Origin of the sequence: Peribacillus faecalis (assembly GCF_014712675.1) — a bacterium.
Classification (GTDB): Bacteria; Bacillota; Bacilli; order Bacillales; family DSM-1321; genus Bacillus_AD; species Bacillus_AD faecalis.
Genome location: NZ_JACXSI010000002.1, coordinates 1 through 56,895 on the forward strand (window position 1 = coordinate 1; position 56,895 = coordinate 56,895).

57 protein-coding genes, 13 tRNA genes and 1 pseudogene (1 of these 71 only partly in view) are annotated in these 56,895 nt (G+C 40.3%); 44 read left to right on the top strand and 27 right to left on the bottom strand.

The annotated features are described in order from the left end of the window. Positions 1-33 precede the first annotated feature (33 nt). The 14 genes from IEO70_RS01245 to IEO70_RS01310 all read left to right on the top strand — a co-directional run bounded on the left by IEO70_RS01245 (position 34) and on the right by IEO70_RS01310 (position 1,939). A tRNA-Ala gene (locus IEO70_RS01245) sits at positions 34-109 on the top strand. A gap of 26 nt (positions 110-135) precedes the next feature. Then, positions 136-228, top strand: a tRNA-Ser gene (locus tag IEO70_RS01250). A gap of 38 nt (positions 229-266) precedes the next feature. Continuing rightward, positions 267-344, top strand: a tRNA-Asp gene (locus IEO70_RS01255). Positions 345-429: 85 nt separating this feature from the next. Beyond that, positions 430-505: transfer RNA gene (locus IEO70_RS01260), tRNA-Phe, on the top strand. A 33-nt stretch (positions 506-538) separates the two neighbouring features. Next, a tRNA-Tyr gene (locus tag IEO70_RS01265) sits at positions 539-623 on the top strand. Between the two features lie 10 nt (positions 624-633). Next, a tRNA-Trp gene (locus tag IEO70_RS01270) sits at positions 634-707 on the top strand. 14 nt (positions 708-721) lie between these two features. Then, positions 722-797: transfer RNA gene (locus IEO70_RS01275), tRNA-His, on the top strand. A gap of 17 nt (positions 798-814) precedes the next feature. Continuing rightward, a tRNA-Gln gene (locus tag IEO70_RS01280) sits at positions 815-886 on the top strand. Positions 887-894: 8 nt separating this feature from the next. Beyond that, positions 895-968: transfer RNA gene (locus IEO70_RS01285), tRNA-Cys, on the top strand. Between the two features lie 17 nt (positions 969-985). Then, positions 986-1,059: transfer RNA gene (locus tag IEO70_RS01290), tRNA-Gly, on the top strand. Positions 1,060-1,063: 4 nt separating this feature from the next. Further along, positions 1,064-1,140, top strand: a tRNA-Ile gene (locus IEO70_RS01295). 9 nt (positions 1,141-1,149) lie between these two features. Next, positions 1,150-1,224: transfer RNA gene (locus IEO70_RS01300), tRNA-Asn, on the top strand. Between the two features lie 48 nt (positions 1,225-1,272). Beyond that, a tRNA-Arg gene (locus tag IEO70_RS01305) sits at positions 1,273-1,346 on the top strand. Between the two features lie 119 nt (positions 1,347-1,465). After that, complete coding sequence (locus tag IEO70_RS01310; RefSeq protein ID WP_190996553.1) at positions 1,466-1,939, top strand: YbaK/EbsC family protein; 474 nt, start codon at positions 1,466-1,468, stop codon at positions 1,937-1,939. Between the two features lie 36 nt (positions 1,940-1,975). Here the strand turns inward: IEO70_RS01310 and IEO70_RS01315 are convergent, their stop codons facing one another. Continuing rightward, on the bottom strand, positions 1,976-2,629 hold the full coding sequence (locus IEO70_RS01315) for a glycosyltransferase (RefSeq protein ID WP_190996554.1): 654 nt from the start codon (positions 2,627-2,629) through the stop codon (positions 1,976-1,978). A gap of 156 nt (positions 2,630-2,785) precedes the next feature. On the opposite strand from IEO70_RS01315, the gene IEO70_RS01320 reads away from it, so the two are divergent. Then, a complete protein-coding gene (locus tag IEO70_RS01320; protein ID WP_190996555.1) occupies positions 2,786-3,421 on the top strand; it encodes a DUF305 domain-containing protein in 636 nt (211 codons plus the stop codon). 463 nt (positions 3,422-3,884) lie between these two features. Here the strand turns inward: IEO70_RS01320 and IEO70_RS01325 are convergent, their stop codons facing one another. From IEO70_RS01325 to pepT, 6 genes are all read right to left on the bottom strand, one after another. Then, positions 3,885-4,232 (bottom strand): heme oxygenase, encoded by a 348-nt coding sequence (locus IEO70_RS01325; protein WP_190996556.1) that lies wholly within the window; start codon positions 4,230-4,232, stop codon positions 3,885-3,887. Between the two features lie 3 nt (positions 4,233-4,235). Next, the gene (locus IEO70_RS01330) at positions 4,236-5,021 is read right to left on the bottom strand and encodes an ABC transporter ATP-binding protein (protein WP_190996557.1); all 786 of its coding nucleotides are present in this window, start codon (positions 5,019-5,021) and stop codon (positions 4,236-4,238) included. Next, positions 5,022-6,014: a FecCD family ABC transporter permease gene (locus IEO70_RS01335; RefSeq protein ID WP_190996558.1), complete on the bottom strand. Its 993-nt coding sequence runs from the start codon at positions 6,012-6,014 to the stop codon at positions 5,022-5,024. 3 nt (positions 6,015-6,017) lie between these two features. Further along, a complete protein-coding gene (locus IEO70_RS01340; RefSeq protein ID WP_235973449.1) occupies positions 6,018-6,983 on the bottom strand; it encodes an ABC transporter substrate-binding protein in 966 nt (321 codons plus the stop codon). A 163-nt stretch (positions 6,984-7,146) separates the two neighbouring features. After that, on the bottom strand, positions 7,147-7,395 hold the full coding sequence (locus IEO70_RS01345; protein WP_190996559.1) for a BRCT domain-containing protein: 249 nt from the start codon (positions 7,393-7,395) through the stop codon (positions 7,147-7,149). Positions 7,396-7,690: 295 nt separating this feature from the next. Continuing rightward, positions 7,691-8,923, bottom strand: coding sequence for a peptidase T (pepT, locus tag IEO70_RS01350; protein WP_190996560.1), 1,233 nt, complete (start codon positions 8,921-8,923; stop codon positions 7,691-7,693). Between the two features lie 276 nt (positions 8,924-9,199). On the opposite strand from pepT, the gene IEO70_RS01355 reads away from it, so the two are divergent. The 4 genes from IEO70_RS01355 to IEO70_RS01370 are packed head-to-tail and all read left to right on the top strand — an operon-like array spanning position 9,200 to position 12,249. Next, positions 9,200-9,568, top strand: coding sequence for a GntR family transcriptional regulator (locus tag IEO70_RS01355; RefSeq protein WP_190996561.1), 369 nt, complete (start codon positions 9,200-9,202; stop codon positions 9,566-9,568). Positions 9,569-9,581: 13 nt separating this feature from the next. After that, positions 9,582-10,271: an ABC transporter ATP-binding protein gene (locus IEO70_RS01360; protein ID WP_190996562.1), complete on the top strand. Its 690-nt coding sequence runs from the start codon at positions 9,582-9,584 to the stop codon at positions 10,269-10,271. Continuing rightward, positions 10,268-11,056, top strand: a complete 789-nt coding sequence (locus tag IEO70_RS01365) for a hypothetical protein (protein WP_190996563.1) — start codon at positions 10,268-10,270, stop codon at positions 11,054-11,056. Before IEO70_RS01360 ends, IEO70_RS01365 begins: the two co-directional genes overlap by 4 nt. Before the next feature lie 11 nt (positions 11,057-11,067). Then, positions 11,068-12,249, top strand: a complete 1,182-nt coding sequence (locus IEO70_RS01370; RefSeq protein WP_190996564.1) for a hypothetical protein — start codon at positions 11,068-11,070, stop codon at positions 12,247-12,249. A gap of 74 nt (positions 12,250-12,323) precedes the next feature. Here IEO70_RS01370 and IEO70_RS01375 read toward each other — a convergent pair whose 3' ends face one another. Both IEO70_RS01375 and IEO70_RS01380 read right to left on the bottom strand, forming a co-directional pair. Continuing rightward, the gene (locus IEO70_RS01375; RefSeq protein ID WP_190996565.1) at positions 12,324-13,091 is read right to left on the bottom strand and encodes a TIGR01457 family HAD-type hydrolase; all 768 of its coding nucleotides are present in this window, start codon (positions 13,089-13,091) and stop codon (positions 12,324-12,326) included. A gap of 147 nt (positions 13,092-13,238) precedes the next feature. Next, on the bottom strand, positions 13,239-14,090 hold the full coding sequence (locus tag IEO70_RS01380; RefSeq protein WP_190996566.1) for a formate/nitrite transporter family protein: 852 nt from the start codon (positions 14,088-14,090) through the stop codon (positions 13,239-13,241). Positions 14,091-14,441: 351 nt separating this feature from the next. Between IEO70_RS01380 and IEO70_RS01385 the strand changes: the two genes are divergently transcribed. After that, on the top strand, positions 14,442-15,134 hold the full coding sequence (locus IEO70_RS01385) for a response regulator transcription factor (RefSeq protein ID WP_190996567.1): 693 nt from the start codon (positions 14,442-14,444) through the stop codon (positions 15,132-15,134). Next, complete coding sequence (locus IEO70_RS01390) at positions 15,112-17,334, top strand: sensor histidine kinase (RefSeq protein WP_190996568.1); 2,223 nt, start codon at positions 15,112-15,114, stop codon at positions 17,332-17,334. Before IEO70_RS01385 ends, IEO70_RS01390 begins: the two co-directional genes overlap by 23 nt. Positions 17,335-17,375: 41 nt before the next feature. Here the strand turns inward: IEO70_RS01390 and IEO70_RS01395 are convergent, their stop codons facing one another. From IEO70_RS01395 to IEO70_RS01410, 4 genes are all read right to left on the bottom strand, one after another. Beyond that, positions 17,376-17,990, bottom strand: a complete 615-nt coding sequence (locus tag IEO70_RS01395; protein WP_190996569.1) for a DedA family protein — start codon at positions 17,988-17,990, stop codon at positions 17,376-17,378. Between the two features lie 410 nt (positions 17,991-18,400). Continuing rightward, positions 18,401-19,138, bottom strand: coding sequence for a C39 family peptidase (locus tag IEO70_RS01400; RefSeq protein WP_190996570.1), 738 nt, complete (start codon positions 19,136-19,138; stop codon positions 18,401-18,403). Positions 19,139-19,341: 203 nt separating this feature from the next. Next, positions 19,342-20,997, bottom strand: a complete 1,656-nt coding sequence (locus IEO70_RS01405; RefSeq protein WP_190996571.1) for a glutamine--tRNA ligase/YqeY domain fusion protein — start codon at positions 20,995-20,997, stop codon at positions 19,342-19,344. Between the two features lie 230 nt (positions 20,998-21,227). Next, complete coding sequence (locus IEO70_RS01410) at positions 21,228-22,088, bottom strand: DegV family protein (RefSeq protein WP_190996572.1); 861 nt, start codon at positions 22,086-22,088, stop codon at positions 21,228-21,230. Between the two features lie 254 nt (positions 22,089-22,342). Here IEO70_RS01410 and purU point away from each other — a divergent pair, with 254 nt between their 5' ends. The 8 genes and pseudogenes from purU to IEO70_RS20295 all read left to right on the top strand — a co-directional run bounded on the left by purU (position 22,343) and on the right by IEO70_RS20295 (position 28,972). Continuing rightward, positions 22,343-23,242 carry a formyltetrahydrofolate deformylase gene (gene purU / locus IEO70_RS01415; protein WP_190996644.1) on the top strand — a complete coding sequence of 300 codons (900 nt, stop codon included), beginning with the start codon at positions 22,343-22,345 and terminating at the stop codon, positions 23,240-23,242. Positions 23,243-23,670: 428 nt separating this feature from the next. After that, the gene (locus tag IEO70_RS01420) at positions 23,671-24,015 is read left to right on the top strand and encodes a lmo0954 family membrane protein (protein WP_190996573.1); all 345 of its coding nucleotides are present in this window, start codon (positions 23,671-23,673) and stop codon (positions 24,013-24,015) included. Between the two features lie 21 nt (positions 24,016-24,036). Then, complete coding sequence (locus tag IEO70_RS01425) at positions 24,037-24,687, top strand: PspA/IM30 family protein (protein WP_190996574.1); 651 nt, start codon at positions 24,037-24,039, stop codon at positions 24,685-24,687. A 94-nt stretch (positions 24,688-24,781) separates the two neighbouring features. Beyond that, positions 24,782-25,519, top strand: a complete 738-nt coding sequence (gene liaF, locus IEO70_RS01430) for a cell wall-active antibiotics response protein LiaF (RefSeq protein WP_190996575.1) — start codon at positions 24,782-24,784, stop codon at positions 25,517-25,519. Continuing rightward, entirely contained in the window at positions 25,516-26,556 is a 1,041-nt protein-coding gene (locus tag IEO70_RS01435) for a sensor histidine kinase (protein WP_190996576.1), read from the top strand. The genes liaF and IEO70_RS01435 overlap by 4 nt, the downstream gene beginning before the upstream one ends. Then, the gene (locus IEO70_RS01440; RefSeq protein ID WP_190996577.1) at positions 26,546-27,181 is read left to right on the top strand and encodes a response regulator transcription factor; all 636 of its coding nucleotides are present in this window, start codon (positions 26,546-26,548) and stop codon (positions 27,179-27,181) included. Before IEO70_RS01435 ends, IEO70_RS01440 begins: the two co-directional genes overlap by 11 nt. 15 nt (positions 27,182-27,196) lie before the next feature. Next, positions 27,197-27,796, top strand: a pseudogene (locus tag IEO70_RS19895) (HAD hydrolase-like protein). 18 nt (positions 27,797-27,814) lie between these two features. After that, the gene (locus IEO70_RS20295) at positions 27,815-28,972 is read left to right on the top strand and encodes a class I SAM-dependent methyltransferase (protein WP_328820844.1); all 1,158 of its coding nucleotides are present in this window, start codon (positions 27,815-27,817) and stop codon (positions 28,970-28,972) included. 37 nt (positions 28,973-29,009) lie between these two features. Here the strand turns inward: IEO70_RS20295 and IEO70_RS01460 are convergent, their stop codons facing one another. From IEO70_RS01460 to IEO70_RS01475, 4 genes are all read right to left on the bottom strand, one after another. Beyond that, positions 29,010-29,714, bottom strand: coding sequence for a gamma-glutamyl-gamma-aminobutyrate hydrolase family protein (locus tag IEO70_RS01460; protein ID WP_190996580.1), 705 nt, complete (start codon positions 29,712-29,714; stop codon positions 29,010-29,012). Between the two features lie 124 nt (positions 29,715-29,838). Next, positions 29,839-30,888, bottom strand: a complete 1,050-nt coding sequence (locus IEO70_RS01465) for a lactonase family protein (RefSeq protein ID WP_190996581.1) — start codon at positions 30,886-30,888, stop codon at positions 29,839-29,841. Positions 30,889-31,327: 439 nt separating this feature from the next. Then, positions 31,328-32,875 carry an ABC-F family ATP-binding cassette domain-containing protein gene (locus tag IEO70_RS01470; protein ID WP_190996582.1) on the bottom strand — a complete coding sequence of 516 codons (1,548 nt, stop codon included), beginning with the start codon at positions 32,873-32,875 and terminating at the stop codon, positions 31,328-31,330. Positions 32,876-33,063: 188 nt separating this feature from the next. Next, on the bottom strand, positions 33,064-35,256 hold the full coding sequence (locus IEO70_RS01475; RefSeq protein ID WP_190996583.1) for a DNA topoisomerase III: 2,193 nt from the start codon (positions 35,254-35,256) through the stop codon (positions 33,064-33,066). A 167-nt stretch (positions 35,257-35,423) separates the two neighbouring features. Between IEO70_RS01475 and ybaK the strand changes: the two genes are divergently transcribed. Further along, positions 35,424-35,900, top strand: a complete 477-nt coding sequence (gene ybaK / locus IEO70_RS01480) for a Cys-tRNA(Pro) deacylase (RefSeq protein ID WP_190996584.1) — start codon at positions 35,424-35,426, stop codon at positions 35,898-35,900. Between the two features lie 260 nt (positions 35,901-36,160). Next, positions 36,161-37,255: a PRK06851 family protein gene (locus IEO70_RS01485; RefSeq protein WP_407948269.1), complete on the top strand. Its 1,095-nt coding sequence runs from the start codon at positions 36,161-36,163 to the stop codon at positions 37,253-37,255. 42 nt (positions 37,256-37,297) lie between these two features. Here IEO70_RS01485 and IEO70_RS01490 read toward each other — a convergent pair whose 3' ends face one another. Then, a complete protein-coding gene (locus tag IEO70_RS01490) occupies positions 37,298-38,653 on the bottom strand; it encodes a YjiH family protein (RefSeq protein ID WP_190996586.1) in 1,356 nt (451 codons plus the stop codon). 273 nt (positions 38,654-38,926) lie between these two features. Between IEO70_RS01490 and IEO70_RS01495 the strand changes: the two genes are divergently transcribed. After that, positions 38,927-39,787 (top strand): Cof-type HAD-IIB family hydrolase, encoded by an 861-nt coding sequence (locus tag IEO70_RS01495; protein WP_190996587.1) that lies wholly within the window; start codon positions 38,927-38,929, stop codon positions 39,785-39,787. Positions 39,788-39,895: 108 nt separating this feature from the next. Here IEO70_RS01495 and bshB2 read toward each other — a convergent pair whose 3' ends face one another. The 3 genes from bshB2 to pdxK all read right to left on the bottom strand — a co-directional run bounded on the left by bshB2 (position 39,896) and on the right by pdxK (position 41,997). Further along, entirely contained in the window at positions 39,896-40,567 is a 672-nt protein-coding gene (gene bshB2, locus IEO70_RS01500) for a bacillithiol biosynthesis deacetylase BshB2 (protein ID WP_190996588.1), read from the bottom strand. A 119-nt stretch (positions 40,568-40,686) separates the two neighbouring features. Next, complete coding sequence (locus IEO70_RS01505) at positions 40,687-41,034, bottom strand: YojF family protein (protein ID WP_190996589.1); 348 nt, start codon at positions 41,032-41,034, stop codon at positions 40,687-40,689. A 144-nt stretch (positions 41,035-41,178) separates the two neighbouring features. Beyond that, complete coding sequence (gene pdxK, locus IEO70_RS01510; RefSeq protein WP_190996590.1) at positions 41,179-41,997, bottom strand: pyridoxine/pyridoxal/pyridoxamine kinase; 819 nt, start codon at positions 41,995-41,997, stop codon at positions 41,179-41,181. 173 nt (positions 41,998-42,170) lie between these two features. On the opposite strand from pdxK, the gene IEO70_RS01515 reads away from it, so the two are divergent. The 3 genes from IEO70_RS01515 (at position 42,171) to IEO70_RS01525 (ending at position 43,909) form a co-directional block, all read left to right on the top strand. Continuing rightward, a complete protein-coding gene (locus IEO70_RS01515; protein ID WP_190996591.1) occupies positions 42,171-42,887 on the top strand; it encodes a uracil-DNA glycosylase in 717 nt (238 codons plus the stop codon). Positions 42,888-43,197: 310 nt separating this feature from the next. Next, positions 43,198-43,458: a DUF5327 family protein gene (locus IEO70_RS01520; protein ID WP_190996592.1), complete on the top strand. Its 261-nt coding sequence runs from the start codon at positions 43,198-43,200 to the stop codon at positions 43,456-43,458. Positions 43,459-43,537: 79 nt separating this feature from the next. Next, the gene (locus IEO70_RS01525; RefSeq protein ID WP_190996593.1) at positions 43,538-43,909 is read left to right on the top strand and encodes a DUF423 domain-containing protein; all 372 of its coding nucleotides are present in this window, start codon (positions 43,538-43,540) and stop codon (positions 43,907-43,909) included. Between the two features lie 67 nt (positions 43,910-43,976). Here the strand turns inward: IEO70_RS01525 and IEO70_RS01530 are convergent, their stop codons facing one another. The 3 genes from IEO70_RS01530 to hemQ form a co-directional block, all read right to left on the bottom strand. Continuing rightward, positions 43,977-44,579, bottom strand: a complete 603-nt coding sequence (locus IEO70_RS01530; RefSeq protein ID WP_235973451.1) for a spore coat protein GerQ — start codon at positions 44,577-44,579, stop codon at positions 43,977-43,979. A 72-nt stretch (positions 44,580-44,651) separates the two neighbouring features. Next, the gene (locus IEO70_RS01535; protein ID WP_190996594.1) at positions 44,652-45,086 is read right to left on the bottom strand and encodes a cell wall hydrolase; all 435 of its coding nucleotides are present in this window, start codon (positions 45,084-45,086) and stop codon (positions 44,652-44,654) included. A gap of 165 nt (positions 45,087-45,251) precedes the next feature. Beyond that, a complete protein-coding gene (gene hemQ, locus IEO70_RS01540) occupies positions 45,252-45,995 on the bottom strand; it encodes a hydrogen peroxide-dependent heme synthase (RefSeq protein WP_190996595.1) in 744 nt (247 codons plus the stop codon). 288 nt (positions 45,996-46,283) lie between these two features. Here hemQ and pta point away from each other — a divergent pair, with 288 nt between their 5' ends. Both pta and IEO70_RS01550 read left to right on the top strand, forming a co-directional pair. Next, complete coding sequence (pta, locus tag IEO70_RS01545) at positions 46,284-47,255, top strand: phosphate acetyltransferase (protein ID WP_190996596.1); 972 nt, start codon at positions 46,284-46,286, stop codon at positions 47,253-47,255. 35 nt (positions 47,256-47,290) lie between these two features. After that, the gene (locus IEO70_RS01550; RefSeq protein ID WP_190996597.1) at positions 47,291-48,136 is read left to right on the top strand and encodes a lipoate--protein ligase family protein; all 846 of its coding nucleotides are present in this window, start codon (positions 47,291-47,293) and stop codon (positions 48,134-48,136) included. A gap of 141 nt (positions 48,137-48,277) precedes the next feature. Here IEO70_RS01550 and IEO70_RS01555 read toward each other — a convergent pair whose 3' ends face one another. After that, positions 48,278-49,015 carry an RsfA family transcriptional regulator gene (locus tag IEO70_RS01555; protein ID WP_190996598.1) on the bottom strand — a complete coding sequence of 246 codons (738 nt, stop codon included), beginning with the start codon at positions 49,013-49,015 and terminating at the stop codon, positions 48,278-48,280. A 349-nt stretch (positions 49,016-49,364) separates the two neighbouring features. On the opposite strand from IEO70_RS01555, the gene IEO70_RS01560 reads away from it, so the two are divergent. From IEO70_RS01560 to IEO70_RS01570, 3 genes are all read left to right on the top strand, one after another. Continuing rightward, on the top strand, positions 49,365-49,589 hold the full coding sequence (locus tag IEO70_RS01560) for a DUF1450 domain-containing protein (protein ID WP_190996599.1): 225 nt from the start codon (positions 49,365-49,367) through the stop codon (positions 49,587-49,589). Positions 49,590-49,846: 257 nt separating this feature from the next. Further along, positions 49,847-51,163, top strand: a complete 1,317-nt coding sequence (locus IEO70_RS01565; RefSeq protein WP_190996600.1) for an HD domain-containing protein — start codon at positions 49,847-49,849, stop codon at positions 51,161-51,163. Between the two features lie 37 nt (positions 51,164-51,200). Next, on the top strand, positions 51,201-51,710 hold the full coding sequence (locus tag IEO70_RS01570; RefSeq protein WP_190996601.1) for a YwgA family protein: 510 nt from the start codon (positions 51,201-51,203) through the stop codon (positions 51,708-51,710). A 144-nt stretch (positions 51,711-51,854) separates the two neighbouring features. Here the strand turns inward: IEO70_RS01570 and IEO70_RS01575 are convergent, their stop codons facing one another. Next, complete coding sequence (locus IEO70_RS01575) at positions 51,855-52,040, bottom strand: 2-hydroxymuconate tautomerase (RefSeq protein ID WP_235973452.1); 186 nt, start codon at positions 52,038-52,040, stop codon at positions 51,855-51,857. 152 nt (positions 52,041-52,192) lie between these two features. Here IEO70_RS01575 and IEO70_RS01580 point away from each other — a divergent pair, with 152 nt between their 5' ends. Both IEO70_RS01580 and IEO70_RS01585 read left to right on the top strand, forming a co-directional pair. Beyond that, complete coding sequence (locus tag IEO70_RS01580; protein WP_190996603.1) at positions 52,193-52,858, top strand: site-2 protease family protein; 666 nt, start codon at positions 52,193-52,195, stop codon at positions 52,856-52,858. A 15-nt stretch (positions 52,859-52,873) separates the two neighbouring features. After that, the gene (locus IEO70_RS01585) at positions 52,874-53,377 is read left to right on the top strand and encodes a YwhD family protein (RefSeq protein ID WP_190996604.1); all 504 of its coding nucleotides are present in this window, start codon (positions 52,874-52,876) and stop codon (positions 53,375-53,377) included. Between the two features lie 208 nt (positions 53,378-53,585). On the opposite strand, the gene IEO70_RS01590 is transcribed toward IEO70_RS01585, so the two are convergent. Next, on the bottom strand, positions 53,586-55,634 hold the full coding sequence (locus IEO70_RS01590) for a transglycosylase domain-containing protein (RefSeq protein WP_190996647.1): 2,049 nt from the start codon (positions 55,632-55,634) through the stop codon (positions 53,586-53,588). Between the two features lie 221 nt (positions 55,635-55,855). On the opposite strand from IEO70_RS01590, the gene IEO70_RS01595 reads away from it, so the two are divergent. Both IEO70_RS01595 and argS read left to right on the top strand, forming a co-directional pair. Further along, on the top strand, positions 55,856-56,290 hold the full coding sequence (locus IEO70_RS01595) for a DUF1934 domain-containing protein (protein ID WP_190996605.1): 435 nt from the start codon (positions 55,856-55,858) through the stop codon (positions 56,288-56,290). Next, a protein-coding gene (argS, locus tag IEO70_RS01600) for an arginine--tRNA ligase (RefSeq protein ID WP_190996606.1) crosses the window boundary here: on the top strand, positions 56,290-56,895 show its 5' end (the start). 1,065 nt of this gene lie beyond the right edge of the window; 606 of the gene's 1,671 nt are visible here — the first part of the coding sequence; its start codon is at positions 56,290-56,292; the stop codon falls past the right edge of the window. The genes IEO70_RS01595 and argS overlap by 1 nt, the downstream gene beginning before the upstream one ends.

A 56,895-nucleotide genomic window follows, 5' to 3' on the forward strand; every position in this document is an offset into this window, starting at 1 on the left:
GGTTCGAATCCTGTCTTCCCGACCATTCTTTATGGGGCCTTAGCTCAGCTGGGAGAGCGCCTGCCTTGCACGCAGGAGGTCAGCGGTTCGATCCCGCTAGGCTCCACCATATACAATATTTATCCATGATGTCACGGAGGTATACCCAAGTCCGGCTGAAGGGATCGGTCTTGAAAACCGACAGGGGTGTAAAAGCCCGCGGGGGTTCGAATCCCTCTACCTCCTCCATCTAATTTATATTGTAAGCAATTAAAAAATGTCATAATGGTCCGGTAGTTCAGTCTGGTTAGAATGCCTGCCTGTCACGCAGGAGGTCGCGGGTTCGAGTCCCGTCCGGACCGCCATTTTTTATGTAGCGCGATAATCTTTCTTATGTTTAGATGAAGGATAAAGAAGAGCCGTATAAGCAGCGGTTGAAAATATGATTATGGCTCAGTAGCTCAGTCGGTAGAGCAAAGGACTGAAAATCCTTGTGTCGGCGGTTCGATTCCGTCCTGAGCCACCATTTTTACGTTAATCCTAGTTGTTGCAAATATATGGAGGGGTAGCGAAGTGGCTAAACGCGGCGGACTGTAAATCCGCTCCCTCAGGGTTCGGCGGTTCGAATCCGTCCCCCTCCACCATTTTTATACTAGGGGTATAGTTTAAAGGTAGAATAGAGGTCTCCAAAACCTTTGGTGTGGGTTCAATTCCTACTACCCCTGCCAAAAATACTGTGATGGCGATTGTGGCGAAGTGGTTAACGCATCGGATTGTGGTTCCGACATTCGAGGGTTCGATTCCCTTCAGTCGCCCCATCTAAAACTTATATCAATGGGCTATAGCCAAGCGGTAAGGCAACGGATTTTGATTCCGTCATGCGAAGGTTCGAATCCTTCTAGCCCAGTCATTTATGGCGGCATAGCCAAGTGGTAAGGCAGAGGTCTGCAAAACCTTTATCCCCGGTTCAAATCCGGGTGCTGCCTCCATCATATGTACCAACAATGCGGGTGTAGTTTAATGGTAAAACCTCAGCCTTCCAAGCTGATGTCGTGAGTTCGATTCTCATCACCCGCTCCATTATGGGCCTATAGCTCAGCTGGTTAGAGCGCACGCCTGATAAGCGTGAGGTCGATGGTTCGAGTCCATTTAGGCCCACCATAATGATGTTCCGCAGTAGCTCAGTGGTAGAGCACTCGGCTGTTAACCGAGCGGTCGTAGGTTCGAATCCTACCTGCGGAGCCATATTATTCATAATATAAGACTGAGAAGTCTTTTTTTTATGTACATATTGCGCCTTTAGCTCAGCTGGATAGAGCAACGGCCTTCTAAGCCGTGTGTCAGAGGTTCGAATCCTCTAAGGCGCGTCAGAAAGAATCCTGAAAAATGGGTTCTTTTTTTGTTGTCCAAATACTTTATTTCAGAACGAAAGAAAATTATGGTATAATCTCTGGAAGCTAAAACATAGGTATATGGAGGCAGAAAGATGGGAATCGAAGCAGTAAGAGAGCATTTTAAAACATATAACATGGTAGAGAAAATCATGGAGTTTGATCAATCAAGTGCAACGGTAGAGCAGGCTGCTGCTACTATTGGAGTCGTACCTGCGCGAATAGCTAAAACGATTTCTTTAAGAAGTGAAGAAGGGGCACTGTTGATTGTTGCAGCGGGAGACACAAAAATCGAGAATAAAAAGTTTCGTGAGGAGTTTGGTTTCAAAGCACGTATGCTTGCTCCGGATGATGTATTGAAAATGACGGGACATGCTATTGGAGGAGTTTGCCCTTTTGGTTTGAAATACGATTTAGATGTGTATTTAGATGAATCATTAAAGCGCTTTACTTCTGTTTTTCCTGCCTGTGGAAGTACGAATTCAGCAATTGAATTAACTTGTGAAGAGTTATTTATAATCTCGAATGCAGTAAAGTGGGTAGATGTATGCAAATCAAATGAATGTTAAATAGTAAAGGGACAGCTTTACGTTGTCCCTTTACTATTACTTAAATTTGTTCGGGAATTGCTTAATGATGCCATTAGATATTATATCTGCAAATTGAAGCATATGATTTACACCTTTATCGTTGGTAGCAATATTCGCTGGCCAGTCCTTTTTTATTCTTGCGACAGCCTCTTCGGTCACAAATCCTAAGTGCGTATCGAGCATTTGCTTTAGCTCCGAATGTGACCAATTAGGGTTAGCTTTGCTTAAGAAAATAGCAATATCATTTGCATTTTGATACCACTCTTTATTGCTTGCATCTAGTGCTTTCGTATCCCCGTTTTTAGCAGCATCTACTACTTTTACGGCAATCAAAATATGATCACGCAACAACTTTGCAAGTTGATTACCTGCCTCTTTTCCGTAATAAGGCTCAATGGACTTACCGAGGTCATCTTGATTTTTAAGCAGTCTTTGCAACACTGCTTGCTTGTCGGGAAGATTATCAACGTCGCTAATAATAAGATTTCTTGTCCAGAATACATGTTCACTCCAAAGTTTTCTTTTCTCCATTTTTAATGTAGTTGTTAACGGGGTGCAAATTACATTACTAGTATGCCTTTGTGGTGTTGCAGATGCATGAGATACTGAGAATAAGAAAGTGAGAGGCAAAAGAAGCAATAGCATAAGTGTATGGGACTTTTTGGTCATAAAATTTACTCCTTTGGTCTATATAGAAAGTTACTTTATATTATGGTCCGGTAAATATATTAATATGTACTGAATGATTAATAATGGTGATACGGAATAATCTTCTTTTTCCTTCCCATAATAAGACAGTAAATGTTTTATTAGGAGGAAGTGTTTATGAGGGTAAAAATAAGAAACGCAATTATTGTACTGGTGGCATATTTATTGCTTGCTTCCAGTTTAAGTGTGCACGCAGCACTTGATCCAGATGAAAGCAAATATATGGATAATTATAAAAGCATTATGCAGGTTATGCAGGAGGAAATGACAAATGCTCCGAAGACCGGAGATCCGTCTTTAGACTTTCTGTATGAGATGATTCCACATCATGAAGGAGCCATATCAATGTCAGAGAATCTGCTAGATTACGGAACAAATCTGGAAATGAAAAACTTGGCTGCAGCTATTGTTAAGGAGCAGTTATTAGCCGTTAAACAAATGAAGGCCTTGCTTGATAAACTAAAGGATGACCCGCAAGTTGATAAGAAAAAAGAATTAGAGTACTTAAAGGGGTATGAGAAGGCATATAAGGAAATGATGGATGAAATGGATGAAGTAAAGCCGACAGGGAATATCGATTTGGATTACCTTGAGGCAATGATTCCACACCACGAAGCAGGCATTGCTATGGCCTCCAATATATTAAAATATACAAATAATAAAGAGTTGCAAAAGATTGCAAACCAAATTATCGCAAACCAAAGTAAGCAAGTGAAGCAAATGGAGAAGCTTGAAGAAGGCTTGGAAGATTAAATAAAAGGAGTCAGTCCAAACATTAACGGGTTCTGTTATGGGGGACATTTTAAAAAATAACAGATGAAATCGCACACCTTTTAGCATCGCTATTGGTGTGTTTTTTTCGTTGGTCTGACAGTGTTTATGACGAAATAGCAATGAAAATCGCACCTAAAATCGCACCTTTTTCAGCGTGTACAATAGCTATTGTACATTTGTTTTTTGGTGCTGAAATGGTTGCGATTCTGCGTCATTTTTTCTTCATAAGGTTGATAGTTCAACAAAAAAGGCATTTCAACTTTACGCTGAAATGCCTGCGATTTATGGTGTTAAAACAGTGTTTTGTCCCCGAAAAGAGAACCCGTTATCCAAATATGGACTGACTCCTTTTCAGCGTATTTAAGAAGTTAACCAACAAGAGAAATCGGTAAATTCTTGAGAGTATGTGCCCTACCAAAAGGACCAGTGACGGTTTTTCTTCTTACTTAGCAGGAAGCGCTTCTGTAGTAGCGACGATATTTTGAATAATGATTTCACTGCCTAGGATTGGTGAATTTTCTTTTTCTTGTTTTTCTGCTTCAGATCCCGGTTCAGGACGTTTGTGAGCGTCTCTGAACGAATCGCTATTTCTCCAAGCGTTAAAGCTTTCTACGTTATCCCAGAACATATTTACGTTTAACTCATCATATTCAGTTAATCCTTGAGTAACTGCTACTTCTACTTTAATGAAGCCCTCAAATTCAAGAAGTGAGCTTGGACGCACAAATCCAGGAGCCATTTTTTCAGCAAATCCTACTTTAGTTTTAATGCGGTTTGTTACGATGATCATAATTTATTTCCCCTTTATTGGTTTATTTGGAATAATAATTGGATAACTATCTTCAAATCTAATGCTTGCATCTATATTGTACACGTTTTTTAAAAATTCGGATGTTAATATGCTCTGCGGTTCGCCGAATTTTGCCACGCATCCCCCCTTTAAAGCAATTAAAAAGTCACTATAAGCTGCAGCTTGCTGCAACTCATGTAGTACCATGACAATGGTGATTTTGTATTCTTCATTAATTTGTTGAAGAATTTCCATAACGTCTATTTGATGTGCTATATCAAGGTAGGTTGTTGGTTCGTCTAATAGCAAAATATCTGTTTTTTGTGCGAGAGCCATAGCAATTCGCGCCTTTTGCTGTTCGCCGCCTGACAAAGAATGAAACATCCTGTTTTGATTTTTTGTGATGCCTGTTACATCCATTGCCCATTCAATGATTTCGTCATCTGCAGAAGTATTTCCTTTCTGAAAAAGGCTTTTATAAGGCGAGCGTCCGTAAGAAACCAATTCTTTTACTGTTATATCAGGCAAAGACTGCTTTGATTGCGGAAGCATTGAGACAGTTTTGGCAAAATCTTTCTTCTTATAACATTCTACTGGTTTATCATACACGCAGATTTCTCCGCATTTGCATGTCAGAAGCTGAGAAATGATCTTTAGAAATGTTGATTTTCCTGAGCCATTCGGACCGATAATGGTTGTAATCTTACTTTTTGGTATTGAAAGGTTAATGTCATTGAGAGAAAAACCTTCAATCTGATGGCAAATATTTTTGGCTTCAATTGCAATCATTTAAATCAGTCTCCGTTTCTTCAATAAAGTTAAAAAGAACGGTGCGCCTAAGCAAGCGAGTAAAATACCAACCGGAAGTTCAATCGGGTCAAACCAAGATCTTGCAGCCGTATCTGCTAAAACAACGAGAAAAGCGCCACCTACAGCTGAAAAAGGAACTAAATAACGATAGTCATCTCCCATCAGCAATCGGATGACATGCGGAATGACAAGACCTACAAAGCTAATTAAACCAGAGACGCTGACTGCAGTCCCAGCCAGGAATGCAGCTAAAAGGATGATAAGCAGTCGTTTCAATTCTACACGTTGCCCAAGCAGTTTAGCTGAATCATCTCCTAGAAGCAGTATATTGGCGGAACGGATAGCGAATAAAGATAAAATCAAGCCAATAATTGCATATGGAGCCATGAACTCCAGATGATACCAACTGCGGCCGCTCAAGCCTCCGGAAAGCCAAGGAAGAACAGCTTGAACCCGATCGCTGTAAATAACCATAATCCCATTCTGGACAGCACCAAGCAGTGCGTTGATGGCGACACCGGCTAAAATAATCTTAATAGGAGAGGCTCCTTTGTCCCACGCCAGTAAATAAATGATAATAGCAGTTAAAAAGGCTCCGGCAAAAGCTGTAATCGGCAAAAGATAAGACAGCTGCGGAAGTGCGACCATCGTTAGACTGGCGGCTAAACCGCCTCCTGCTGTCACACCGATAATTCCCGGGTCAGCTAATGGATTTTTCATGACGCCCTGAAGAAGAGCGCCAGAAACAGCAAGACAAGCTCCCACTAATAATCCGATTAAAACACGGGGAAGACGCAGATCAAGAATGATGGTTTCCTGTACGGCATCTCCTCCTGAGAAGACAGCGATGATATCACGGATTGAAATTGGTACTGACCCGGATGTTAATCCATAAATAACAGCAATGACCAGAAGAAATGGGGAGATAATAAACCCCCATTTCCTTCGGGATGATCTTTGTTGAATATTCATTGTTTATTGTGCGCTTTTAAGCAATGTATGCATATAATCAAGTGCATCCACTACTTTTGTGCCAGGATTATCGCCGAATAAGTCTGCCGGTAATATTTCAATACGCTCATTCTTTACTGCATCGATGCTGTTCCACGCTGGGTTTTGTGCCATTTCGTTAATAAAGCCTTCTTTAACAGCACTAGGGTCAGCATGAGTCATCAAAAAAATGTATTCAGGATTTGCTTCAACAATTCTTTCTGTATTTAATTGCGCATATTGCGGATATTTCTCAATTGCCGGATAGTCGGAAGCAATATTCTCTCCCCCTGCTAATTCTAGCAAGTTACCGCTTAAAGAATTTGGCAGGGCCGCCATGTACGTACCCGGTGCGCCATAAATAAGTAATACGCGTGTTTTTGAGTCGACTGTTTCCGCTTTAATATCGGCAACCTTTTGTTCAATATCAGCGACCAGCTCTTTTGCTTTATCTTGCTTTTGAATCATTTTGCCGAATAACGTAATTTGGTTTTGTATATCAGAAACAGAATTAGCGTGTGTCAATATAATTTGAGAGCCAATTCCTTCAATGCTGGCAATATCTTTCATGTTCAATGGATTATTCGCCAAGACTACGTCCGGTTTCAGGCTTGCAATCTTCTCTAAATCAAACTCATGCGTGTTGCCAACTTGTTCAACATTGGCAAACTGTGTGTTTAGTTCCTCATTATGTGTCGTTGCTCTTCCGACAAGCTCACCGCCAAGCGCATATATGATATCCAATTCCCCGTTGCCTACTGAAACGATGTTTGAAGGAACTTTATCAAAAGTGATCGTTCGATCTGTAAAGTCAGTAATAGAAATAGCTGTATTTTGTTGCTCTTCCGTTTTGGATGATGATGATGCTTTCTCATTAGCAGCTTCATTTGCTCCGCAGCCTGCTAATGTCAGCATTGATGCCATCAGTAAATATGTAAATCCCTTTTTCATATTAATCCCCCATTCCATACTAGTAATGAAAATCATTTTCAATTAGAATGATAATGATTTTCATTATCATAGTCAATGAAATAATAGAAAATTTTTCTTGGTTATTTGATAAATATTCAAGAATGCTATCTTTATATAATAAAAAAGAGTATTGTCTTTGAGATCAATACTCTTTCTCTATCATTTTATATAATTCATCTTCTGTAATAGTATATGTGCCATGTCTAAAGGCAGCGGAAGTCTTTGTATTTCCAAAGCGCTGACCAATAATCAAGTAATCTGTTTTGGCTGTAACAGCACCCATCATGTTTCCACCATTTGCAATAATCTCTGATGCAACTTCTCGGCGTGTTTTTGATAGCCTGCCAGTAATGACAAAATTCTTCCCAGCTATTGAATGATTTTCTTTCATATTTTCATTGTCCCCTATGCTTGTGTGTCTCTTATAGTAAAGTAAAATAGTGAACTTGTTAAGTGGTTAAAAGTTATATTTGAATAGCAAAAAGATTTTCGGTTGTTGAATTACTAAAATTTCAGCTGCTTATGGCCGCTTATTCGTTAACAAAATGTTCAATTTATTAATAGATGTTATAGCAATAATGAAATTAAAACACTAAATTATTTTCATCAAAAGTCTTTATTATATCAAGAAAAGAAAAGCAACTGCTTGAGGGACATTTCATCCTCTAAACAGCTGCTTTTGTTATTTAAGCTCGTTGTTCGTAAAGTTTAACGATTTCGATGATGACATTTGTCGCTTTTACCATGTTATCTACTGAAATATATTCAAATTTTCCGTGGTAGTTCTCACCGCCAGTGAAGACATTAGGAGTCGGAAGTCCCATATAAGATAGTTGCGAGCCATCTGTGCCGCCGCGGATTGGTTGAATGATCGGTTCAATATCCAAGTTCTTCATCGCTTGGTAGGCGATATCGACGATTTCCTTAACAGGTTCGATTTTCTCCCCCATGTTGTAGTATTGGTCGTTAATTTCAATCATGATGCGATCTTTTCCATACTTCTCCTGCAATTCAGCAGCTATAGCCTGTATTTTATCCTTTCGGGCAGCAAATGTTTCTTTGTCAAAGTCACGGATAATGTAATACAGATTTGTTTCTTCTACATCACCATTGAAAGATATTAAATGATAAAAACCTTCATATCCGTCTGTATACTCCGGTGCTTCTTCAACTGGAAGCTTGCTTTGGAATTCCATTGCGATTTTTGTCGAGTTGATCATCTTATCTTTTGCTGTCCCGGGGTGCACGTTTTTTCCTTTAATTTTTACTTTTGCTTCAGCGGCATTAAAGCTTTCATATTGAAGCTCGCCTAGCGGACCACCGTCCATTGTATACGCATACGTAGCGCCGAAAGCTTTTACATCGAATTTGTGCGGGCCTCTGCCGATTTCTTCGTCGGGTGTGAAAGCTACGCGGATTTTGCCGTGTTTAATTTCAGGGTGCTGAATCAAATAATGCATTGCTGTCATAATTTCAGCAATCCCGGCTTTATTGTCGGCGCCAAGAAGTGTCGTGCCGTCTGTTGTAATCAGGGTGTGACCTTCATATTGCGGAAGTTCCGGGAATTCTTTCGGTGATAAGACAACATTTAAAGCTTCATTTAGGACGATATCATTACCGTCATAATTTTCAACAAATTGCGGGTTCACGTTTGCGCCTGTCATATCCGTTGCTGTATCAACATGTGCCAGGAAACCGATTGTCGGGATATCTTTATTTGTATTTGCCGGTAATGTTGCCATGACATATCCGTTTTCATCGATTGTCACGTCGCTCATGCCGATTTGCTTCAGTTCCTCTACCAGCATATGACCCAGCGTGAGCTGACCTGGCGTTGTCGGGCAAGTTGTACTACTCGCACTGGATTGTGTATCTACTTTCACATATGTAATAAAACGTTCGACCATTTCATTTCTCATTAGTATCAAGGCTCCTTACAAAATAATATATAACTATCTTATCATGAGCAGAATGCTAATTAAATATTCAGTAAAAAGTAAAATGCAGTATGCATTTATTGCTAGATTAATAAAATAATAGATTGCTATTCTTTAAAGGTTCCTAGAATCTAAGTGTTATAAAAAAATCCTAATTTAGAAAAATAAGGTAGACGAACAAAGTGTATTAATGTAATAATACATTCATGCGGTGTACTAGTCAGATAATACAGATAGTTTACGAAGGGAGGAGATTGTTTGAAGCTTGTGCTGAATAACCGTGATCCGGTTTACTTGCAGGTTGTGAACTATTTCAAGCAGCAACTGGCCACCGGGCAATTGACGGGCGGACAGGAAGTACCATCTAGAAGGGAACTAGCAATGATGCTCAATATCAATCCGAATACGGTACAGAAAGCGTATAAAGAAATGGAGGATCAAAAGCTGATTATGACGGAACGAAATTTTCCAAGCAAAGTGACGACTGATGAAGCAATTCTGCAAAATGTGCGAAAAGAATTAATATATGAAGCGACAGCTCAGTACATACGAGCGATGAAGCAAATTGCTGTGCCGGTAGAGGAAGTGCTGGATGTGGTGAAAGAAGAATTCAAGAAAGTTCAGTAAGGAGGGAAAAAAGATGATTGAAGTGAAAGGGATTTCCAAAAAGTACGGATTCAAAAAGGTATTGAAGGACATATCATTTACTGTCAACAAGGGAGAAATCACGTGTTTGATCGGCATCAACGGAACCGGTAAGTCTACTACGCTGAAATCGATTGTCGGCTTAACGCCTTTCGATCGCGGGGATATTTTGATTGACGGAATAAGTGTGAAGAAGAAACGCAGTGAAAATGTTGCTTTCATTCCTGACCATACGACCATGCCGTCCAGGATGAAGATTAAACAGGCCTTTCAATTTATGAAAGATTTCTATCCGCGCTGGAATGAAAGACGAGCACAAGAGCTTATGGGGTATCTCGGTTTGAGCAAGGAGCAAAAAATAGGCGAACTGTCGAAAGGAAATGCAGCAAAGGTCAATTTGATTCTGGGGTTATCTTTGAATACAGATTATGTGCTTTTAGATGAACCTTTTTCAGGCGTCGATGTATTTGCCAAAGAGAAAATCCGTGCTTTATTCTCTTCACATTTCATTGAAGACAGAGGAATATTGCTGACGACGCATGAAATTGATGAGGTGGAGCATTTGCTTGATCGCGTCGTAATTTTAAGTGAAGGAACGATTGTGAAGGACTTCTATACAGAGCAAGTGCGAATGGATGAGGGGAAATCTGTCATTGATATGCTGCGGGAGGTGCATGAAGGATGAAAAGCTATTTGAAGCTTGTTGATTTCGAAGTGAAACGGTTTTGGAAAATTTACGCGGCACTGATTGCTTTTCTTGTTATTCTGCAGCCGGTTTCAATGCTGATTAGCATGAATGGCATCATAGATGATATCGAAAGGGGATTGATTGCAGAAGTCTCCTTGACTGATTTTACGCAGTCCGTTTTGTTTGTGGTCCCTATCTTGCTGTGCATTGGAGCGCTTGTTGCTTATGTATTTGCAACATGGTATATGGAATGGTTCGGAAAAAACACATTTGCTTATCAACTGCTTCTTCTTCCGGTCAACCGCTTGTCGATTTATTTGGCCAAATTAACCTCATTGCTACTATTCATCATGGGCTGTTTAATTGTACAATTAGCCATTTATCCATTATTAAAATTAATATTTTTCATTCGGATTCCGGAGCAATACCAAGTGAAGCCTGATGTGATCAGCTGGATAGGCTCTGATGAGTATATGGAATTTCTCATCCCTATTCAAGGTCCTAATTTCATTGTCAATTACGGGTTAGGAATCACTATAGTCATCATTATATTTACAATGATTATATTGGAAAGAAGTTTTCGCTTGAAGGGTATTATGTTTGCTGTCTTATATGCTATTGGATGCTTACTTCTATTTCTGCTGGCTGATTTCATCAAAGTATGGTTCTTGCCTTTATATGCAGATGAGTACATGGTAATTAAAATAATTAGCATCATCATTATGCTCGTGTTGTCCGGCTGGATAAGCTTTATAGTGATGAATAAGAAAATATCGGTATAGGGAGTGAGAAGATGAATCGTTATGTTTTTACAATCATGCTTGCTTTAGCAGGAATATTAGGTATCAGCCTTTTTTATGGGTATGTGAATCAAACGGTAGCCTCACCTGAAGATTTCAGTATTGAAACCGTTGCAGGAGATGAAAAGGAACTGGAGAATGTTTCGTTAGCGGGAAGGCTATATTTCAAAAATGTACCGTATAGTCTTTTGCTCTCTCATGATCAGACGGAGTTGAATACTGATTCTGCTCTTGATTGGATGCATACTGCCTATGTCCATAGTGCCGGTGAAATTCGTATAAAAGAGTTGCAGAAGAAATACAGGAGCTTTATGCGAGGTAAGGATAATACGTATCATCTTTTTGAAGACGAGCACTTTCTCATATATAGCGAACTGGATGTGGAGAGGGCAGCTGCTGAAAAGTATGAAGGAGACATTCACCTCAGCTTTTTTGATAAAGGAAAAGAAGAAGGGAAGGATTTTATCCTACCTTTACCGCATGAAATTGAAAAATACGGTGAGTCTCTCAGCTTATATGATATTCAACTATTGGACCAAGAGGTTGTGTTGATGCTTTACGGTAATCAAGATGATGTGAGTGCTGTATGGCGGGTTGCTGTTAATATCAATCAGGAAAAAGTAGTTTCACATACTTTAATACATGAAATGGAGTCATCAGAATCTGCTTATATGAGCGCAGGAAATGATTCGTTGACGAAAGAGAAGTATATGCTGATAAGCGAAATGCACGATGAAGAGAAAGCCGATGGAACGATAGGGACTAAAGAAAAGCTATTTGCTGCAAACATCGAGAGCGGGGAGATGCAGGAAATTAGTATGCCGGATAAGTATCAGTATGATGAATATGGGTTATTGGTTGATGATGAATCAATCTATTATATAGCATACGCGGAAGGTACAATGTATAAATATGATTTTTTGAAAGATGCATTTGAACCAATGTGGACTCATGATGCTATAGCTGCAGGAAATGTATTGTTGGCTGTAAAGGATAATCGAACTTATTTGCTTGAGAATGGTACTGATCATAAGGAAGGGCGAACAGAAGGAGATATCAATTTTTATGTGCTGCACACTGACAATGGCGAAGAATTGTACCAAGGAAGAGTAAAGGGTGCTGCTGAAACTGCAGATTTTAATTTTACGATTATTTACCCGAAACAGTTTGAATAGAATTGAATGGACTAAAGGGACAAATATATCCCTTTAGTCCATTCATTTTTTAGTACCCAAGTTTGACTTTTATGTTATTCAAAAGTCAACTCCGCTAAAGAATGTACAGCGTGAGTCGGCTGTTTCTCATAATTTTTCAACAATGCCGGTGTTGTGACGCCTGTATGTACAATCAGTGTATCAAGGCCTGCATTCATGCCGGCCATAATATCCGTGTCATAATTGTCGCCAATCATCAATGTCTCTGATTTGCTGACTCCGAGCACTTCCTGAGCTTGGTTCATGATGACACTCTCCGGTTTTCCGATAAAAATTGGCTTGATGCCTGTCGATACGGAGACTACAGACGTTAAGGAGCCATTGCCCGGTACCAGTCCTCTCTCCGTTGGGATGGCAATATCGCCATTCGTAGAGATAAATGTTGCCCCATTACGTACGGCGAGGCAAGCGATTGATAGCTTTTCATATGTAATTTCGCGGTCAATGCCCATTACGACAAAATCCGGATTTTCCTCTACAAAATTGAATCCTTTTTCTTGCAAAGCAGATGTAACTCCCTCTTCTCCGATCACGTAAACAGAGGCATTTGGGTTTAAATTGAATATATAGTTAGCTGTTGCCTGACTTGTAGTAAAGACATGTTCTGTTGCAGCGGGAATGTTCATTTGCTGCAACTTTTCGGCTACTTGCTTAGGTGTTCTTGAAGAATTGTTCGTAACGAATAAATAAGGCAAACCCCTTCTGTTTAATTCGTGTACAAATTCTCCTGCTTCTTCAATTTTTTCGGCCCCTTTGTACATTGTTCCATCTAAATCAATGAGAAAACCTTTATACTTTTTCAATCAGTTCAACTCCTAAGCGGGTATTTCAGTAAGGAAGATAATTATTTTGGTATCGTACATTATTTTACCATAGTTTTTAGTTGTTATTCTGGATAGCCGGGAATGCAAAAAATCTTCCTTCAATTTGAAGGAAGATTTCTCATAGAATTATTTTTCAGCAGCCTTTAATACAGGTGCTTCTGTTGTAAGAGTGTTATCTCCATCTTTGTCTGGAGCATCTTCGTTTGTTGACTTAGGCGAGTTCAAGTACTTGTACAGCATGCCCATGAACAAAGCACCGCCGACGATATTACCTAAAGTAACCGGGATTAAGTTGCGAATTGCCAATGACCAAGAAATTGTATCCGGGTGATCGTGCAGCAAGGCAACTGAGAAAGTTCCCATGTTTGCAATGCTGTGCTCGTAGCTGGAAATGAAGAATCCGAATACGAAGAAAAGCATGATGAATATTTTCGGTCCGTCACCTTTAACTGTCATTGGCACGTAGAACGCTAAACATACAAGCCAGTTACAAAGAATTGCTCGGAAGAATAGTTCAGAAACTGGTGCGTTCATTTTTGCTTCGGCTGTGCTCATTAAGAATGAGTTGACAGATGGTGAAGCAAATAAACCAGTTAAATAAATGAAATATGCAAAGAATAATGCGCCAATCAAGTTGCCAAGATAAGTTGAACACCACATTTGGAATACTCTTGACCATTTCATTTTGCCATTTAAGGCTGCATACGTGAAGTAGAAGGTGTTTCCGGTAAATAAGTCCCCTCCTCCATATGCAATTAGAATAATGGCTGTACCGAATGTGATAGCCGCAATCGGGTACGCCATCGGATTATGATCTAAGTAAAATAAATTACCTGATTTAAATGCAATAATAACACCAAATCCGATGAAGGCACTTGCTAAGATTGCACGTAAAATGTATTTTACAATGCTTTCGTTAAATATTTTTTGTTTTTTAAGTGCCAGTTGTTCAACACTTTGTAAAGCTACCTTTTCCATGTTACCTCCTAAAGCATCTCCTGATGTATTTTTATTGTAGCCAGAATCAAACTCAATATGTGTGATGCGTAAATGGGAACTAATGTACAAACTGACAGTTCCTATTGAGAACATATGTATCTGACCTCAATGTAAAAAGACGAATAGACAAAAGCCTACTTATCATAACATCTTTAAGCAAAAAACGACAGTAAAAAAGAATATTTCCGTAAATTTTCTGTTATCTTGAAATCGCTTTCATTTTGTATTAAGAAATTCTTAAGTTTTTTCATGAAGGATTATTAAGAAAAGAGCGGTACATTAAAGGTAAGAAATGCAGGTGATATACTTGTGAAGGAGGAGGGGTTGATTGTGTCTCAATATAATGTGTTGGTTGTAGATGATGAACGGGAAATCCGTGACGGTATTGAAATTTACTTGAAAAATGAAGGGATTCATGTGGTCAAGGCTACAGATGGACTTGAAGCACTTGAAAAATTGAATGAGCATCCAATCCACTGTATTGTATTGGATGTCATGATGCCGAAACTTGATGGAATAGCTACGACTTTCAAAATTCGTGAACAAAGGAATATTCCGATTATCATTTTAAGTGCGAAAGCTGAGGATGCTGATAAAGTGTTAGGGCTGCAAATCGGAGCGGACGATTATGTGACAAAGCCGTTCAATCCACTTGAGCTGATTGCCAGGGTGAAGTCACAATTACGCAGATATGTCACGCTCGGTACTTACGAAGGCAGTAAAAAAACAATCAATTTGAACGGTTTGACGCTTGATGAAGAAGCAAAGCAGGTGGAAGTGAATGGGGAACCGGTAAAGCTGACGCCGATTGAATATAGAATAGTCGAATTGCTGATGAAAAACGCGGGTCGTGTTTTTTCCATTAACGAAATATATGAACTGGTTTGGAAAGAACCCGGCTACAATGCAGAAAATACCGTGGCGGTTCATATTCGGAAAATTAGGGAGAAAATTGAAATCGACCCGAAAAATCCAAGATATTTAAAGGTGGTTTGGGGAATTGGATACAAAATGGAGAAGTAAAAAGGTCATCATCATAACCATCCTGCTATTAAGTTTCGGGCTTAGTATGTTTGCCTCAAGTATGACATCAGGCCGTTACATTTTAACAGGAAGCTACTTTGAGTCAAATGACTTCCAGAACAACACGTTCTACAATTATCAGGAGCTGTTGCGTGTTTTTGGTTTAAACAATTGGTCCGAAGAAGTACTAAAGAGCCAAATTACCGTGACTGATGATGAGATTGAAGAACACAGATATCGCTACGGCAATTTATCTGAACAAATCAGTTCCATTAATGATCAATACGAATCGAGAATTGAAGAGCTGAAGGAAGCCGGCAACACTGAAGGTGCTGAAGCATTACAGAAAGAGCGCGACGAAAAGATTCAGGACATCACACTGAACTTCTCAAACGATGAGCATGTCAGTGCGAAAATCAGGCAGGAGAAGGAGCAGGCTATTGACTCGGTGGTCAAGCAGTTAAAGGCAACTGAAAACACTTGGAACCGGTTCAGCAAAGTATTTGACTATTATCTGGTGGATGAAGAAACAGGAGAAGTCTTCACTTCTTTAAGTAAAGAAGAAGCTTCCGATTATGGCCGTTATTTTGCTGAAAATAAAATGAGGTTCGTGGCAACATATACCGAAGACCATCCGCTTGGAATAGATGCCAATATAGCATTTTCACAATACGTGGATTTGAACACTGAGTACTTGCCGAATTTAGAAAGTGACTTTCATTATTATACAGGCTATATCGGAATACCGAAAAGTGTGCCGGCAGCTAACTCACTGGTAGCGCCGATAGAGCAGTTCGAGAAGTTCCGGATTTTTTACATTGGACTTGCTGTTGCAGGGGGAATGTCACTGCTGCTTGGCTTCATCTTTTTGTTTTTCATAAAACCCTTTACAAATGTGAACCGACTGCAAATCAAACTATTCAATAAGTTGCCATTTGATATCCGTACTGTTGCACTACTTTTATCAAGCGCTGTTGGTTTAATGTCGCTTATTCCATTAACGGATATATCTTACTACGTACGCTTAAGGGACTCTGTATTTTATACAACCTACACTGTCGGTGCCGGTCTGTTAGGATTTTCGATATTTCTGGTTGTCACATTCATATATTTAAATAGCATAAAAGGAAGTACGTTTGAAGAACTGTGGAAAGAGACAATTCTTCATAAACTGATGCGTGCGATCCGAGATGCCTTTATTGTAAGAAATGTCGGCATACAACTAGTTGTTTTGCTGGGATGCTTAGTAATTTTAGTACTGTTCATGCTATTTGCACTGACAGTAAACAGCGGAATTATCATGCTCTTTATATTTTTAATCGCTCTAACATTCAGTGTAGTAATCCTGTATATTATTTTCAAACATACCGGCTATTTTAATATTATCGTAAAGATGATACATGATATGGCAAATGGGAAAAATGTCGACGAAATCAAAGTTCCAGGTAAGACTGTATTTGCGCAAGTAGCTACTGATTTAAATTCAATTAAAGATGGAGTGAAAACGTCACAGCGTGAGCAAGTAAAGAGCGAGCGGCTGAAAACGGAACTGATCACTAATGTCAGCCATGATTTGCGCACGCCGTTAACGTCGATTATCACATACACCGATTTGCTGAAAAACGATAATCTTACGGTTGAGGAACGCAATGACTACGTTGCGATTATTGACAGAAAATCAAAACGATTGAAGGTACTGATTGATGACTTGTTCGAAGCTTCCAAAATGGCCACCGGCAATATTGAACTGAACAAGAGTAAAGTGGAAATTGTCCAGCTTCTGCAACAGGCACTAGCAGAACATAATGAACAAATCGAACAATCGCAACTGCAATTCAGAGTGACGTATGATGACCAGCCAATCGAGGTGCATGTGGATGGTCAGAAAATATGGCGTGTGTTTGATAATCTGATCAATAACATTCTGAAGTACTCCATGCCAAACAGCCGTGTTTATGTTGCAGTGAAGAATCGCCCCGATACAGTCGAAATCAGCTTCAAAAATGTATCTCTATATGAGCTTGGCGACAATGTTGACGAATTGTTCGAGCGTTTTAAGCGCGGAGATCAATCACGTCATACAGAAGGGTCCGGTCTTGGACTAGCGATTGCTAAATCAATTATCGACCTTCATGAAAGCGAGATGGATATCGCTGTGGATGGAGATTTGTTTAAGGTGACAATTAGATTGAATAAATAAAGAAAATCCCGCAATACCTGATTCGGTTTGCGGGATTTTTCTTAGTTTCTGCGTTCTTTTCTCTTTCTCATGTACCAAATGACGGCAAGCAGGAAAAGAAGCATTAAAATGACGTACACTACATTAGAGAACATGTCCATATATTGCACGATATCGTGCCAGTTCGAGCCGACCGCTGCACCGACATTGACCAGTATGGTGTTCCAAATGAGTGTGCCGAGTGTGGTGAAAAGCAAAAAAAGGCCAAAACTCATGTTGGACATACCGGCAGGAATTGAAATTAAGCTGCGGACGAGCGGTACGACTCGACAAAAGAAAACAGTCCAAATTCCATAGCGGTCAAACCAAGCATCTGCTTTATATATATCGTCTTTTGTGAGACGAAGGATTTTCCCATAGCGATCAATCAGTTTTTCTAAACGCTCCACATCAAGCAACAGACCTATGCCGTATAAAATGACTGCCCCGAAGACAGATCCGATTGTTGCCGTCATGATAACGCCAACTATACTTAAACCCGTACTGTTCGTCATAAAACCGCCGAAAGTCAATATTACTTCAGAGGGAATAGGAGGGAAGATATTTTCTAGCGCAATTAAGAAAAAAACGCCCCAATAACCGTATTGATCAATTAAATCAATTATCCATGATTCCATATTCGTTTCTCCCTTCATCGCATATCTCATTTAAATCTATTCCCGCATTATCATGCAGTCACTCTTCTTAGGAAATTATTGATTGTTCGGACCTTTTCGGGTTTCATGTTTGAGCCAATTTCCAATTATGAAAACCAACCGGCATCTATTTCTTATATCGATATAATATAAGAGGTTATCTTGATATACCATTCATAGAGCTTGGCCAGTATCCTAATAAATGTGTATGCTTTTGATTCAGCAAAAATGTTTTCTTTTGCTTGAGAGGAGAGATGTTCTGTTAGTCAATCAGATTTTCCGTTTTCATGATGTTAAGCAGTCCGTTGAAGTTGTCCGTATAACTGTAACTTTAATCAGCGGCCAAATGTTAATGCTTTTTCCGCTGATTAGAGAAATGGCAGGTTTGCGCTTTAATTGCTGATGTAAAATGCTTGTCTTCCCATTTGGATCCAAGCTTGTTCAAAATTAACGCGATTGAGCGCAATGTTTTGTTCAGGTTGCAGCGGGTCATTGACATAGACATATTTATCATCGTAGTGAGTTAGCACAACACAGTGCTGACGATAGGTTACTTTCATAGGACCCTCTGCGGTTTGCCATGTAAGAAACTGTTCTTCCGGCAAATAAGAGAAAGAGGCATTCGTTAACATCCAAACGGGAGAGCCTTCATCAATGGCTTCGTATAAAGTATTTGTTGATTGGCCGGTCAGGTTCACAATTAACCTGTGACTGACGTATTGCTGAGCTAAATCAATAATAGGGCCGATATAAACACCCAGACCACTTTTGCTGAAGGTTTCCATATTGCCGACAAATCCCTGATTCATATTTCCTCTTAATCCATTTTTCAGGAACGGTTCATAAGTAATATTTTCTGCCAGTTCCATTTTATCTGCATCAATACCGTGATATTGGAGGATCATTGCCAAACAGGTTACTTCACATCCACGTTCAAGTTCGGGTATTTGCTGTATAAGCGGAACGTCCAATTGCACAGTTGTTATAGGTTCCGAAGTGGCTTCTTCAGCGATGATGGAGCTTTTTTCTGTTGGCGCATGAAAGAATAGTAACTGCAGAAAGAAGACAATGCAAAGCCCCGCAATGGAGAAATACCACAGTTTTTTCTTGTTAGCCGATAAGTGTTTCATCTTGTATAAAATATATAGTGCCTTTGTAAGAAGGCATGCTACATTCTCCTTATTTTGATGTAAAAATAATATAGAGCATAAAACTTAATTGAAACTTATAGTATGAAAATATTAAAGAATTATGCGGCTATTATTTTACAGAGGAAAATGTAAAAACAGGGTGTTTCAGAATCAATCGTTGAAACACCCTGTTTGTATATTTATTAAAGTTTAAACGAGCTTTTTAAAGATACAATCAAGTTGAATACCGGTTTTTCCGGTGTTGACAGTTTTGGATCAACGTTGAAATAACCGTGACGGAAGAATTGGAACTTGTCCCCGCCTTTTACATCTTTCATGTTTTCTTCAACAAAGCCTTCATGAATTTCCAATGAGTTCGGATTCACTTGCTCTAAAAATGTTTTTTCTTCAGAGCCTTCTTCTTCCACTAATAGTGGGTTGAAAAGACGGAATTGCGCTGGCACTGCTTGTGTCGCTTCAACCCAGTGCAATGTACCTTTTACTTTGCGGGCATTAAAGCCTGAACCACTTTTCGTTTCTGGGTCATATGTGCAGTGAAGTTCAATTACGTTGCCGTTTTCATCTTTGATGACTTCTTCGCATTTGATGAAGTAAGCATGTTTTAAGCGTACTTCATTTCCAGGGAAGAGACGGAAATATTTCTTCGGCGGGTTCTCCATGAAATCATCTTGCTCGATATAAATTTCACGAGAGAACGGAATTTTACGCATGCCCATTTCCGGATTTTCCGGATTGATTTCTGCATCCAGCATCTCCACTTGACCTTCCGGATAGTTCGTAATCACTACTTTAAGCGGTTTTACGATACCCATTGTGCGCGGCGCTTTTAATTTCAAATCTTCGCGTACAAAGTGCTCAAGGAATTGAATATCGACAGTGCCGGACGTTTTCGCTACGCCGATCTCACGGCAGAAATTACGGATGCTCTCAGGTGTAAATCCTCTTCTGCGCAAACCTGAAATAGTCGGCATGCGAGGATCATCCCAGCCATCAACAAAACCTTCATCGACAAGCTGCTTCAGTTTACGTTTACTCATAACTGTATCTGTTAGGTTTAAGCGGCCAAATTCGTATTGGTGCGGCACATTCTCCATTTCGCACTTTTCAACTACCCAGTCATAGAATGGTCTTTGGTCTTCGAATTCCAGCGTACAGATAGAGTGTGTGATGCCTTCAATTGCATCTTCTAATGGGTGTGCAAATGCATACATAGGGTAGATGCACCACTTGTCGCCTGTGTTATGGTGAGTGGCATGCGCAATACGGTAGATGACAGGGTCGCGCAAGTTGATATTTGGCGAACTCATATCAATTTTAGCGCGCAATACTTTTTCACCATTGCCGAATTTGCCTTCTCTCATTTGCTCAAACAGCTCTAGGTTTTCTTCGACAGTGCGATTGCGGTAAGGGCTGTCTTTTCCGGGCTCTGTCAATGTGCCGCGGTATTCGCGAATTTCATCAGCTGATAAATCATCGACATAAGCAAGGCCCTTTTTAATCAGCAGAACTGCTTTTTCGTACATTGTGTCAAAATAATCGGATGCGAAGAATAGGTTATCCCAATCGTATCCAAGCCATTTCACATCTTCTTTAATAGAGTCGACATACTCTTGGTCTTCTTTTACCGGGTTTGTATCGTCAAAACGCAAATTCGTTTTACCGTTAAATTCATCGGCTAGACCGAAATTCAGCACGATGCTTTTCGCGTGTCCGATATGCAGGTAACCATTCGGCTCCGGCGGGAATCGGGTAATAATCGCGTCATGCTTGCCGCTTTTTAGATCCTCAATGACAATGTTTTTTATAAAATTTGATGCTACAGGTGTATTTTCACTCACAATTTCGACCCTCTTTCGTTCTCTACGTTTACCTTAAATTATATAAAAAAAATGGATGCTATACAAAGAATGGTTTTTAAGTGTAAATATAGCATACTAGCGGAATATTTTCTAACCTCTTGAATGGAAAAAACCTTTCTCATAACTAATTTGTTTCGCAGAGAAAGGTTTTATTGATTTGTGTTTGAATGTAGTTTCATTTCAAGAAGTCATATTTAGGAGATGTTCAATCAAAAGTGCGGATCTTTATTGGCCCACGCTAAAACAACAGTCCCTTCACCGGAATGGACAGAAATGGTGGCAGTCAATTCACAGATTACTACTTCCTTAATTCCAGGGAAGCGATTTAGAAATAGCTCTTTGTATTCAAGTGCTTTTTCTAAAACATTTCCGTGCATAATGTATAACTTATCAATTGCTCCTTTTGCATTAGCCTTTTCAAAAAGCTCCAGCATGCGTTTTGTTGCCCGTTTTTCAGAACGCACCTTTTCAAAAAGATCAAACTTCCCGTCATAAATACGGATAATCGGCTTTATGTTAAGAAGATTGCCTATTAAATATTTTGTTCCTGACATTCTTCCACCTTTATAAAATTGATCAAGGTTGCCTAGAACCATGTACGTTTCAATTTTTCTGGACTCCTCACGCAATTGTGCTGCGATTTCTGTATAAGAAAGGTTTTGTTCAGCCAATTCCATGCCGATTTCAATTAAGCGTGTGATCGCAACTGACATCGCTTTGCTGTCTACCACTTCAACAGGGAAGTTAGCTAAATCTCCTCCGGTCTTGCAGCTTGACATTGTTCCGCTCAAATCTGAAGAAATGGTAATGCCAATTGCTGCTTCATATTTTCCCTTTAGCTGTTCGAACAGCTCAGCAAACTTTCCAGGAGACGGCTGTGACGTCTTTGGCACTTCTTTCTCCGTGTTCAGCTTTGCGTATAACTTGAGCGGGTCTAGATTGACGCCGTCTTCATATGTTTCGTTACTGAACGTAATCGTTAACGGAACTACGTATAGATCCGGATGATTTTGCAATTCCTCTGGAATATAAGCAGTGCTGTCAGTAACCCAAGCAATTTTCTTAGTCATATAATTGAACCTCTTTAAGATTTTTCTATACTGAAATAGTTAGTTGTTTTTATTATATCCATACTTGTTTTGAGAGAATATGTATTTATTCTTTATTGTACTTTATTTATCCCTCATACACTAATGGTAATTAGGAAAATATCATGAACCTTGAAAGAGGTTGAAATAGGCAAAATGAAAATGCGAAATGTTAACAGAACTACTCGATTTTTATATATAATTGTGAATAATCGAACAGTAAAGGGTTGAGTATGATGAAAGAAATCATAAAAAATCAAATTGACTCACATAAAGCACAATATGAAAACCGGGGCCGCCTGCTGATTACATGTCCGGATCAGCCTGGTATTGTTTCCGCGGTGTCAACGTTCCTGTTCTCAAAAGGAGCAAATATCATTGAAAGTAGTCAATATTCTTCTGATCCGAATGGCGGAACTTTTTTTATCCGTTTAGAATTTGAATTAGAGCAATTGCAACAGCTTCGCGTAGAGCTGGAAAATGATTTTCAGCCGGTAGCAGAGCAATTTTCAATGGAATATTCCTTCCGCTATGTATCTCAGCTGAAGCGGACAGCCATTTTTGTATCAAAAGAACCGCATTGTTTGCTTGAGCTGCTTTGGGAATACCAAAGCGGAGATTTAATGATGGATATTGTCATGGTAATCAGCAATCATGAAGACACAAGAGAAATTGTCGAATCTATAGGCATACCGTTTTACTATATCCCTGCCAACAAAGATATTCGCAAGCAAGTAGAAGAAAAGCAAATTAAGCTTTTAAAGGATAATAATATTGATGTTATTGTATTAGCACGCTATATGCAGATTTTGACGGAGAAATTTGTGGCGGAGTTCCCTAATCAAATCATCAATATTCATCATTCCTTCCTGCCGGCTTTCGTCGGTGCTCGTCCGTATGAACGCGCATTCGAACGCGGCGTGAAATTGATTGGTGCGACATCTCACTATGTGACGAATGATTTGGATGAAGGTCCGATTATCGAACAGGATATTAAGCGTGTTGACCACCGTGACACAGTGGAACGATTGAAGAAAATTGGCCGCACGATTGAGCGAAGCGTGCTTGCTCGCGCGTTGAAGTGGCATTTGGATGATCGTGTGATTGTCCATAAAAATAAAACAATCCGTTTTTAAAACCAACATGAAAAGGAATAATAAATGCGTTTATGCACAGTCAGGGAGTCCGTTAGAGATAACGGGCTTTTTTGTATTGAAATGCTCTCAAGGAGGATATCAAAAATAGAAAAGGACCGGTGACAGTTGTGTGAGAATATATTTTTTGGAACGAAGATGGCTGTCTAACCTTACACCTCTCATACTCGAAGGTCTACAGGATGTAGGTTATATCAGCGAAGACATGCGGACGTGGCGCTTATAGCTGATGTCCCCTACTGCCTCCCCGAAGAGTCCATAAGACGGTTTCGCGAGAGCCTCAGTTCAGGTGCTAAACGAGGCGCTTGAGCTTTGTTATAAGCCTCAAGTAGTACATGAAAATATAGCGCAGGTCGATTATAGAAAATTGTGCAAATAGCTAAGATAGAAGTATGAAAGGAGGAACGGACATGAAAAAATTTGGTTTGTTTATTATTGGAGGAATTGCCGCCATTGTGCTGCTTGCTAACTTCGTACCGATGCTCGGCCTTGCAATTACATTAGGAATTGGCTATCTGGTGTTGAGGGAGTTTTTGAAGGCTCAATCAACAGGCGCTAAAGTTTTATGGGGACTGACTGGTTTACTGGTTGTATCTATGGCGATCTCAAACCTTCCGTCCGTAATTGGTTTAGTGGCAGCGTTTGTTCTGTATGTAGTTTATAAGAAATGGAATGAACGAAAAGTCACCAAAGAAGACAACGATAGTGATCCATTCTCAAACTTTGAGACTGAGTGGGCAAAATTGAATAAATAATTGTAAGAGGAGATGGAAAAAATGAGCAACATTTTTACACGTATGGTAAACAGTTTAACAGCAGATGTAAATGAATTATTGGATAAAAAAGAAGAAAGCAACCCGATAAAAATGCTGAATCAATATTTAAGACAATGCGAGCAGGAAGTTGAAAAGGTTCGTCAGTTAGTAGAACGCCAATATCGTTTGAAGGAAGAGCTGAAGCGCGAGTATGCGGAAGCGAAGCGTTTCTATGACAAGCGAGCTCACCAAGTAGAAGTTGCTTCAAGAGCTGGCGAAGTTGAACTTTATGACTTTGCTTTAGCGGAAAAAAATCAATATGAGGAACGGGTCGCGCGTCTGGAAACAGCTATTGCAGAAGCGAGCAAACAGCTAGATGAGCTGGAGTTCAAATATGCAGAAATGAAACATAAGCTAAAGAATATGCAATTAAGACGTTTAGAGTTAATGGGGCGCGAAAATATCGCCCGTGCCAATCAGCGTATAAACTTTGTATTGGATCCTGAGCAAAAGGCTCAAGGAAAAGCAGGAGCAAAATTTGAGGAAATGGAATATTATATGAACCGTTTGGAGAAGAAGGTGGAAACCGATTATATTCGACAAACTATCGATGCGAGAATTGAAGAGCTTGAAAATAAAGAGAAAAACAATGAAAGCAATTTAACTCCATAATATAAACATGGTATGCTATGGAAGGTGCAGTATGGGCTGCACCTTTTCGATATTTGGTGAAAAACGGCTGATAATTAGAGAGGAGGAGTTCCTTTTGGTACAAAAGACAAAATCGGACTTATTTTATAATTTTTTATTATTTGCGATCGTTATTATTTTAATTGAAATTGCTTTTTTTAATGAGGGCTTTCTCTTTTCTGCTTTTATATCTGCTATTTTTATTTATTACGGTAAGAAGAGATATCATCGAACAATCGGCAAGCTGTCGCTCTTTATCGGGGGGGCGACAGCACTTTTGACGATTTTGAATATGGTGACATTCAAATTCTTGCTGTTGGCCATCTTTCTATTGTTAGTATACCGATTCTTTCAATCTAAAAAACATCCAGCGATCTATAAGGCATCTAATGCAAACGGAGAGCAGCAAAACGCGGAGCCGGAGCAAATTCATAAAAAACCGCTGTTATTCAAAAACACAATCATTGGCGGGCAATCGACGCCAAATAAAGTATATGAATGGAACGATATTAACATTCAGAGCGGCATCGGCGAATTTGTCGTTGACTTAAGCGAGACTGTATTACCAAAGGGTGAGTCGGTTATCTGTATTCGCAATTTATTTGGTTCAGTGCATATTTATGTTCCTTTTGAACTGGAGGTAGAGATCGTTCACTCTGTTGCGGTTGGCAACGTCAAAATTTTTAACAATGAAGAGCCTAAAATGTTTAATCAAAACATTCACTACCATACGAGCCAATATGATCAAGCGGAGCAGAAGCTGAAAATTGTCACAAGTACAGTTGTCGGAAGCTTAGAGGTGAAGCGGGTATGAACATGATTCAACGTCAAATTATGCAAGGGATGCTCTATTCACTGTCTTTGACTGTATTAATCGTGCTTGCGTTTACATTTGTTTTTCCGGTTGACTTAATGAGGGAACTATGGGACAGAAATACGATGGGCTTACCGTTTATCGTGTTTATCCCATTATGCAGCGCAGTAATTGGGGCGATTGCAGGAGGAGTATCCGGTTACTATACTCGTCAACAGTTCGTCAAAATTAGCCGTGATTTGTCCGATATGGAGCTCGGCAAGTATGTGAACATTGCCGGTAGCAGTACCATACAGGAAGTTAATAGTATCTATGACAGGATAGATAGATTGCAAAAGCAGATGGCGAACCAAATTGCAACCTCTCAAAAGCTAGCTAATGAGCGCTCCGAGGAGCAGGAAAAGCGGATTCAGGAGATTGTGTCCCAAGAAAGAAACCGATTGGCGAGAGAGCTTCATGATTCCGTCAGTCAACAGCTATTCGCAGCATCGATGCTGATGAGTGCAATCAATGAAAGTGAACATGGTGAGCAGCAAGATAAGCAACTGAAATTAGTCGAAAACATCATACAGCAATCGCAGCTGGAAATGAGAGCGTTGCTGCTTCATTTGCGTCCTGTTCCTTTGAAGGGAAAATCGTTGAAGGAAGGGATGGAGGAGCTGCTTGTCGAATTAATGCAGAAAGTACCGATGAAAATCACGTGGAAAATCGAGTCGGTTGAATTGGATAAGGGAGTCGAGGATCAGCTTTTTCGTATACTGCAGGAATCATTATCCAATACGCTTCGTCACTCGCAAGCTTCATCTCTGGAGGTTTACCTTGTGAAGCGGGAAGGTATGGTTATAATGATTGTTTCCGATGATGGGGTAGGATTTGATTTGGAAACATCGAGAACAGGAAGCTATGGACTGCAGAATATGCATGAAAGAGCGCTTGAAGTCGGGGGCACATTCAAAATTGTGAGCGTGAAGAACAAGGGGACCCGTTTAGAGGTGAAGGTTCCGATTATAGTAAAGGATGATCGTCATGAAAATTAGAGTATTATTTGTAGATGACCACGAAATGGTTCGAATCGGCGTTTCAGCCTTTCTTTCCTCGCAGCCTGACATAGAAGTTGTAGGAGAAGCATCTGACGGCAAAGAAGGAGTAGAAAAAGCGCTACAGCTAAAGCCGGACATCATTTTGATGGACTTGGTCATGAAAGAAATGGACGGAATAGAGGCCACAAAGGAAATTGTTCAACTATGGCCGGAAGCGAAAATCATCATTGTCACGAGCTTTTTGGATGATGAGAAGCTGTACCCAGCACTAGAAGCAGGAGCGACCAGTTATATGCTGAAAACATCGAAAGCAAGTGAAATTGCTGATGCAGTGCGCTCGACATTCCATGGTCAATCGGTTTTGGAGCCGGAAGTGACCGGAAAAATGATGGAGCGCATGAGAAAGCCCAAGCACTCAGAGCTTTATGAAGATTTGACCAATCGTGAAATGGAAGTTCTTTTGCTGATGACGGAAGGAAAAAGCAATCAGGAAATTGCGGATAAGTTATTCATCTCTTTAAAAACAGTAAAGGTACACGTTTCAAATATTTTGAGCAAATTAGAAGTGCAGGACCGCACGCAAGCTGTTATTTATGCGTTTAAGCATGCGCTTGTCAAATAAGAGGAGGGGTTTAACATGAAAAAATGTGCCATATTTGATTTTGATGGTACGTTAGCCAATTCGAAGGCCGTCGCGCTAGGGGTCATTAACCAATTGGCGGAAACCCATGGATTTCCGAAATTTTCTCCGGAGAAGGCAACAATGATGCATGGTCAGGAAAAAACATTGCTTTCTAAATTTCCGCTCATTGCGGATGACTTTTATAGACTTTATAAAGAATCGATACAAGAAATTCCGCTATTTGACGGCATTCGTGATTTGCTTGTGCAACTGCGGAATCTTGGTGTGGAGATTGCCGTCATTTCATCAAATGAGGAGAGTAATATACGTGAATATTTCCTTAACCATGGAATGAGTTTCATTACGGAAGTGTATACTTCAAATGACTTATAAGGCAAAGATACGATGATTGATGATTTTTGCGAGAAACATCAATATTCAAAGGATGAAGTTATTTATATTGGCGATGAGGTACGTGATATTCGTGCTTGCCATAAAAGCGGCATCAATGTTATTTGGGTGAGTTGGGGCTATGACGCAGAGGAACATGCCTTAGTGGAAAAACCGACATTTACAGCACATGAACCATCTGAGCTATTAGCTTTTATGAAATGAAAATAAAGGAGTATGCAAGTGAAACAACTAGAGATTATACAAGCAGTTGCTTATCGATTAGAGCAGGCTAAGATTCCGTATACATTTGTCGAAGAGGCAGCTTTATGTGTGCAAGGAATGGCGGCTCATTGTCCATCTGTCAAAGTGCTGGTGCAATGGGATGTCTTTTCGGCATGCTATGAGCTTTTTGCGAAGGAGAACCGCACTGAAATCGAAAAAAAAGCGGTAAAAGCGGAGTTTACAGTACAGTTCGAAGAAATGGCGGTTCATATTTTCTGTCTTTTCAATACAACTGTAAGGACTGATCCTTATCGAATTAAGGAAGGTGGCGTTTGGTGCCGTTCCTTATACAGCTATATGTATGGAGTTGACTTTACGGACTATAAAACGGAGATTGTCCGCTTTTTACATAATAAGCAACAAGCATTGACGGCACAAAACGAGCAGGCTTGGAACCAAAATAATTACCAGGCACTCTTAGCACGTTACGGCCAACCGAAAGAAGTGGCAGAGAAAATCAAGCAAAACCCGGAGTGGCGCATATATCCGTTCGGCCAATATATGCCTGACTTAAAAGATAAAAAGGTGCTCCATTTACTTGGTTCAAACGGCGTAAAAGCAACGGCTATGGCACTGCTTGGAGCGGATGTGACAGTTGTCGACTTTTCTCAGGAAAATGCGAAGTTCGCTAATGAATTAGCGCATGAGGCTGAAGTGGACATTCACTATATCGTGTCAGATGTCTTTTCGATATCGGAAATGCATGGTGAGTTTGACTATGTGCTGATGGAACTTGGAGTTTTACATTACTTCATCACCCTGGAGCCGTTAATGCATTTGATTAAAGATAAGCTTGCAGTTGGCGGGCATTTTATTTTGCATGAATTCCACCCGATTTCTACAAAGCTGATTACTTCAAGCGGCAAAAAGCATAAAGTAACCGGTAATTACTTTGCGCCGGAATTGACGTATCAAAGTGTGGCTTTTTCGAAACATATGCCGGATGGCGTGCAGGAAGAATTGATGCAAACAGTGCAGCGCAAATGGACAATCGGCGAGTTGGTCACATCTGTTGCAGCCTCCGGTTTGAGAATTCATTCTTTGCAAGAAGAGCCGAATCATAAAATACATGATATAGGCTTGCCTAAAACGTATACACTTATAGCTGAAAAGTAAGAACAGCCGCCTACAGAGGGCGGCTTCTTTTGTTTTTTTATTTGATGCAGGCATTGATGAAGCGCCTGAATAGTGAACCGGCAAAAGCGTCATCTGTCGCAAACATATTTTCCGGATGCCATTGCACGCCTAAAACAAACTTTTTGCTGCTGCTTTCGATGGCTTCAATAATACCATCGTTTGCGGTTGCAGAAATCGATAAATATGGAGAAATGCGACGAACGGCTTGATGATGGTAGCTGTTGACTCTCATTCTTTCTGACTGGGCAATCTCATATAACAGTCCGTCTTTTTTTATATTAATATAATGAGAGGTATGGTAACGAGGGGCAATTTGCGTATGCTGGATTAACTCAGTTTGTATTTGAGAATAAATATCTTGATATATATCGCCGTCCAGCGCGATATTCAATACTTGGCAGCCTCTGCAAATGGCCAATATCGGCTTATTTAAGTAAAACATCTTTTTAATAATGCTCATCTCGAATCGGTCTCTTTCCGGGCAAACAGACCTAAGATTTTGATGTGGCTCCTCCCCGAAAGTCAACGGATCAATGTCGCCGCCGCCTGTCACCAGTAGACCATCAATGCTTGCTATTATTTCATTCTCTGCTTCTTCCGGAGGAACGTTGGGAAGCACAATAGGAACGCCTCCTGCCAAAGTGACGGACTGAATGTTGTCGGTTGATAGCGTCAACAAGCCATTTCTTAAATTAGATGTAATGCCGATAAGCGGTTTCATATATAATTATCTCTCCTTCATATTTTCGGTTGGATAATTATATATATGTCTGTTTTCCAGTTATTCCCCGGCAAAAACAAAAGCCGATTCAATTCGTGATTGAAATCGGCTAAACATCATTTGCTTATTGCTTATTTAAAAACTTTACGCAAACAGGAGAAGGAACAGCTACATTAGATTGAAGCAATGTCAATCTGCCTGTTTCCTTGTCGCGTTCAAATACTGTTAGATTATTAGATTCTTGGTTGGCTACGATAAGGAATTCTTCGTTCGGATCTAAAGAGAAATCGCGAGGCCATAATCCTTGTGTAGGTGTATGTTCGACAAATGACAACTTGCCTGTCTCTTCATTCACTTTAAATACTGCAATACTATTGTGGCCACGGATGCTAGCGTAAACGAAACGACCGTCAGCAGACACGTGAATAGCACCTGCTTGGCTCTTGAAGCGATAATCCAGTGGCACAGCTATATCATACTGAATTTCATGGAAACTGCCGTTATCAGGGTTATAAGTTAAAACGATAACTTCGTTACTCAACTCAGTGATGATATAGGCATACTTGCCGTTCGGATGAAAAGCAATATGTCTCGGGCCGCAGCCTGGCGCAAGCGATAGTGATTGCACTTTTGTTAATGTGAAATCTGCCAGTTTATATGTTTCTAAAGTATCGGTGCCTAGATCAATAGCAACAACATATTTTTGATCAGGTGTGAAGCCTGCAAAATGAACGTGCGGCTTTTCTTGACGTTCGGTATTAGGACCGCTTCCTTCATGCAGTATGACAGATGTAACAGATTGTACAGCTCTGTTATGTACCGGATGGGCCTCAATAGAACCTCGGTGATAGTTTGCGATTACAACGTTCTTTTCATGCTCATCTACACTAATATGACATGGTGACGGGCCTTCTGTCACTTGCATATTAACGAACTCAAGCGCTCCGTCTGCATGATTGATTGCATAAGAAGCAACCCCTCCAAGAGAGCCTTTTTTAGCGACGGAATAAAGAGCGTCTTGATCAGCGCTTATGCACAAATAAGTCGGATTTTCGACTTCTGCAACTAAGTGGATATCGCCTATTTCTCCTTTTGTTGTGTGAAGAGTAAACGAATAAATGCCCTTGCTTTCATGGTTTGTATAGGTACCGATATAACCTTTAATTTTTGTCATTTTTTATACCTCCAATCTAGGTGATAACTCTATTTTATCATACTATTTAAAAGGTTCTTTCTATGAAAAATAATCCAATAACTATATTGATATAAAGAAATGTTTAACGGATGATATTCTAAGAAAATATTCTACTATAAAGCAGGGTAGGAGAGTTAAAGAGTAGAGGATTTTTTTAGGAAGAACCATTGGGAGGCATGCTCTTTCTGTTGATTGGAGCGGAGGGCGACGACTCCTGCTCAGACGAAGCGGGCAGGCCGATACATCGTGAGAACGAAGACAAGGAGGCTGGGTGCCTTGCCCCGTGGAAAGCATCCGCCTGCAGCATCAACGAATGCGCTGAATCGTGCAAATAAAAAAGACCATCTAAAGCAGAACGACATTCGAAACAAATGCCATATCTTTAGATAGTCTCCAAAAGGACCGATGACGGTTTTTCTTATTTTTGGTTAGCCCAAGCTTCTACGTTCCATTCTTTTGTCACCCAGTCTTTATAGAAATCAGGTTCGTGGGAAACAAGTACAACTGTACCTTTGTAAGCTTTCAGTGCACGTTTTAGTTCTTCTTTTGCCGTTACGTCCAAGTGGTTTGTCGGTTCATCGAAAAGCACCCAGTTGCTTTCTTCCATCAGCAGTCGGCAAAGGCGGACTTTCGCTTGCTCTCCACCGCTTAGTTGGCTCATCGGACGGGCAATATGCTCATTCTTAAGACCGCAGCGGGCAAGTGCCGCACGCACATGGCTTTGCTCCATATTCGGATAAGCGTTCCAAATATAGTCGATTGGCGTAATGTTCTCAGCTTTTACTTCTTGTTCGAAGTATACCGGCTCCAGAAAATCACCGCGTGTGATTTTTCCGCTTAAAGGAGGGATAACGCCAAGAATTGTTTTTAATAGCGTTGATTTACCGACACCGTTGCAGCCGACGATGGCAATTTTGTCGCCACGTTCGATGGTCATTGACATCTTTGGAAGCAGAGGATGCGTATAACCGATTTCGAAATCTTCTCCTTCGAATACCCAGCGGCTGCTGGCTCTCGTTTCCTTGAATTCAAAAGTCGGCTTCATTGCTGTTTCCGGACGGTCAATCCGTTCCATACGGTCAAGCTGCTTCTGACGGCTCTTTGCACGGCCTGTTGTTGAATAGCGCGCTTTGTTTTTTGCGATGAACTCTTCTTGCTTCTTAATAAATTCCTGCTGTTTTTCATAAGCGTTAATGTGTTGGTTCTTATGGAGCTCAGCAAGCTCCAAAAACTTCTCGTACGTTGCTGTGTAGCGAGTCAATTTCGCGAATTCCAGGTGGAAAATAACATCTGTTGATGCATTCATGAATTCCGTATCATGCGAAATCAAAATGAAGGCATTTGGATATTCTCGCAAATATTTTGCTAACCAATTGATATGCTCTTCGTCCAAGTAGTTGGTCGGCTCATCTAGAAGAAGCACTTGCGGTTGCTCAAGCAATAGTTTAGCGAGCAATACTTTTGTTCTTTGTCCACCGCTCAGTGCCGCTACGTCTCGCTCAAGACCGATGGCGTCAAGTCCAAGACCGCGGGCAGCATCCTCAATCTTTAAATCCAGTGTGTAAAATCCGCCTGCATCTAGCTGGTCTTGAAGCTCAGCCATTTTCTCAAGCAATACTTCAAGCTCTTCCGGAGAAGCTTCTCCCATTTTGCCAGTTACTTCGTTTAGTTCCTCTTCCACTTTAAATAGGTGGGCAAACGCATCTTGAAGCACATTACGGATTGTTTTGCCTGGTGTTAGGTTTGTGTGCTGATCCAGATATCCGTACACAACGCCCGGTGTCCATTGCACTTTCCCTGTGTCGTGGATTTGCTGGCCAGTGATGATATTCATTAAAGTCGATTTGCCGACACCGTTTGCTCCGACAAGTCCGACGTGCTCATTATTCAATTGAAGTGATACATTTTTAAACAGCATTCGATCGCCAAAGCTGTGACTTAAACCTTCTACAGATAACAAACTCATTTATATAGTTCAACTCCTGAAATTTTCGTTACACATAGTGTTTCTATTGTATTCGACAAGGTGATTTAAAGTAAAGCGGAAAAATCGGGGCATGTCCGAAATGGATAAGAAGGGTATTGCAACAACAGGAAAAAGGCCTCTCGGAAGCTATATTTCACTTCCGGGAGGCCGATTGAAATCCTGAAGAATTAGTCGTCGAATTTCATGCCTTTCAACAAGTCGGCAAATGGATTATTGATTGGTTCTTCTTCTTTATTTTGTTGCTTCAAGTATTTTTGAACAGTTCGTTTATCGACCTTACCGCGTGATTCTTTCTTTCTTCTTGCTTCAAAAGCGCTCAGCTTTTCTCGGTATCCGCATTTACATACGAAAATTTGACCATCGCCTTCACCGCGAAGCTCCAATTTCTTCTTGCATTGCGGACATCGTGCATTCGTTACCCGGGATACATTTTTACGGTGACCGCACTCGCGGTCTTGGCAGACAAGCATTTTTCCTTTTTTGCCGTTCACTTCAAGCATTGGTTTGCCGCAATCCGGGCAAGTTTTTGTCGAAATGTTGTCGTGCTTATACTTTTTGTCACTAGCTTTAATTTCAGCGACGATTTCTTTTGTATGTTTTTTCATTTCGTTAATGAATACTTCTTTTTTTAGCTTACCGTTGGCAATCAGCTCAAGCTTTTGCTCCCACTCGGCTGTAGTCGCAGGCGAGCGCAGCTCTTCAGGCACTAAATCAAGAAGCTGACGTCCTTTTGACGTAATATGGATCTCTTTGTTGCCACGCTTCTCAATTAAGAATGAGTTAAACAGCTTATCGATAATATCTGCCCGTGTCGCAACTGTCCCAAGTCCGCCGGTGGCTTTTAGCGTGTCGGCAAGCTCTTTATTGTTGCTGTTCATATATTTAGACGGGTTTTCCATTGCTGATAACAAGGTTGCTTCCGTGAAACGGGCCGGTGGTTTTGTTTGGCCGGATGTTTCGGCAATTAATTTTGTTTTTAGTACATCGCCTTGTTGAAGTTTCGGCAATAGTTGCTCTTTTACATCTTCTGCTTGATCATCGTCCTCGAATCGATTTTCATAGACTTCCTTCCATCCTGCTTGTAGCACAGTTTTTCCTTTAGCGATGAAAGTCTCGTTGCCGATTTTTGCGTGTACAGTCAGTTGCTCATATTCGTGGGCAGGGAATAGTACCGCTAAGAAACGTTTGACGACAAGGTCGTAAATTTTACGTTCTTTGTCAGAGAAAGATGAGAAGTTGACATACCCTTCAGTCGGAATGATTGCATGGTGATCACTCACTTTGCTGTCATCGACAAATGCTTTAGAAGGTTTGATTGGCTTGCTCAGCACTTTGTTAGCAAGTGGTCGATATTCACTGACTCCGCATGCTTTTAATCGTTCCGGAAGCGTGCCCACGATGTCTGATGATAGATAGCGCGAATCGGTACGCGGATACGTTAATACTTTGTGGGACTCATAAAGACTCTGCATAATTTTTAATGTTTCTTTGGCAGAATAGCCAAACAGCTTATTGGCATCGCGTTGCAGTTCAGTTAAATCGTAAAGCGCCGGAGCGAACGATTTTTTCGCTTTTCGGTCAATCGCTGTCACGGTTGCATCTTTACGGCCGAGCGATTGGACGATAGTATCAATTTTTTCTTTATTAAAGCTGCGGCTATTGCCGTTCTTGTCTTGCCATGTCAGTTTAATGGACTCTGTTTGTGCTTCAATTCCGTAGTAAGTTTGCGGTTTGAAGTTTTTAATCTCATCTTCTCGCGCTGCAATCATCGCGACAGTCGGAGTTTGCACACGTCCACAATTCAGTTGCGCGTTGAATCGTGTTGTCAAGGCACGAGTTGCATTCAATCCAATGTACCAGTCAGCTTCTGAGCGTGCAACGGCTGCGGCATACAGATTGTCATACTGTTTGCCTGGTTTTAAGTTTTGGAAACCAGCTTTAATCGCTTTATCCGTCACTGATGAAATCCAAAGTCGTTTGATCGGTTTTTTTACATTGGCTTTCTCAAGTATCCAACGGGCCACCAATTCACCTTCACGTCCTGCGTCTGTCGCGATGATGACTTCGTTGACGTCCTGACGTGCTAATTGCGATTTAACAGCTTGAAATTGCTTGCCGGATTGCTTAATGACTGTCAATTTCATTCGGTCGGGAAGCATCGGCAAGTCTTCTAAATTCCATGTTTTATATTTGGCATCATACACTTCGGGATCGGCCAGCGTCACCAAATGCCCTAATGCCCATGTGATAATGTAACGGTCTCCTTCTAAAAATCCGTTGCCTTTCTTCGTACATTTCAATACGTTTGCGATATCTCTGGCAACGGAAGGTTTTTCAGCTAAAACTAAGCTTTTTGCCATATTTATTCCTGCTCCTTTATATGCGTTGTATTGTCTACTATAACATATTAAGTTATTCTGATATTACATGTACGGATAGTGAACCTTTTAAATTGTTTGATTGCCGTCGAATTAGAGCGTAAAAAGTCGGAGAGGATAAATAACATGAACAGTAAGGAGTTTTTCAGATGGCAAAAGGAAAAACAAATGCAATGAGATTGCTTGATTCGGCAAAGGTACCGTATGAAGTGCTGTCTTATGAATCGAAGGACGGCAAAATTGACGGCCTTTCTGTTGCCGAAAAAATCGGTAAAGATCCTGAAATTGTATATAAAACATTAGTTGTTCAAGGATCCAGCAAGGAGGTGTATGTGTTTGTTATACCAGCTGGAGCTGAGCTGAGCCTGAAAAGGGCAGCTGCAGCAGCCGGTGAGAAAAAGGTGGAAATGGTTGCCGTTAAAGATATTCAAAAACTGACCGGTTATATTCGGGGAGGTTGTTCGCCAATCGGAATGACGAAGAAATATCAGACATTCATTCACGAAGCGTGTAAAGGCAAAGGCGAAATCATTGTAAGCGGCGGGAAAATTGGCATGCAAGTATCGTTGGAACCTGATCGTCTTGCGGAACTGACATCAGCCCGCTTTGTAAATATTACTCAATAGGCCAAGGACTGCTGAGAAGTTATAAATTGCTTCTCGGCAGTCCTTTTTTGTAAGGAGACAGAAGGAACTGCAAATCTTGAGCATGCGCCCCGCCGATGTTCATTGCTTGCTGGCTCCTTCTCCATTAATGTGAATCTAATGAGCTTATTCATGATGAAAAAGGACCGGTGTCGGTTTTTTCTTATTGGGTATTCACCTAATTATGGAGCGATGCATATACTATGAATGCCAGTATTAGGGATGAAGAGGGGTGCTTCATGTTGAAAGGTCGTGTGCTACATTATTTTGCGGAAGGCAATACGGCGCGTGGTTATGCAAATCTATATGAAACCAATTTGCAAGATTTACAAAAGCTGTTGATTTTAAAAGGCGGCTCGAAGGCTTGTAAATCCAGATTGCTAAAGAAGACCGGACTTCACTATGAGAAGGAAGGGTACAGTCTGCATTATATACATTGTCCGATGAATCACGAACACATTGCCGGCATCATTATCGAAGAGCTGCAAATTGGTGTTTTAGACAGTAAAGGGATACAAAGGCTGGATTCAAAAATAGCGCATAAAAAGAAACTTTACATCAATCTGGACCATCAGTATGCGCTGGATGATCAGAAAGAATATGTGGTGCAATTGGCTTCTAAAATTATGAAGCTAAAGCAGGAAGCGTATTTGCTGTATGAGAAAGCTTTGCATATACATGATGAGTGGGAAGCAATTTTTATAGATAATATGGATTTTGAAAAAGCAAACGCTTTAACAGAAGAGATGATTCAACAACTGTATGGAGAGCCGGTATCGACCGGAAAGGGAAAAGTAAAACGGCGCTTTCTTGGAGCGGCAACGCCGGCTGGTGCTGTTGATTATGTGCCATCGTTAACGGATGGTTTAGCGAAGCGATATTTTATAAAAGGGAGACCAGGCTCTGGAAAATCAACGATGTTGAAGAAAATTGCAATTGAAGCGGAGATAAGGGGCTTTGATGTAGAGATATATCATTGTGGCCTTGACCCTCATAGTCTGGATATGGTAATTGTCCGAGAACTGGGATTTGCGATTTTTGATAGTACAGCACCGCATGAGTATTTTCCTATGCGAGTTGGTGATGAAGTGGTTGATGTTTATGCCGCATGCATTGCCCCAGGAACGGATGAAGATTACGAAGGTGACATCGTTCATATTAAAGAGCGATATCAAGAGAAAATAAAGAAGGGAACAGAGGTGCTTCAGTCAGCACGTCAAGCAGAAGATGAACTGGAAATGCTGTATGAGCAAAACGGAGATTCTAATAGAGAAGCTGTTATCGTAGAGAAGATCCTTTGCTTTATAGAGGAGGGAAGAAATATTACGAGAACATAGTAAAAAGGCGTGGAGGAATCCGCGCCTTTTGTTCGTGAACCTTTAAAAAATTAAGTGTGCCACTAAGACAATAATCGGTAATGTGATTACTGTACGAAGAAGGAAGATAGCAACTAAATCCTTGAATTTGACCGGGATTTTAGAGCCGAGCAGTAAGCCCCCAACCTCTGACATGTAGATAAGCTGTGTGACAGATAGGCAGGCAATGACGAAACGAGTAAGCTCGCTCTCAATGCCAGCTGCCAAAACAGAAGGCAGGAACATGTCGGCAAACCCGATTAAGATAGTTTCGGAAGCAGCATGTGCTTCTGGAACATTTAAAAGCTCGAGAATCGGTACAAATGGAATGCCTAGCCATTGGAATAAAGGTGTATAATTGGCGATGATGACGGCTAGTGTCCCCATTGCCATAACAACTGGAGCTACACCCATCCACATATCTAGAACATTTCGCCCGCCGTCGATGAAGAACTGCTTCATGCCTTGGTTTTTAGATGCTCGTTCAACAGCTTGTGAAAAACCCCATGAAAAAGGTGTATAACCTTCCGGAATAATTTCTTGCTGTTTATCAGGATTTTCTCTATAGTATTCATCCGGTTTTCTGCTTAATGGAGGAATTCGAGGCATGATAATCGCTGCAGCAACACCTGCCAATAGTACTGTTAAGTAGAATGGAATGAACATATGACTTAGACCAACTTGTGAAATGATGACAAGGCTGAATGTGATTGATACAACTGAGAACGTTGTGCCGATAATAGCAGCTTCACGTTTCGTGTAAATTCCTTCTTCATATTGCTTGCTCGTCAGAAGAACACCGATAGTGCCGTCGCCAAGCCAAGAAGTAGCACAGCCGACTGATGCACTTCCCGGAAGCTTGAATAAAGGACGCATAACTTTCGTGAATACAGCCCCAAACAGCTCCAGTAATCCGTAATTCAACAATAATGGTAACAGTAATCCCGCAAAGAAGAATACTGAGAATAAAACGGCCAATAGGTTAAATAAAAGCATCCCGCCTGTATCAGCTGACCAGATCCATTCAGGACCAATTTGAAAAATTGTGCATACGGCAAAAATTGCGCCTAACACACGAATTACAACCCACGCGGCATGTACATCAAACAGTGACATGAAAAATGGGCTTTTTTTCAAAAATGGCAGTTCAATAAATTTAGCAATTACCGTTATGATGGCAGTCAACACAATGATGACTGCTGTGATGTATGGAATTGAATTTCCCAGCACGTCTTGCATAAAGCCGGACAAGATTGCAATTGGAATGGTAATCTCTCCGTTATACTTGATGGGAGTCATGAATAAAAGAATACCGATCAAAGATGGAATGATAAACATGAGAATTGAAGATAGCGTAAAATGATTTCTGGTTGACTTCATGATGTTCCTCTCTCAATAACTCTGTATTTTTATTAGTATAATTACATATTAATGCATTTTATAAAAAAAATCTATTATTATTTGAAAATAATAGATAGTTATGGGTGAAATGTAGAATTATTTTTCTGATAATAAAACCCCTTTTTAAATAATTATACTAATATAATTATTTCACTGCTTATTAACAAAATAAATGCCAATTTTATTAATAAAATATACAATGAACTAGCAGGTGATTTTTATTATTAAGATGAATTGGAGGGGGACGGACGTATGATCAAATGTATTGCATCCGATATGGATGGTACGTTGCTTAATAGTATGGAGAAAATCAGTGAGGAAAATGCGCGGGCAATTAAAGCTGCTCAAGAGAGTGGCGCAGCTTTTGTAATCGCAACTGGACGTTCCTATAAAGAAGTTCGCTGCATGTTAGATGAGGCGGATCTAAATTGTTCGGTGCTTTCGTTGAATGGGGCGGTTGCTTATGATGAGAATGGCAAACTGATCTCATCTGATCCGATTGATGTAAATACTGTACACCATGTAAGGGGATTATTGGATACGTATAAATTGTATTATGAAATTTATACGAATAAAGGCGTCTATACATACAGCAAGGAGCAATCATTGGCTATTTTGGTTGATATTCTTGTTTCAGCCATGCCTCATTTGGACCCGTTGTTCATTGCGGAAAAAGCCGGTCAGCGCTTCGAATCGGATTTTATGACTCTAATTGATGATTATGACAAGCTGTATGAAGTGCCGGATATGCAATTCTATAAGTTTTTGATTTTTTCTAATGACAATTCATTACTTGAGAAAATAGGCGGAATGCTGAAACAGCTGAAGCAGTTGGCTGTCAGCTCGTCAGGACCCGGCAACTTGGAAATTACAAATAATACAGCGCAAAAGGGCATTGCATTAAGCCGATTCGTAAGTGAAAGGAATATTGCCTTAAACGATACGATGGCGATCGGAGATAATTTTAATGATTGCTCGATGTTTGAACGAGTAGGAAAACCGGTAGCGATGGGTAATGCATCTGCTGAAATTAAACTACTTTGCGGTGAAGTAACGTTGACTAATGATGAAAATGGAGTAGCGCACGCTATTTTAAAGGCTATCAATAAATGAAAAAGAAAAAGCCGCCGTATAAGGGCGACTGTAAAAAAGGGGGATACTTTGGAAAGCTCATCGTAGCTATAAGTATTGCCTCTTTTTATTTTTTTATTCAATGAAAAATTATTTATTCCACTTGTAGGTCCAAAATTTTTCTTTTGTTAACCGTTCCATTACTTCGGGGTCTTTTTCTTTCAGTTTCTCTTCCCATGGACCGACCATTAGCTGTGTTTGAGAAGCGTGAGCCTTTAAAGTGGCTAGTTTTGTTTCCAAGTATTCGCTGATATCGTATACAACATCAGGTTCTCCCAAATCCTCGACAGTATTATGTGCAAAAGCAACGGTTTGGAGTACAGGGCGTTTAGAAGCTTCAATGCGGCCCAATGATGCAACAACGGCTCTGCCTGTAGCATCATGATCTGGGTGCACACTATATCCCGGATAAAAGGAAATAACAAGTGAAGGCTGCAGTTCTTCAACAGCATCCGTTACCATCGAAATTAGTTTTTCTTCATCTTCAAATTCAATTGTTTTATCGCGAAGACCCATCATTCGCAAATCTTGGATACCCATTTCAGCTGCGGCATTCTGTAATTCTTTCTTTCGAATGCCGGGAAGTGACTCGCGCGTCGCGAACGGCGGGTTTCCAAGGTTTCGTCCCATTTCTCCTAAGGTAAGACACATATACGTGACGGGTATTCCTTTTTTTGTATAAGCTGCGATTGTGCCGGAAACACCGAATGCTTCATCATCCGGATGAGGGAAAATAACAAGAACATGGCTTTCTTTCTTCATTGGAATGAGCTCCTTTCTATTCTGAAAAGATTTAAATTTAAATAGTTGTCTAACCTTTTTCATCGAGATGAATCTAAGTAGCATTTTCATGAAGAAAAAGGACCCGTAACGGTTTTTCTTTATTCAAAAGGCGTCGGACTGATTTGCAGGGCAACAGCCAATTTGCCGTCTCCATCCAAACCTGCCAGCAGCAGCCTATTATGATTGTCAATTTCGTAGTGGTTGATACCTTCAGCGTAAATCCAGCCGATTGGCAGTTTCAGGCCCACACGGTAAGGATCTTCTCCGGCAATTTTGCCGTGTTCAAACTGAACGCGCGCATTTCGAATATAAGCACCCGTAGAGTAGGCACCACCACCGAAGTGTGAAGCATAAGCTCCGTTTGTCGTTTCTAAATGAATATAGACGTCCTGATTTTGGAATGCATTAATAGCTTTTTGGACATCAGATACAATAATCGGCTTCATATAAACATCCTCCCCGTTAAAAAGTGCTTTCTTATAGCTTACTAAAAAGACAGTTATAATGCGAAAAGAAAATCTCGATATATATTTGTGAAGCTGACAAAAAGAGAAAAGGGTTTCCGGAGGAATTCCGGTAAACCCTTAAAATTATTTGCCAGCTTTATATAATTTATAGGCGCCATGCATTGTTGGGCCAACATATTCGTTTAGTTTCCATGAATGGCGAATCGCCTCTGTGATGAAGTCCTTTGCTACAGAAATAGCTTCCTTCACATCTTTTCCAAGTGCTAATTCCGCTGCGATTGCCGCTGCGAAAGTGCAGCCGGCGCCATGCGTATATGTAGTCGGAATCAGGTCGTTCTCAATAATGATATGCTCGTTTCCGTCATACACAAGGTCAATCGCTTTGTCATTGCCGTGCAACTTGCTTCCTCCCTTGATGATGACATACGGAACGCCTAAAGCATGAATTTTTTCAGCTGCTTTTTTCATTTGATCGATTGTTGTGATTGTTTGCATTCCTGCTAATTGGGACGCTTCGAACAAGTTCGGTGTTGTCACAGTCGCTAATGGGAGCAGTGAATTTCTATAGGCAATTGTATGCTCTGGGAATAATACTTCATCTTCACCTTTACATACCATAACTGGGTCAACAACGACATTTTTTAAGTTGTATTCTTTAATTTTTTTTGCCGCTAGTTCAATGATTTCAACTGAGCCTAGCATGCCTGTTTTCAAAGCATCAACCCCAACAGATAAAATTGTTTCTAGTTGTGCTTCAACCACATCTACACTTTGCGGAAAAACTTGATGATGCCAATTATTCTTAGGGTCCATTGCTACGATGGTCGTAAGTGCAGTCATACCGTATACGCCCAGTTCTTGGAATGTTTTCAAATCAGCTTGGATACCTGCACCGCCGCTGGAATCAGAACCAGCAATGGTTAATGCTTTTTTCATTGTCATGATAATCCTCCTAAAAGTAGTAGAGCAATAATTACAGAATTCGATAATTTTCGCTTTTATCTTTTATAAGAATATAATAATCTTGATGATAATTACAATATTTGAATTGAATCAACGAAATAAGTCTAGCACATTTTTATATAAAAAATATCACTAATAAAAAGGGGAAGAACATGATAGTACCTAATAACGTCCATCTGTCATGGCAAGGATTTCTGACAGATGAAATCAGACAAGAACTGCAAGGGATTGAAAAACAAATCGGAGAAAATTACAATCCGAGCAATAGCGAACAAATATTACGATTCCTGACGACAGACCTTGAAAAGGTGAGAGTTATATGGTTGGGGCAGGATGTATATCCGATGAAGGGCGTTGCAACCGGTAGGTCGTTCGAAGTAGGAACACTTGAAAACTGGCAACAGCCTTTTAAGCAAGTATCCATGAAAAATATTATTCGTTTAATCCATAAAGAATATAACAATATCCAATCCTATAATGAGATTAAATCGTATGAGGAGATCAAGAAAGAGATTGCATCCGGTACATTTCAGCTGCAAACCCCTAAGAAATGGTTTGATGCACTTGAAGAGCAAGGTGTTCTATTTCTGAATACATCCTTCACGTGTGAAACGGGAAAACCGAATAGTCATAAGGAAATTTGGGCTCATTTTTCAAAATGTGTGCTGTTGTACATTTCGAAAGTTAACCCTGACATAATATGGTTCTTGTGGGGTAAGGAAGCAATGGGGAATAAACCCTTTATAGAGCAAGGCGTATTCTACGAAAGTCGACATCCAATGATGTGCAGTGTTAAATATGAGAATGATTTTCTGAAATTCGACGGCTTTAGGAAAACGATGAATATAATCAATTGGTTAGGTATTTGAATATTCGACAATGTTCCACGTGAAACGTTAATTTTTGACAGCAAATAGGGGTAATGATATGGAACAAAGGGTGAATTGTATGCAGTGTAAGCATTTTTTTGTCACATGGGATAATAATGCTCCTAAAGGTTGTAAGGCATTCGGGTTTAAATCCTCTATAATTCCTTCAATAGTAGTGAAGCGGTCCTCGGGGGAAGTTTGTCTGAAATATGAAAAGAAACGTCGGTAAAGGTTTGGGAGAAGTGCAAAAATTCCGTCTGTGGTAAAATTATAAAGAAATTATTGCTAGTATCTAAAGGAGTGAAAATACTTGAATATCCCATCAAGTAAAGTATTAGAGAAAATGGGGGAACTTGTAGCAAAAGCGCAGGCAACTGAAACAGAAGAGCAGCGGAATGGCTATGTCATAGCCATAAAAACCTTATGTGATCTGCTCATTCAAGATGATGATATGAAGGAAGAAACATTCTCGCAGAAAGAGCTGACATCTTCAACAGTTTTTTCTGAAAGTGATTTGCAAAGAAAGCTGTCTGTCGATGACGCAAATGGCACATCTCTATTAGATTTTTAATTCCGTTCCTGATTTATATTGAAATCGGAGAGCGATTTATAATTGTAATTATTTCGCTATAAAGAAAAGAGGGAGTAGGATGAAGTTATTTATTACTTTAGGGGCGGTTAATGGCTTTTTAGCAGTTGCTCTAGGTGCATTTGGTGCACATATGCTAGAAGGGAGAATTCCGGAGAAGTATATCGCTACATGGGAAACAGCTGTGCAGTATCAAATGTTTCATGCAGTCGGTTTGTTAGTGATTGGGTTGTTGGCGTGGAAATTGGGGACTCTTCCAGCTATAAATTGTTCGGGCTATTTGATGTTAGCCGGAATTATCTTTTTTTCAGGAAGTTTATACACTTTAAGTGTAACGCAAATTTCTATTTTAGGAGCCATTACACCAATAGGCGGAGTTCTTTTTCTAGCTTCGTGGGTTATGATGATTGTTGCCGTTTTCAAATATGCATAAAGGTTAAGAGGGTGCTAGTCTCCCGATGGTCAAAAGTCATGGGAAGATAACACCCTTTTATTTATGCTTAGGAAGTCTGAATCGGCTCATTAAAGGTAATATAATCGATATAGACCATTAATAATACATAATAAGTGTTTGTTTCCGGATCTAATAGAATAATGTGGTCTCTTCCTGATGCTATGATGTTTCCTCTTACAGTCATGTTTGGATTTGCAGAGTGTGCACTGAAAGTCAAATGGACAGTAGCAAGATTTCCTTTGTTTAATCGAATAATATTTTCGAGATAAGCATGCTGAATCTCAAGCATTCCTGGTACATTAGCAGCTGGATTGGCACCTAGTACCACTTTATTAGAGGCTGGACTAAATTGGCTCGTGGCAGACGGATTGGCACCTAGTACTACTTTATTAGTGGCTGGATCAAATTGGCCCATGGATGTAGGAATAAGAGGTCCGCCTGAAGCTTCTAATGGGCCTCCCATGTATGTTTGCATAGGTTGTTGTGGCATCTGTTGCATTGATTGTGGCATCTGCTGTTGAGGGTAGGTGCCGAAATTAGGTTGTTGCCCGCTCTGTTGCGTTTGTGCGTATTGCGGTACTCCCCCTTGTTGTGTCGTATAGCCGTAATTGCTATACGGATTAGGGTTTTTGGAATTCATTTGATCCATGTGGACATACCTCCATTTTTATAAATTAATAATGTGGAATGACAATGCGGTCGTTCATCTAATCAGGTACTATTAGATCGAATAAACGGCTGGACATTCGTCACCGGTTGGCTCAAAGAAACAATGATTTCTATATACACCTGAATTCGGTTGATCGTACCATGAATCAGGACAATCACCGGGTGTGGGGGGCCTGAAAAACCATAAAGCATACGTTGCCGGCCAAAATCTTTCGCCCTCTAGAACTCTGCGTGCCTGTTTAATATCTACATCTCTTGCCCTTTGATAAAAATAACCTTTTTGAGTTGCCTCGAAACCGCCTGGATTTTGGAATACCATCTGATTAATCGTACGGATATTTTTGAAATCAAGACAATCTGCTGCTACACGATTAACACCGACATTGCCGACGAGGAGCATACCTAGGGTGCCTTCTCCTTCAGCTTCTGCTCTCATTAGCCGTGCCAATAGTGCTACATCATTCTCTGTGTAAGGGATTCTTCCCATTACTTTCACCCCTTTGAAGTACATTCTTGTGGTATGGTAAAAGTTGATTTTAACTGTTGTTTGATTGATTTAAGCTATTACTATTTCATGTGTATGATACGAGCGAAAAAATATGCAAAAAACTCTTGCCGGACATGGCAAGAGTTTTAAGTAAGTATATAGTGATTAAACATGCAAAAATGTGCTGACTTTATCTTCTTCTAAAATATTTCCGACAAAAAATTCGCCAAATTCTCCATAACGTGCGCTTACTTCATCGAATCGCATTTCATACACAAGCTTCTTAAATTGCAGAACGTCATCAGCGAATAAAGTAACGCCCCACTCGTAATCATCAAAGCCAACTGAACCGGTAATGATTTGTTTGACTAATCCGGCATATTTGCGTCCGACCATACCGTGAGAACGCATCAGTTCTTTACGAGTATCCATAGGAAGCATGTACCAGTTGTCTTCACCTTGACGGCGTTTATCCATCGGGTAGAAACATACATGCTGCTTTTTCGGTAAAATTGGATACAGACGAGCTAAAATTTCCGGACTTTGATAAGGATCTTTATCAGCCGGTAAATAGTTGCTGAGTTCTACTACAGAAACGTATGAATGAGCCGGAATAGTAAACTCAGCTAATTTTGATTTATTGAATTCCGTTTCAATTTCATTAAGCTCTTTCATTGTCGGACGCAGAATCATCATCATAAAATCGGCTTTTTGGCCAACGATTGTATAAAGCGCATGCGAGCCTTGTTTCTCTTCTTCAGTTTTATTCCACTTTTCTACCAATGCTAAAAATTCAGAAATTGCTTCTTGGCGTTCTTCGTTAGAAAGCATTTTCCAAGTTGTCCAATCAATGGTGCGGAAATCATGTAAACAATACCATCCATCAAGTGTTTGTGCTGCTTCACTCATCAAAATCACTCCCATGTATCCTTCTATTTTCAACAATACTATATCATATTCTAAAAAAAAGAGAGGCTACGGAAGTCCGGCTGACGCTAAAATTTCAAAATTAAAATTAGATTACTTTATTTTTAAAATACTCCTGAGCAGTAAATAATAGTGGTATACTAATATGAGGTATTTTAGTTGTAACAGAAAATAGGCGCTTAAAGCGTCTCTTTGTCGTACTTTAAATAGAAATATTTCTTATTACAGAGTATGCTAACTATATAGAGAAAAATGAAGGAGGCTTTTTTAGTGAGTGATTTATTTACATCATTGAAAGAAAAACTAGCAGGAAAAGATATTAAAATCGTTTTTCCAGAAGGAATGGATGAGCGTATTTTGACATCTGCAAGCAGATTGGCTGAAGAGCAAATCGTAAAACCGATTTTAGTCGGTAATGCAGAAGATATTCAAGGGAAAGCAAATGAATTAAACCTTTCACTTAATAATGTTGATATATATGACCCAATGCACTTCGAAGGAATGGATGAGCTAATCAATGCTTTCGTTGAACGACGCAACGGAAAAGTGACGCATGAAGATGCAGCGAAAATTCTTTTGGATGAAAACTACTTCGGTACAATGCTTGTTTACTTAAATAAAGCTGACGGACTTGTAAGCGGTGCAGCGCATTCTACAGCGGACACGGTACGTCCGGCATTGCAGATTATTAAAACAAAACCAGGTATCAAGAAAACTTCAGGCGTATTTATCATGGTTCGCGAAGAAGAAAAATACGTGTTTGCTGACTGTGCAATCAATATCGCCCCTGATAGTCAAGACTTAGCGGAAATTGCAGTGGAAAGTGCTAAGACTGCTCAAATGTTCGGCATGGAGCCGCGTGTAGCAATGCTAAGCTTCTCTACAAAAGGCTCAGCAGTATCACCTGAAACAACGAAAGTATCTGATGCTGTTGCGATAGCAAAAGAACTTGAGCCTACATTATTAGTGGATGGAGAATTCCAATTCGACGCAGCGTTCGTTCCTTCTGTTGCAGCAAGTAAGGCACCTAACTCAGACATTAAAGGTGATGCAAACGTATTTGTATTCCCAAGTCTTGAAGCAGGCAACATCGGCTACAAAATCGCACAACGTCTAGGAAACTTTGAAGCTGTTGGTCCAATTCTTCAAGGTTTAAATCAGCCAGTAAACGATCTTTCTCGCGGGTGTAACGCAGAAGATGTATATAAATTAGCGATTATTACAGCAGGACAAGCACTATAATATAGTGTACATACGAGCAAAAGGGGGATAAGGCTATGAGTGGAGATCATTCTTTACTGCGTCAAAAGATGTGGAGATTCATTAATCACACTTCTGAAGGCTCTTCTTTCTCTGCTGTACAGTCATTTGCAATTGATGACACTCTCTGTCAGTCAGTCGGAACGGGAGAGTCATCAGCAGTTGCAAGAGCATGGATACATGAACAAACAGTCGTGCTTGGCATACAAGACAGCAGAATGCCTTTTCTTGAGAGCGGCATTTCCTATTTGCACTCTCAAGGCTATCAGGCAATTGTCCGCAATTCAGGCGGCTTAGCAGTGGTGCTTGATAAAGGGGTTCTGAATTTGACACTTGTATTCTCTGAAAAAGAGCATCGTATCTCCATTAATCAAGGATATGAGGCAATGGTCGAATTCATCCGGAATATGTTCAAAGACTATGGAGCAAAGATTGAAGCAAAGGAAATCGTGGGGTCGTACTGCCCGGGAAGTTATGATTTGAGTATCGGCGGCAAAAAATTTGCTGGCATTTCTCAAAGAAGAGTTCGAAATGGAGTGGCAGTGCAAATTTATCTGTGCATAAATGAAAGCGGTTCAAAAAGAGCGGCGATGATTAAAGAGTTTTACAGACTAGCAAAAGGCGGGCAAGAAACTAAGTTTCAGTATCCGGACATACATCCGGAAGTAATGGCGTCGCTCACTGAATTGTTGCAAGATCAGCTCACGGTTGAAGATGTGATGGTGCGAATCCGAAATACAGCGCAATTATACGGAGAATCTGTTGAAACGTCTAAACTAACAGCGGCAGAAGAAGAACAGTATACGATCTACTTCAATAGAATGATTGAGCGAAACGCGAAGCTGACGAGATCTGCTGAGTAAATTGTGCTTCCGGATTAAGCGCAAATAAAATAGAAAGGCTGACGGACTAATAAACAAGCACCGTCAGCCTCTTCTATTATAGATAAAGATTGTTATTGCCGCCCTCAAATATTTATAGCAAAGGACCGGTGCCGGTTTTTCCTACTCCGCTACTTTTTCCAGATTTCCATTACGGTCCATTTTGAATTTTGTCGCATGAGGAGCGTCTTCCTCAAGCAATACGAGCTTGCGTGCGCGATTCATGATTTTCATGATTGTTTCGTAATCTTCTTGGATAGTTTCTGTGTTTTCTTCGAGATTTTCGATTTTATGCTCCAGTTCATCTTTCATTTGCTTTAAGCGGCTTATTTCATTCTTTGCTTCAACCAATTCCGCTTTTAATCTTGTGTTCTCAGAATGAAGTGCTTCACTATGCAAGCTTTCCTTATTCATAGATTGCAAAAACTCAATGACATCTTCAAGTGAAGAGACAGTTGTTGCAGCAGAAACAGCTGTTGGAATTTGCTCATACGTAACTGTTGTTTCTGGTTCAACCGCATTAGTTGATGATAGAAGCTCCTTCGGTTCGGGCAATAATCCTACTTCTAAAACAGTAGGTGTAGGAGGAGTATATAGAAGTTTCTTCTTGCCTCCTTGGTCTTTTCCTAACAGGCGATTGCGTTGTTTCCGTTGTTTTTTTGCCAATTGTAAAGCCTTTTCGTAATTGTGGCGTACAACTGCATTCCAGCGGAAGCCGCATGCGGCAGATGTACGGTTTAGCTTATCGCCGACTTCTTCAAATGCGTTCAGCTGTGTACTACCTTCACGCACATGGCGTAACACCGTTTCAGCCAGCAATAAATCATCTTCGTGTGTCCAAGCATCTTGTCTAACTTTCATTTTATAATCTTCCTTTCATTGACTTTCGTGTGATGGTTCTTTTTGTTAATATCATTCTGTACAAATTCATAATTTTTTATACAAAAAAGTTAAAAGGCTAATAGTTTAACTTTTTAGCAATTGTGTTGCGCTTTTAAGTGCGGTTAATTGCTAGATTTCTTTTTTATACATCCTAAAAGGCTGGTGCAGATTCTCCATGAAAATTAGTATTGTTTTGGAAAATGTGTTCATTTTGACTTTCAAATATAGAAAGGGTAAAATACCTTGTGTGTTAAGGTGAGCGCTATTTAATATAATTGCTCGCCATTTACGCTAGATCCACCTTATGCAGGAAGGAATGAAACAAGGGATGGCAAACGAATTTAAAGTATGTGATGATTGCCAGGCAACGAACATCAAGACGCTTGTTCCTCGTTTGAAACAGATTGATCCGGATGCAACTATTGAAATTGGCTGTCATTCATATTGCGGGCCAGGCAGAAAGAAATCTTTTACCTTTGTGAATGGTCGCCCAGTTGCAGCTCCTACAGAAGACGAGCTCATTGAAAAGGTTAAAGCGAAGCTGAAGAAATAAAGCAGCATTCGCTTCATCATAAATGTTAAAATCACCGTTCTCTCATTAGAAGAAAACGGTGATTTTTATTTTGTCGAAATATATATGGTTTTGCTCCGGAGCTCGAAAAAATAGAGAAATTATCGTATTTTGCCGCCGGGAAACTAAATTTAAATATGAAATGAAGACGGTAGTACCCGTGACGGTTTAATTAGCAAATGCTAAAATATAAGATAATGAAGCAGGACAAGCTATAAAACAAAGAGGGTATTTATTCTATGAGCTATTCCATGGAGAAATTAGACGAAGAAAAAGTTTTTAAAGATCCGGTTCATCGTTATGTACATGTAAAAGACCGTGTTATATGGGACCTGATTGGCACACGTGAATTTCAAAGACTTAGAAGGATAAAGCAGCTCGGAACTACATACTTAACTTTTCACGGCGCAGAGCATAGCCGTTTCAACCATTCATTAGGCGTATATGAAATCGTCAGAAGAATCATTGATGACGTCTTTCACGGAAGAGAGCAATGGGATGAGTCGCAGCGGCTTCTTTCATTATGCGCAGCTCTGTTGCATGATCTTGGTCATGGGCCGTTTTCGCATTCATATGAAAAAGTCTTTCACCTCGATCATGAAAACTTCACAAGAGAAATTATTTTAGGGGATACCGAGGTGAACGCAGTCCTTAGACGGGTTGATTCCGAGTTTCCTAAAAATGTAGCTGAGGTAATTGCGAAAACATACCACGATAAACTTGTGATCAGTTTGATCTCCAGCCAAATAGATGCTGATCGAATGGATTATTTGCAACGAGATGCCTATTATACCGGGGTCAGCTACGGGAACTTCGATATGGAGCGATTGCTTCGGCTGATGCGCCCTATGGAAGATCAGGTAGTCATTAAGAGCAGTGGTATGCATGCTGTGGAAGATTACATTATGAGCCGATATCAAATGTATTGGCAAATATACTTCCATCCGGTGACTCGAAGCGCTGAAGTGATTTTGACAAAAATTCTGCACCGGGCAAAGAAGCTGTACTTTGATGAGACGTATACATTCAGCCAGGAGCCGCTCCACTTCCGTTCATTGTTTGAAGGGAATGTGACGGTGGAAGAATATATTGCGATGGATGATAATGTCGCGTATTTCTATTTTGGGCAATGGGAAAATGAAAAAGACAGTATTTTAAGTGATTTGTGTCATCGCTTCGTAAATAGAAGATTGTTTCAATACGTTGATTGTCAGCCGGCAAGTGAAATCAGTAAAATTAATAAGCTGAAGGAGCTTTTTGAACAGGCAAATATTGACCCGGAGTATTATTTAGTGATGAATTCTTCATCCGATTTACCGTATGATTTTTACCGTGCAGGCGAAGAAGAGGAAAGACTTCCGATTTATCTGCTCAAAAATGATAAAGAGATTCGTGAGCTTTCGCGTGAGTCGGAAATTGTCGATGCAATCACCGGCAAAAGAAGAACGGATCATAAATTATTTTTTCCGGAAGATCTCCTGAAAGATGAGACTGCGCATCCGGAAATCAAACAACAAATCTGCAGTCTTTTAGGGATAGAAAAGAGATTGCAATAATAATGAGAGCATCTCGTTTTTTCAAGGAGGAATAGGTGTGTTTAAGGATTATGCAAGAATAATAAATGCGGTAGCGTCTGTTGGGGAAATCTCAGGCCGCAAAAAAATGCAGAAAATCATTTATATAGCAAAAAAGTTATCCTTTCCTTTTGAGGAGAAGTTTCAGTTTCATTTTTACGGACCATACTCGGATGAACTGACCATGCGAGTGGAAGAATTGTGCGAAATGGGTTATTTGAATGAAGAAAAGGAAAAGAAGAGCGGATACTGGCAATATTGTTACTCTTTATCAGATGCGGGTAAGGAATTCCTGCAGCTTTACCAAGTGGACGAACCCAATTTGAAAGAATGCCTTGATGATATGAACGGGCAAAATGCGCGTTTCTTGGAGCTTGTTTCAACAATTTTATACTTCGATATGCTTGAAAAGCCGGAAGTCATAGAAAAAGTGCAGACATTAAAAGCTAAGCAGAAATATACACTTGAGGAAATTGAGGATGCTTACCGCTATATTGCTGCATTGTCGGCAAAAGCGAAGTGCCATTAATAGAAAAACCGTCACCGGTCCTTTTTCACTATACAAAAATATATTTTGTAAAAGAGTGTCGTGTGTTCTAAGTCGGCACTCTTTTTATACATAAAAAGGGACACTTTGAAAAGTAAAGTGTCCCAGGGCTTTAATATGTATGTTTTACTGGTCGCTTAGACGTTTTCCGCCTACTGCATAATGATTTTTTGACATTTCTTCAATGAATACAACAATTTTATCTTCCGGAGCGCCTGATGTTTCTGAAACGGCAGCGGTTACCTTTTCAACCATCGCTTTCTTTTGTTCCTCAGAACGACCTTCTAGCAGTTTGATTGTAACGTATGGCATATTGTTAAGTCTCCTTTCTAGTGTATGTTTGTAGTTTTTCATAAATTGTAATAAAAATCAAGAAACCGTTTTGTTAATAGTTGGAGCAAACATTCAACATTTTTGGCAAGATAAGATATACTAAATATTACGATAGATTTGGAGCGTGAAATATGGATTTTCTAAACAGTATTCTAGCATTTAATCTTACTGATTTGCCGTATGTGATTATCGTATTGCTGATTGCTTTTACAGTCCATGAATTTGCACATGCATATGTTGCTTATAGATTTGGCGATCCGACCGCGAAAAACCAAGGACGTCTGACGCTTAACCCAAAAGAGCATTTGGATCCTGTCGGAACGCTTTTGCTGCTGATTTTCGGTTTCGGTTGGGCAAGACCTGTTCCAGTAAATCGGTATAACTTTAAAAACCCTCGTCTGGCAGGGATTCTCGTTTCGTTTGCGGGACCGCTGAGTAACTTGTTGATTGCGATTGTCGGTTATATTATTTTCTTTTTGATGCTTTCATCAGGAGCAGCTGGAAGTTGGACAGAGTATGTTTTTACGTTTATCAATTTTCTTGTCTATATTAATATATTGCTGTTTGTCTTCAACCTGTTGCCGATACCGCCGTTGGACGGCTATCGGATCATTGAAGACTTAATGCCTGTGGGAATCCGGGCCCAAATGACGCAATATGAACAGTATGGAATGTTGATTTTTCTGATCTTAGTTTTGACACCTTTAGGTGATTATACGATAGATCCAATCTTCCGGACTTTGATACCGGGCATTCAAGATTTCTTAAGCCACATCTTTTATTCGCTTTTTATGTAAGAAAGGAGTATTTTAATGGATAACCAAAAGAAGAAAATGCAATTTAACATTATAAAAAACGACCCGACAGATGGTCATAAAGGCTTCGGTAAAGGGTCATTAAGCTTAGAAAATATTTCGCCGATTATCATTGATGTGGAAGCGAAGGAAGCTTCAATTGAAATCGGAGCTCTGCACGCGCGCAGTGCGGTCGAAAGAGGAATCAAGTTTTTGACGAATAAGGATGAAGTGCCGAACGGAAAGCCTTATTGGATTGTTTGGGTGGCGATTGAGCGTAATGAAGAAGGGCCATATTATGCAGGCGTTACAGCTTGTGAAATGACAGTGGACCGCAGCATTCGCCGAGGCTATAAATCATTGCCTGAGCATGTGAACAATCTTGATAAAGCGATGAAGCGGAAGTATATCACGGAACATATGGATGAGACATCAAAGATTGTCTTGAAGGAATTTCTGCAAAGTCATGACCCGTCTATGTGGGAGCGTTCCGGTGAAGAGCTAAAGCAACAGCTATCCTAAAACTTGATATTAGCGAATATTGTCAAAATCGGCACTAAAATATGTCTGGAACTAGAAAATTTTACAGTTTATGTACTTTCCTACTTGTTGTTACAGGCAAAAATGATACACTGAAATCAGTGTACGACGCTATAAAACCAGGACATGAAAATGGGCTGACTCCTGAAGAAGCATATTCTTCATAGAGTGAGCCCATTTTCTTTTTAGTTTAAAAGAAAGGAAACAATCGTTTATACCAAGGTTTCTTCTTCTCTTTATCAGTCTCTTCTTTCTCGGTTTCATGTGAGCATTTCTCATTCGGCTCGGTGCCGTCTATGAAATATAACGAAACTGACTGAGTGCATGTTTTGCCGGCAATTTTCCCGCTTTCAGGATCAATCTTGACTTTGATGAGCTGTTTATCGGGTGGCTCAAATTCAGTGAAATTAGAATTAGCCAAGCTTGTTTCCATGAAATCAGCCCAAATCTTTTTTGCATACTGGCTTTCGGAGGAGCGATTCATTTCTGTTCCTTTGTCATAGCCAGTCCAAATCCCGGAAACGAGCTCCGGCGTGTAGCCAATCATCCAGCTGTCTGTGTTGGTTGTGCCGGATTTTCCGGCGTACTGTCTTGATAACTGATTGGCGATTGTGGAGCCTGTGACAGTTGTATAACCGTTCAGATTCGGATTGAAAATGCCAGTCAGCATCTCGGTCAGCACAAAAGCCTGGTCGCGGTCCAGTATTTGATTTGTCACTTTAGGTGCTTCATAAACAACTTCTCCTTGATGGTTTTCTACCTTTTGGATAAAGACTGCTTCCGTTGCTTTGCCTCCATTTGCAAGCCTGCCATAGGCATTCACCATTTCAATCAGCTTCACATTCGATGTGCCAAGAGCAGCTGATGGCACTGTTTCAATTTTACTTTTAATCCCAAATCGTTCAGCGGTTGTTTTCAAATAGTCATTGCCGAGAAAAAGATGCGTTTTGACCGCATATACATTATCGGAAAGAGCAATCGCCTGTGCTAATGTAATTTCTTTGTCGGCATATTGTGAATTGAAATTGCGCGGTGAATAGGTTGCCTTTCCGTCATCGAACGTAAAGGTTGTCGGTTCACTTTTCAACATAGTTGCAGGTGTAAAGCCATTTTCTAAAGCTGCATAATAAACAAGAGGCTTAATCGTAGAGCCCGGCTGACGGGCTGCCTGCGTGGCGCGGTTAAACGAGCTCTCGCTATAGTTTCTTCCGCCAATTAAAGCTTTCACATAGCCACTTTTCGGCTCGATGGCAACAAGTGCGCCCTGGATAGTGCTGTTCTCCGGAAAAATACGTTCAAATGCCTGTTCTGCCGCTTGTTGCATATCTAAATCCAAGGTTGTGTATACCTTTAAGCCGCCGAGAGCAATTGTTTGCTCATCCAGCTGCAGATCATTTTTTAATGCTTGCTGAACGTTTTGGATATAGTAAGGAGCAACTTCCGCTCGTTCTGTCTTTTGAGTTTGCAATTCAATTGGACGCGATGCTGCCTCTTTCGCTTCTTCTTTTGTCACATAGCCGGCTTCGGCCATCTCTGATAAAACAATCTCTTGTCTCGCTTTTGCGCGGTCATATGAGCGAAAAGGGGAATAATAAGCCGGACCTTTTGGTATTCCCGCCAGCATAGCTGCTTCAGACAAGTCTAAATCACCGGCATCTTTTCCGAAGTAATAGTGGCTAGCCGCTTGTGCGCCGTATATGCCATGACCGTAGTAAATAGTATTTAAATAGCCTTCTAATATCTCATTTTTTGTGTAATTCATTTCAATACGAATCGTATAAAACGCTTCACTAATTTTGCGGTACCAAGTTTTTTCGTGATTTAAAAAAAGATTGCGGGCATATTGTTGCGTAATCGTGCTGGCACCTTGTACTTTCGCCATTGCTTTAATGTCGGCAATGACTGCGCCGGCAATCCGCCTGAAATCAAAACCGTTGTGACTGTAAAAGCGCTGGTCTTCTATCGCCAAAACAGCAGAAGTCAAAGAGGGAGAAATATTATCCAGTTCAACCCAATACCTTTGTTGGCCTGCATTTGTTTCACCGATTACTGTACCGTCAGCGCTGTAAAATATGGTGGATTGCGGTACAGCGAGCGGGGGAGGGCCTAATATTTTTGCATAGATGAGAATGCAAAGATAACAGGTAAGCAATGCTAAAATGCCCAATGCCAGTACCGTGCCGGCGATACGAATGAATCGAGTTGCTTTATGAAGCTGCTGCTTTGTCAAAATTTCCATCATACGCGCCCCCTTTCATAGATCGCTTTATCAGTATTAAATGAAAAGACTCGTTTTAAACATGCTACTAAATAATATGGCCAAGTCTGCTGAAAAAGAAGTTTCAATACGGGCAGACTCTTTACGGTTGAAAACATGCAGATAGTTGAAACTTCATACAAGAATCTTTATACTTATGAAAGTTGAAGAAGGAAAACCTTTTTAATAGAAAGGCGATAATAATGTCACATATAAAATCAGTCACAATCCAACTGAATACAACGATATCCAATGGGGAAGCAGAAGAAACGTATGAACTTCTGACTTTCGGTACATTGCAAAATAAAAACGGAACGTGGTATTTACGCTACGATGAAGTGCACAATGATATGGAAAATGTCCATACTATTCTTAAATGGGCTCCGGAAGAAGTGTATATTATGCGAACCGGAAAGATGAAGATGCGTCAGCGCTTTATAAAAGACCTGATGACAGTCGGAACGTATGAAAGCCCATACGGCGTTATGCAGATGCTGACTACTACAAAAAGCATGGACCATACATATAATGAAGGCGCGAAGGAAGGTAATATGCTTCTGACGTATGATTTGAATATGAATGGTAATGACATTGGCCGATATAAAATGGAAATCCATTATAAGGAGGAAGCAAAATAATGAATATCGTAGAACAAGTTCAAGATAAATTAAAACAAGAAATTGCGGATGCCGTGCAAAAAGCAGGTCTTGCAAGCCCTGAAGAAATGCCGCAAGTAATTTTAGAAACACCGAAGGATAAATCTCATGGCGACTATTCAACGAATATGGCGATGCAATTAGCGAGAGTGGCAAAGAAGGCACCGAGAATGATTGCAGAGCAAATCATTGAAAACTTTGATCAATCAAAGGCATCTATTGAAAAGATGGAGATTGCTGGACCGGGATTCATCAATTTCTTCATGGATAACGCCTATGTAACACAATTAATCCCAACAATTTTAGAAGCGGATGAAAAGTACGGAGAAAGCACAGTAGGAAACCATCAAAAGATTCAGGTGGAATTCGTTTCTGCTAACCCGACTGGTGACCTTCACCTTGGACATGCCCGCGGAGCGGCTGTCGGTGACTCGCTTTGCAACATTTTAGAAAAAGCAGGCTATGATGTATCAAGAGAATACTACATCAATGATGCCGGAAACCAAATCAATAACTTGGCTTACTCTGTAGAAGCTCGTTATTTCCAGGCGCTTGGACAAGACTTCCCTATGCCGGAAGACGGTTAT

What these genes read in the sequence shown, in the direction of transcription:
- IEO70_RS01310 (WP_190996553.1), top strand. Translation starts at nt 1,466, where the DNA reads ATGGGAATCGAAGCAGTAAGAGAGCATTTTAAAACATATAACATGGTA.
- IEO70_RS01315 (WP_190996554.1), bottom strand. Translation starts at nt 2,629, where the DNA reads ATGACCAAAAAGTCCCATACACTTATGCTATTGCTTCTTTTGCCTCTC.
- IEO70_RS01320 (WP_190996555.1), top strand. Translation starts at nt 2,786, where the DNA reads ATGAGGGTAAAAATAAGAAACGCAATTATTGTACTGGTGGCATATTTA.
- IEO70_RS01325 (WP_190996556.1), bottom strand. Translation starts at nt 4,232, where the DNA reads ATGATCATCGTAACAAACCGCATTAAAACTAAAGTAGGATTTGCTGAA.
- IEO70_RS01330 (WP_190996557.1), bottom strand. Translation starts at nt 5,021, where the DNA reads ATGATTGCAATTGAAGCCAAAAATATTTGCCATCAGATTGAAGGTTTT.
- IEO70_RS01335 (WP_190996558.1), bottom strand. Translation starts at nt 6,014, where the DNA reads ATGAATATTCAACAAAGATCATCCCGAAGGAAATGGGGGTTTATTATC.
- IEO70_RS01340 (WP_235973449.1), bottom strand. Translation starts at nt 6,983, where the DNA reads ATGAAAAAGGGATTTACATATTTACTGATGGCATCAATGCTGACATTA.
- IEO70_RS01345 (WP_190996559.1), bottom strand. Translation starts at nt 7,395, where the DNA reads ATGAAAGAAAATCATTCAATAGCTGGGAAGAATTTTGTCATTACTGGC.
- pepT (WP_190996560.1), bottom strand. Translation starts at nt 8,923, where the DNA reads ATGAGAAATGAAATGGTCGAACGTTTTATTACATATGTGAAAGTAGAT.
- IEO70_RS01360 (WP_190996562.1), top strand. Translation starts at nt 9,582, where the DNA reads ATGATTGAAGTGAAAGGGATTTCCAAAAAGTACGGATTCAAAAAGGTA.
- IEO70_RS01365 (WP_190996563.1), top strand. Translation starts at nt 10,268, where the DNA reads ATGAAAAGCTATTTGAAGCTTGTTGATTTCGAAGTGAAACGGTTTTGG.
- IEO70_RS01370 (WP_190996564.1), top strand. Translation starts at nt 11,068, where the DNA reads ATGAATCGTTATGTTTTTACAATCATGCTTGCTTTAGCAGGAATATTA.
- IEO70_RS01380 (WP_190996566.1), bottom strand. Translation starts at nt 14,090, where the DNA reads ATGGAAAAGGTAGCTTTACAAAGTGTTGAACAACTGGCACTTAAAAAA.
- IEO70_RS01395 (WP_190996569.1), bottom strand. Translation starts at nt 17,990, where the DNA reads ATGGAATCATGGATAATTGATTTAATTGATCAATACGGTTATTGGGGC.
- IEO70_RS01400 (WP_190996570.1), bottom strand. Translation starts at nt 19,138, where the DNA reads ATGAAACACTTATCGGCTAACAAGAAAAAACTGTGGTATTTCTCCATT.
- IEO70_RS01410 (WP_190996572.1), bottom strand. Translation starts at nt 22,088, where the DNA reads ATGACTAAGAAAATTGCTTGGGTTACTGACAGCACTGCTTATATTCCA.
- purU (WP_190996644.1), top strand. Translation starts at nt 22,343, where the DNA reads ATGAAAGAAATCATAAAAAATCAAATTGACTCACATAAAGCACAATAT.
- IEO70_RS01420 (WP_190996573.1), top strand. Translation starts at nt 23,671, where the DNA reads ATGAAAAAATTTGGTTTGTTTATTATTGGAGGAATTGCCGCCATTGTG.
- IEO70_RS01425 (WP_190996574.1), top strand. Translation starts at nt 24,037, where the DNA reads ATGAGCAACATTTTTACACGTATGGTAAACAGTTTAACAGCAGATGTA.
- IEO70_RS01435 (WP_190996576.1), top strand. Translation starts at nt 25,516, where the DNA reads ATGAACATGATTCAACGTCAAATTATGCAAGGGATGCTCTATTCACTG.
- IEO70_RS01440 (WP_190996577.1), top strand. Translation starts at nt 26,546, where the DNA reads ATGAAAATTAGAGTATTATTTGTAGATGACCACGAAATGGTTCGAATC.
- IEO70_RS01460 (WP_190996580.1), bottom strand. Translation starts at nt 29,714, where the DNA reads ATGAAACCGCTTATCGGCATTACATCTAATTTAAGAAATGGCTTGTTG.
- IEO70_RS01465 (WP_190996581.1), bottom strand. Translation starts at nt 30,888, where the DNA reads ATGACAAAAATTAAAGGTTATATCGGTACCTATACAAACCATGAAAGC.
- IEO70_RS01470 (WP_190996582.1), bottom strand. Translation starts at nt 32,875, where the DNA reads ATGAGTTTGTTATCTGTAGAAGGTTTAAGTCACAGCTTTGGCGATCGA.
- IEO70_RS01475 (WP_190996583.1), bottom strand. Translation starts at nt 35,256, where the DNA reads ATGGCAAAAAGCTTAGTTTTAGCTGAAAAACCTTCCGTTGCCAGAGAT.
- ybaK (WP_190996584.1), top strand. Translation starts at nt 35,424, where the DNA reads ATGGCAAAAGGAAAAACAAATGCAATGAGATTGCTTGATTCGGCAAAG.
- IEO70_RS01490 (WP_190996586.1), bottom strand. Translation starts at nt 38,653, where the DNA reads ATGAAGTCAACCAGAAATCATTTTACGCTATCTTCAATTCTCATGTTT.
- IEO70_RS01495 (WP_190996587.1), top strand. Translation starts at nt 38,927, where the DNA reads ATGATCAAATGTATTGCATCCGATATGGATGGTACGTTGCTTAATAGT.
- bshB2 (WP_190996588.1), bottom strand. Translation starts at nt 40,567, where the DNA reads ATGAAGAAAGAAAGCCATGTTCTTGTTATTTTCCCTCATCCGGATGAT.
- IEO70_RS01505 (WP_190996589.1), bottom strand. Translation starts at nt 41,034, where the DNA reads ATGAAGCCGATTATTGTATCTGATGTCCAAAAAGCTATTAATGCATTC.
- pdxK (WP_190996590.1), bottom strand. Translation starts at nt 41,997, where the DNA reads ATGACAATGAAAAAAGCATTAACCATTGCTGGTTCTGATTCCAGCGGC.
- IEO70_RS01515 (WP_190996591.1), top strand. Translation starts at nt 42,171, where the DNA reads ATGATAGTACCTAATAACGTCCATCTGTCATGGCAAGGATTTCTGACA.
- IEO70_RS01525 (WP_190996593.1), top strand. Translation starts at nt 43,538, where the DNA reads ATGAAGTTATTTATTACTTTAGGGGCGGTTAATGGCTTTTTAGCAGTT.
- IEO70_RS01530 (WP_235973451.1), bottom strand. Translation starts at nt 44,579, where the DNA reads ATGGATCAAATGAATTCCAAAAACCCTAATCCGTATAGCAATTACGGC.
- IEO70_RS01535 (WP_190996594.1), bottom strand. Translation starts at nt 45,086, where the DNA reads ATGGGAAGAATCCCTTACACAGAGAATGATGTAGCACTATTGGCACGG.
- hemQ (WP_190996595.1), bottom strand. Translation starts at nt 45,995, where the DNA reads ATGAGTGAAGCAGCACAAACACTTGATGGATGGTATTGTTTACATGAT.
- IEO70_RS01550 (WP_190996597.1), top strand. Translation starts at nt 47,291, where the DNA reads ATGAGTGGAGATCATTCTTTACTGCGTCAAAAGATGTGGAGATTCATT.
- IEO70_RS01555 (WP_190996598.1), bottom strand. Translation starts at nt 49,015, where the DNA reads ATGAAAGTTAGACAAGATGCTTGGACACACGAAGATGATTTATTGCTG.
- IEO70_RS01560 (WP_190996599.1), top strand. Translation starts at nt 49,365, where the DNA reads ATGGCAAACGAATTTAAAGTATGTGATGATTGCCAGGCAACGAACATC.
- IEO70_RS01565 (WP_190996600.1), top strand. Translation starts at nt 49,847, where the DNA reads ATGAGCTATTCCATGGAGAAATTAGACGAAGAAAAAGTTTTTAAAGAT.
- IEO70_RS01575 (WP_235973452.1), bottom strand. Translation starts at nt 52,040, where the DNA reads ATGCCATACGTTACAATCAAACTGCTAGAAGGTCGTTCTGAGGAACAA.
- IEO70_RS01580 (WP_190996603.1), top strand. Translation starts at nt 52,193, where the DNA reads ATGGATTTTCTAAACAGTATTCTAGCATTTAATCTTACTGATTTGCCG.
- IEO70_RS01585 (WP_190996604.1), top strand. Translation starts at nt 52,874, where the DNA reads ATGGATAACCAAAAGAAGAAAATGCAATTTAACATTATAAAAAACGAC.
- IEO70_RS01590 (WP_190996647.1), bottom strand. Translation starts at nt 55,634, where the DNA reads ATGGAAATTTTGACAAAGCAGCAGCTTCATAAAGCAACTCGATTCATT.
- IEO70_RS01595 (WP_190996605.1), top strand. Translation starts at nt 55,856, where the DNA reads ATGTCACATATAAAATCAGTCACAATCCAACTGAATACAACGATATCC.